33 protein-coding genes and 1 pseudogene (2 of these 34 cut by a window edge) are annotated in these 57,671 nt (G+C 68.3%); 15 read left to right on the plus strand and 19 right to left on the minus strand.

Features of this window, described 5'->3' with window-relative positions:
• The 5 genes and pseudogenes from Rhe02_RS20740 to Rhe02_RS20755 form a co-directional block, all read left to right on the plus strand.
• Nucleotides 1-28: the 3' end of a beta-keto acid cleavage family enzyme gene (locus Rhe02_RS20740; RefSeq protein ID WP_203909945.1), read on the plus strand. It extends 1,025 nt beyond the left edge of the window; 28 of the gene's 1,053 nt are visible here — the last part of the coding sequence; its start codon lies beyond the left edge, outside the window; it ends in the stop codon at nucleotides 26-28.
• Nucleotides 29-93: 65 nt separating this feature from the next.
• On the plus strand, nucleotides 94-1,413 hold the full coding sequence (locus tag Rhe02_RS20745; RefSeq protein ID WP_203909946.1) for an MFS transporter: 1,320 nt from the start codon (nucleotides 94-96) through the stop codon (nucleotides 1,411-1,413).
• 8 nt (nucleotides 1,414-1,421) lie between these two features.
• Nucleotides 1,422-1,955 (plus strand): annotated as a pseudogene (locus Rhe02_RS49910) (RBBP9/YdeN family alpha/beta hydrolase); the annotation flags it as partial.
• A gap of 49 nt (nucleotides 1,956-2,004) precedes the next feature.
• Nucleotides 2,005-3,564: a long-chain-fatty-acid--CoA ligase gene (locus Rhe02_RS20750; RefSeq protein ID WP_203909947.1), complete on the plus strand. Its 1,560-nt coding sequence runs from the start codon at nucleotides 2,005-2,007 to the stop codon at nucleotides 3,562-3,564.
• 16 nt (nucleotides 3,565-3,580) lie between these two features.
• Entirely contained in the window at nucleotides 3,581-4,615 is a 1,035-nt protein-coding gene (locus Rhe02_RS20755; protein WP_203909948.1) for a YeiH family protein, read from the plus strand.
• Between the two features lie 14 nt (nucleotides 4,616-4,629).
• On the opposite strand, the gene Rhe02_RS20760 is transcribed toward Rhe02_RS20755, so the two are convergent.
• The 5 genes from Rhe02_RS20760 to Rhe02_RS20780 form a co-directional block, all read right to left on the minus strand.
• Nucleotides 4,630-6,033 (minus strand): MFS transporter, encoded by a 1,404-nt coding sequence (locus Rhe02_RS20760; RefSeq protein ID WP_239123946.1) that lies wholly within the window; start codon nucleotides 6,031-6,033, stop codon nucleotides 4,630-4,632.
• Nucleotides 6,026-7,903 carry a glycoside hydrolase family 15 protein gene (locus Rhe02_RS20765; protein WP_203909949.1) on the minus strand — a complete coding sequence of 626 codons (1,878 nt, stop codon included), beginning with the start codon at nucleotides 7,901-7,903 and terminating at the stop codon, nucleotides 6,026-6,028. Before Rhe02_RS20765 ends, Rhe02_RS20760 begins: the two co-directional genes overlap by 8 nt.
• A gap of 140 nt (nucleotides 7,904-8,043) precedes the next feature.
• Entirely contained in the window at nucleotides 8,044-9,051 is a 1,008-nt protein-coding gene (locus tag Rhe02_RS20770) for a glycoside hydrolase family 11 protein (RefSeq protein ID WP_239123947.1), read from the minus strand.
• Between the two features lie 260 nt (nucleotides 9,052-9,311).
• Complete coding sequence (locus Rhe02_RS20775; protein WP_203909951.1) at nucleotides 9,312-10,400, minus strand: TolB family protein; 1,089 nt, start codon at nucleotides 10,398-10,400, stop codon at nucleotides 9,312-9,314.
• Nucleotides 10,397-10,915, minus strand: coding sequence for a sigma factor-like helix-turn-helix DNA-binding protein (locus Rhe02_RS20780; RefSeq protein ID WP_203909952.1), 519 nt, complete (start codon nucleotides 10,913-10,915; stop codon nucleotides 10,397-10,399). The genes Rhe02_RS20775 and Rhe02_RS20780 overlap by 4 nt, the downstream gene beginning before the upstream one ends.
• A 213-nt stretch (nucleotides 10,916-11,128) precedes the next feature.
• On the opposite strand from Rhe02_RS20780, the gene Rhe02_RS20785 reads away from it, so the two are divergent.
• Nucleotides 11,129-12,250, plus strand: a complete 1,122-nt coding sequence (locus tag Rhe02_RS20785) for a M23 family metallopeptidase (protein WP_203909953.1) — start codon at nucleotides 11,129-11,131, stop codon at nucleotides 12,248-12,250.
• 69 nt (nucleotides 12,251-12,319) lie between these two features.
• On the plus strand, nucleotides 12,320-13,033 hold the full coding sequence (locus Rhe02_RS20790; protein WP_203909954.1) for a VOC family protein: 714 nt from the start codon (nucleotides 12,320-12,322) through the stop codon (nucleotides 13,031-13,033).
• Nucleotides 13,034-13,043: 10 nt separating this feature from the next.
• Here Rhe02_RS20790 and mraY read toward each other — a convergent pair whose 3' ends face one another.
• The 9 genes from mraY to Rhe02_RS20835 form a co-directional block, all read right to left on the minus strand.
• Nucleotides 13,044-14,141: a phospho-N-acetylmuramoyl-pentapeptide-transferase gene (mraY, locus tag Rhe02_RS20795; protein WP_203909955.1), complete on the minus strand. Its 1,098-nt coding sequence runs from the start codon at nucleotides 14,139-14,141 to the stop codon at nucleotides 13,044-13,046.
• A 95-nt stretch (nucleotides 14,142-14,236) separates the two neighbouring features.
• Entirely contained in the window at nucleotides 14,237-15,016 is a 780-nt protein-coding gene (locus Rhe02_RS20800; RefSeq protein WP_239123948.1) for a serine/threonine protein kinase, read from the minus strand.
• Nucleotides 15,013-16,053, minus strand: a complete 1,041-nt coding sequence (locus Rhe02_RS20805) for a protein kinase domain-containing protein (RefSeq protein ID WP_203909956.1) — start codon at nucleotides 16,051-16,053, stop codon at nucleotides 15,013-15,015. The genes Rhe02_RS20800 and Rhe02_RS20805 overlap by 4 nt, the downstream gene beginning before the upstream one ends.
• Before the next feature lie 218 nt (nucleotides 16,054-16,271).
• Entirely contained in the window at nucleotides 16,272-19,724 is a 3,453-nt protein-coding gene (locus Rhe02_RS20810) for a ThuA domain-containing protein (protein ID WP_203909957.1), read from the minus strand.
• A gap of 159 nt (nucleotides 19,725-19,883) precedes the next feature.
• Nucleotides 19,884-21,035, minus strand: a complete 1,152-nt coding sequence (locus Rhe02_RS20815) for a ThuA domain-containing protein (protein WP_203909958.1) — start codon at nucleotides 21,033-21,035, stop codon at nucleotides 19,884-19,886.
• A gap of 223 nt (nucleotides 21,036-21,258) precedes the next feature.
• The gene (locus Rhe02_RS20820; RefSeq protein WP_203909959.1) at nucleotides 21,259-21,708 is read right to left on the minus strand and encodes a S26 family signal peptidase; all 450 of its coding nucleotides are present in this window, start codon (nucleotides 21,706-21,708) and stop codon (nucleotides 21,259-21,261) included.
• On the minus strand, nucleotides 21,705-23,549 hold the full coding sequence (locus Rhe02_RS20825) for an ABC transporter ATP-binding protein (RefSeq protein ID WP_203909960.1): 1,845 nt from the start codon (nucleotides 23,547-23,549) through the stop codon (nucleotides 21,705-21,707). Before Rhe02_RS20825 ends, Rhe02_RS20820 begins: the two co-directional genes overlap by 4 nt.
• Complete coding sequence (locus tag Rhe02_RS20830) at nucleotides 23,546-24,082, minus strand: TlpA family protein disulfide reductase (protein ID WP_203909961.1); 537 nt, start codon at nucleotides 24,080-24,082, stop codon at nucleotides 23,546-23,548. The genes Rhe02_RS20825 and Rhe02_RS20830 overlap by 4 nt, the downstream gene beginning before the upstream one ends.
• Nucleotides 24,083-24,100: 18 nt before the next feature.
• Nucleotides 24,101-24,313: a hypothetical protein gene (locus Rhe02_RS20835; RefSeq protein WP_203909962.1), complete on the minus strand. Its 213-nt coding sequence runs from the start codon at nucleotides 24,311-24,313 to the stop codon at nucleotides 24,101-24,103.
• 109 nt (nucleotides 24,314-24,422) lie between these two features.
• Between Rhe02_RS20835 and Rhe02_RS20840 the strand changes: the two genes are divergently transcribed.
• The gene (locus Rhe02_RS20840; protein ID WP_203909963.1) at nucleotides 24,423-27,623 is read left to right on the plus strand and encodes an AfsR/SARP family transcriptional regulator; all 3,201 of its coding nucleotides are present in this window, start codon (nucleotides 24,423-24,425) and stop codon (nucleotides 27,621-27,623) included.
• A gap of 38 nt (nucleotides 27,624-27,661) precedes the next feature.
• Here Rhe02_RS20840 and Rhe02_RS20845 read toward each other — a convergent pair whose 3' ends face one another.
• Nucleotides 27,662-29,422, minus strand: coding sequence for a carboxypeptidase-like regulatory domain-containing protein (locus tag Rhe02_RS20845; protein WP_203909964.1), 1,761 nt, complete (start codon nucleotides 29,420-29,422; stop codon nucleotides 27,662-27,664).
• Nucleotides 29,423-29,545: 123 nt separating this feature from the next.
• Between Rhe02_RS20845 and Rhe02_RS20850 the strand changes: the two genes are divergently transcribed.
• Nucleotides 29,546-31,087 (plus strand): endo-1,3-alpha-glucanase family glycosylhydrolase, encoded by a 1,542-nt coding sequence (locus tag Rhe02_RS20850; RefSeq protein WP_203909965.1) that lies wholly within the window; start codon nucleotides 29,546-29,548, stop codon nucleotides 31,085-31,087.
• 20 nt (nucleotides 31,088-31,107) lie between these two features.
• Here the strand turns inward: Rhe02_RS20850 and Rhe02_RS20855 are convergent, their stop codons facing one another.
• Nucleotides 31,108-32,835, minus strand: a complete 1,728-nt coding sequence (locus tag Rhe02_RS20855) for a serine hydrolase domain-containing protein (protein ID WP_203909966.1) — start codon at nucleotides 32,833-32,835, stop codon at nucleotides 31,108-31,110.
• A gap of 259 nt (nucleotides 32,836-33,094) precedes the next feature.
• Here Rhe02_RS20855 and Rhe02_RS20860 point away from each other — a divergent pair, with 259 nt between their 5' ends.
• The 5 genes from Rhe02_RS20860 to Rhe02_RS20880 all read left to right on the plus strand — a co-directional run bounded on the left by Rhe02_RS20860 (nucleotide 33,095) and on the right by Rhe02_RS20880 (nucleotide 52,838).
• Nucleotides 33,095-40,117, plus strand: coding sequence for a SpvB/TcaC N-terminal domain-containing protein (locus tag Rhe02_RS20860; protein WP_203909967.1), 7,023 nt, complete (start codon nucleotides 33,095-33,097; stop codon nucleotides 40,115-40,117).
• A gap of 12 nt (nucleotides 40,118-40,129) precedes the next feature.
• A complete protein-coding gene (locus tag Rhe02_RS20865) occupies nucleotides 40,130-45,154 on the plus strand; it encodes a Tc toxin subunit A-related protein (RefSeq protein WP_203909968.1) in 5,025 nt (1,674 codons plus the stop codon).
• Nucleotides 45,155-45,312: 158 nt separating this feature from the next.
• Nucleotides 45,313-48,930, plus strand: coding sequence for an ATP-binding protein (locus Rhe02_RS20870; protein WP_203909969.1), 3,618 nt, complete (start codon nucleotides 45,313-45,315; stop codon nucleotides 48,928-48,930).
• A 90-nt stretch (nucleotides 48,931-49,020) separates the two neighbouring features.
• On the plus strand, nucleotides 49,021-50,148 hold the full coding sequence (locus tag Rhe02_RS20875) for a hypothetical protein (protein ID WP_203909970.1): 1,128 nt from the start codon (nucleotides 49,021-49,023) through the stop codon (nucleotides 50,146-50,148).
• Nucleotides 50,149-50,246: 98 nt separating this feature from the next.
• Nucleotides 50,247-52,838, plus strand: a complete 2,592-nt coding sequence (locus Rhe02_RS20880) for a helix-turn-helix transcriptional regulator (RefSeq protein WP_203909971.1) — start codon at nucleotides 50,247-50,249, stop codon at nucleotides 52,836-52,838.
• A gap of 23 nt (nucleotides 52,839-52,861) precedes the next feature.
• On the opposite strand, the gene Rhe02_RS20885 is transcribed toward Rhe02_RS20880, so the two are convergent.
• Complete coding sequence (locus tag Rhe02_RS20885) at nucleotides 52,862-54,166, minus strand: hemolysin family protein (protein WP_203909972.1); 1,305 nt, start codon at nucleotides 54,164-54,166, stop codon at nucleotides 52,862-52,864.
• A 186-nt stretch (nucleotides 54,167-54,352) separates the two neighbouring features.
• Between Rhe02_RS20885 and Rhe02_RS20890 the strand changes: the two genes are divergently transcribed.
• Nucleotides 54,353-55,504 (plus strand): sporulation protein, encoded by a 1,152-nt coding sequence (locus Rhe02_RS20890; RefSeq protein WP_203909989.1) that lies wholly within the window; start codon nucleotides 54,353-54,355, stop codon nucleotides 55,502-55,504.
• Nucleotides 55,505-55,538: 34 nt separating this feature from the next.
• Here Rhe02_RS20890 and Rhe02_RS20895 read toward each other — a convergent pair whose 3' ends face one another.
• On the minus strand, nucleotides 55,539-56,696 hold the full coding sequence (locus tag Rhe02_RS20895; protein WP_203909973.1) for an LCP family protein: 1,158 nt from the start codon (nucleotides 56,694-56,696) through the stop codon (nucleotides 55,539-55,541).
• 241 nt (nucleotides 56,697-56,937) lie between these two features.
• A protein-coding gene (locus Rhe02_RS20900) for a HAMP domain-containing sensor histidine kinase (RefSeq protein WP_203909974.1) crosses the window boundary here: on the minus strand, nucleotides 56,938-57,671 show its 3' portion. 646 nt of this gene lie beyond the right edge of the window; only the last 734 of its 1,380 coding nucleotides appear in the window; its start codon lies off the right edge, out of view; the stop codon is at nucleotides 56,938-56,940.

Raw genomic sequence — 57,671 nt, forward strand, 5'->3', positions numbered from 1 at the left:
CCAGGTCGGTTTCACCTTCCACGCCTGACGTGTGTGGGGTGCGTCGCAACCGCACCCCACGCCTTACCCACTACGACTTACCATTGGAGCACAATGACCCTGACCGCTGGCGAGCGCCCCGCGACCGAACAGTCGCCGGCTCCTCGCTCCTCTCGACTCTTTCCCTGGGTCGTCTTCACGCTCACCTTCGGGCTCCTGCTGTCGGACTACATGTCGCGGCAGGTTCTTTCGGCGGTTTTCCCCTTCCTCAAGACCGAATGGGCGCTGACCGACACCCAGCTGGGCAGCCTCACCAGCATCGTGGCGCTGACCGTCGGCATCCTCGCCGTGCCGCTTTCGTTGCTGGGTGACCGTTTCGGCCGGGCACGGGCCGTCGTGCTGATGGCGGTGGTGTGGAGCCTGGCGACCGTTGGTTCGGCGATGGCGGCCAACTACGGCCAGCTCTTCATCGCCCGCTTCCTCATCGGTGTCGGCGAGGCGGCCTACGGCAGCGTCGGCCTCGCCGTGGTGCTCGCCGTTTTCGCCGCGCACCGGCGTGCCTCGCTGACCGGTGCGTTCATGGCTGGTGGCTCCTTCGGCTCCGTGCTCGGTGTCGCGCTCGGTGGGGTTTTCGCGGCCCACTTCGGCTGGCGCTGGGCCTTCGCCGCCATGGGCATCTTCGGCCTCATTCTCGCTGTCCTCTACTGGGTGGTGGTCAGGGAGAGCAAGCTCGAGAAATACAGGATCAGCGATGGTGTGGGCGAAGGCCCGCGGCTCGGTGCCGGGCGCAAGCGCGCCGGCCTGGCGACGCTGTTCTCCACGCCTGCGGTGGTGCTCGCCTACATCGGTGGTGGTTTGCAGCTGTTCATCGCAGGCTCTCTGTTCGCCTGGCTGCCGAGCTACCTCAACCGGGCGCACGGGATGGTGCCGGCTCGCGCCGCCGGGGTGGCCGCGTTGCTCATTCTTGTGATGGGCGCAGGAATGGTGATCTGCGGCATGATCACCGACCGGGTCAGCCGTAAGCGGCCGATCAGCAAGTGGACCACCGCGATCTTCTTCTCGACCCTGTCGCTGGTGTTCCTGGGGACCGGGTTCGCGATCGCTCCGAGCAAGGCGCAGTTGCTGCTGCTCGCTTTCGGCTGCTTCTTCGCCGCCGGCACCACCGGCCCCACCGGTGCCATGGTGGCTCGCCTGACTCACGAGTCCATCCGCGCCACAGCTTTCGGCACGCTCACCTTCTTCAACAACCTGCTCGGCCTGGCGGCCGGCCCGATCGTGACGGGCATCCTCGCCGACCGGCTCGGGCTGGAGACGGCGATGAAATATGTGCCGCTGGTAGCGGTGGGCGCCATCATCGCGCTGCTGATCGGGCGCAGCGTCTACCCGTCCAGCCTCAAGCGGCTCGAAGTTGCCGAGGCGAGCAACAACCTGTGAGACCTGAAATGAGCGCCGGTCCGGGCGCGGTGATCATCACCGTGCCCGGACTGCGCGGGCGCGTCGACGACCACTGGCAGACCCAGCTCGCCGCAAGGCGGCCGGATGTGCTCGCGGTGCAGCCGTTGGGCCGCAACGACCCCAGCCTGGCCGACCGTGTGGCAGCCTTGGAGGAGACGGTCGAGGCCGTCGGAGGGCCGGTGATCATCGTGGCGCACAGCGCGGGCGCGCTCACCACGGTCCACTGGGCGGCCCGCCATCCGGGCTCGGCGCGGCAGGTGCTGGGCGCGTTGCTGGCCACCCCGCCCGACCTGGATTCACCGCTTCCCACCGAATACCCGTCGCTGGAAACCTTGGCCAGACACGGCTGGCTGCCCATCCCCCGGCAGCGGCTGCCCTTTCGCAGCGTCGTGGCGGCCAGCGGCAACGACGCGCTGGGCGACCCGCAACGGGTCAGGGCGCTGGCCGACGCTTGGGGCAGCCGTTGGCACCACCTCGGCGCGGTAGGCCACCTCAATCCCGCTTCCGGCTACGGCGAGTGGCCGCAAGCCGACCTGTTTATCGAAGAGCTCAGCACCCTGGAGGCATCCGATGAGTTTGAACCTGGCCACGCTTCTTCAGGACAGCGCACGGCGCTATCCCGGCCGCGACGCAGTCGTGCTCGGCTCAACCCGGCTCACCTACGCCCAGGTCGACGCGGCCGCGAGCCAGGTGGCGAATCTCCTGACCAGCCGGGGCATCCGCCCCGGTGACCGGGTGGCGCTGTCGTGCCCGAACCTGCCCTACTTCCCCGTGGTGTACTACGGGATCCTCAAGGCCGGGGCGATTGTCGTGCCGCTCAACGTGTTGCTCAAGGGGCGCGAGATCGCGTACCACCTGAATGATGCCGAAGCGAAGGCCTACTTCTGCTTTGAGGGAACGCCAGATCTGCCGATGGGCACCGAGGGCTTTGCCGCTGCCCAGCTCGCCGCGAACTGTGCGAATTTCTTCCTCATCACGGCCGATCCGCAAGCGGCTTCCCCGATCGATGGCGCACAGACACTCGGCCAAGCGCTGGCGGGCCAGCCCGCGACGGCCGATGCCGCGCTGACCGAGGAGACCGACACCGCCGTCATCCTCTACACGAGCGGGACCACCGGGCAGCCCAAGGGCGCCGAGCTTTCCCACGCCAACCTGGTGTTCAACGCGTTGACCTGTAACCGTTTGTTCGGCTCGCTGCCGGCCCAGCATGACCGTCACCTGATCACGCTGCCGCTGTTCCACTCGTTTGGGTCGACAGTGCAGATGAACGCCGGTTTCGCGGTGGGCTCCACGCTGGTGCTGCTGCCGCGGTTCAATGCGCAGCAGGCAGTCGAGCTGCTGCTCACCGAGAAGATCACCTTCTTTGCCGGGGTGCCGACGATGTACTGGGGCCTGCTCGGCGCGCTCGCCGAAGGCGCTGACGTGGCTGAGATCGCCCGCAACCTTCGGGTGGCCGTCTCGGGCGGCGCATCGCTCCCGGTGGAGATCATGAAGCGGTTCAAGGCGGCCTTCGGAGTGCAAATCCTTGAGGGGTACGGGTTGTCGGAGACCTCGCCGGTGGCGACCTTCAGCGATCCCGAGCGCGATCCACGGCCGGGCTCGATTGGGGTGCCGATCTGGGGCGTGGAGGTCAAGCTGGTCGACCCCGAGTGGAAGACCATTGACGGCACCGACGAGGTCGGCGAGATCGCCATCCGCGGCCACAACATCATGAAGGGCTACTTCAACCGGCCCGAGGCGACCGCTGAGGTGATGCGCGACGGCTGGTTCCGCACCGGCGATCTGGCCCGCCGCGACGAGGACGGCTTCTACTACATCGTCGACCGAGCCAAGGACATGATCATCCGGGGCGGCTTCAACGTGTACCCAAGAGAAATCGAAGAATTCCTCGTCACTCACCCGGGGATCTCGCTGGCCGCGGTCATCGGCGTGCCGCACGAGAGCCTCGGCGAAGAAATCAAGGCGTTCGTCATCCGCAACGAGGGCACCGAGGTCACCGAGGCCGAGATTATCTCTTGGTGCCAGCAGAACATGGCCGCCTACAAATATCCGCGTGAGGTGGAATTCGTTGCGGCGCTTCCGATGACCGCGACCGGCAAGATTCTCAAGCGCGAGCTGGCTGGCCGATGACCAAGCGGTGCAATCGATGGTGACTACCTCCCCGGTCACCATCGCTGTCCCGGCCGCGCGCCACCCCCGCCCGCACACCAAGGTGGCGGCGGTGTTGGCGGCCGCGGCCGGGCTCGGCGGGGCGATGCTCGGTCACCGTCTGGTGCCGGCGGTCGGCGTGCTCACCTTCGCGGTCGGGCTCGGCGTGCTGGCTGCCAACCTCAACCTGCTTCCCGGCCGCAGCAAGGCTGCGCTCGGCTTCCTGACCAAGAAGCTGCTCCGGGTGGGCGTGACGTTGCTCGGGTTCTCGGTGTCGCTGGCGGCCATCGCCGCGCTCGGCGCACCGGTCATCGCCATCGTGGCGTGCACCCTCGTGGGCACGCTGGTGTCCACGGTGTGGCTGGGCCGCCGGATGCGTTTGGGGGCAGCAAGAAGCCTCCTTCTGGGTACCGGGGTGGCCATCTGCGGCGCGTCGGCCATCGCCGCCATGGAGGAGACCGCAGGCGCCGACGACGAGGATGTCACCGCGGCCATCGCGATGATCACCCTCTTCGGAACCGTTGCGCTGGTGGCCTTTCCGTTGCTGCGCGGTCCCCTGGGCTTGACCGGCCTGCAGTTCGGAGTCTGGAGCGGGGCCAGCGTGCACGAGGTGGGTCAGGTGGTCGCCGCGGCCAGCCCGGCCGGCGCGGCCGTCGTCGCCACCGCGATCGTCGTCAAACTGACCCGGGTGCTGTTGCTGGCGCCAGCCGTCGCCTCGGTGAGCATCATCCGCAGGGTCACCTCGCGCACCGCCACCGCGACCGCCGCCCGGCCGCCGCTGATCCCGCTGTTCGTGCTCGGGTTCCTCGGCTGCGCCGCGCTTCGCAGCACCGGCGTCATTCCGGCCTGGGCGCTGGGCTGGGTCGGCCAGGCACAGGTGGCGGCCCTCGGTGCGGCCCTGTTCGGGATGGGCGCCAGCGTGCACCTGGCTTCCCTGTTCAAAAAGAGCGGCTCGCTGCTGGTTCTCGCAGCCGTGTCAACACTTTTCATCACCGCGACAGCGCTCGCCGGAGTCCTGCTCTTCCTGACCTAGCCCGCGGTTGTGGGTTAGCTTCGGGCTGCGGCGCTTGCTGGGGCTTGGTTTGCCTCGAACTTCTTCGGTAGCCGGGCCGCGGCCAGTAGCCCGATGATGCTCGCCACCGCCAGAACTATCATCGCCAGACCGTAGGAGCGTTCGGGGGTGGCGGTGATTCCGGCGACGATGATGGTGCCGGCGATAGCCGTGCCCAGCGAGGAGCCGAGGTTGGAGATGCTTCGCGACAGCCCCGAGATTTCGCCCTGCTGATCCTCGCTGAAGCTGGACTGCACGATGTTCACCGACGGTGTGAGCATCAGGCCCAGGCCCAGCCCGATGAGCAGCAGCCCGGGAGTGAAGGCCCAGGCGCTCGGGGAGCCGATGACCATGGCGAGCAGCGCGGCGACACCGGCGATCACGATGATGAAGCCCACCATGATGAGGCTGCGCTGCGATCGGCGTTTCGCCAGGCGTCCGGCGGCCAGTGAAGAGAGCAGGAGACCGGCCGTGGTGGCGGTGAAGATGATGCCGGTCTCGATGGCGTCGTAGCCGCGAACGACCTGCAGATAGGCCGACACCACGAAGGAAACCCCCATCAGCACAAGCCATTGGGTGTTCTGCGTGACCAGACCGAGATTGCTGGTGCGGTTGTGGAACAGTTTCGTGGAGAGCAGCGCCTCTTTGCCGGCCCGCTCCTTGGCCCGGATGGATCGGAAGAACAGCGCCAGCACGATCGCGCCCGCCGCGATCAGGCCGAGCATCAGCCAGAGGTTGTTGTCGGCGGCCAGGATTCCGGTGACGAGCAGAACGAGGCCCACCGCGGAGAGCACCGCGCCGCCGGTGTCGAACGGGCGGGTCGGGTCCGCCGGCAACGGGTCCTCGACGTGACGGCTCAGCCACAGGATGACGACGATGACCAGTGCCTGAAACACAAACGCGGCCCGCCAGCTGATGGCCGAGGTGATAAGCCCACCGACCAGCGGGCCGGCGGCAGCGCCAATTCCACCCAGGGCACTGATCACGCCGAAGGCGCGAGCCCGCGACGTGACTCCTTGGAACAGAAGCGTGGTGAGGATGTAGACCGGCGGAATCAGCAGGGCGGTGCCGACGCCCTCGAGGATCGAGTTGCCCAGGATGAGAATGCCGAGTCCGGGCGCGATGGCGCTCATGAGCGCGCCGACTCCGTAAAGCGCCAGGCCGGCCTGGAAACAGCGCTTGCGGCCGTAGCGGTCGGTCAGCTTGCCGCCCGGGATCATCAAGGCCGCCATGACCAAGAGGAACAGCGTGATGGCGATCTGAACGCCCTGAACCGTCGTGTTCAGATCCTGGCTGATGTCATTGATCATGACGTTCATGTTGGAGCCGGCGAAGCTGCAGATGAACTGCGCGAGGGCAAGCGGGGCAAGCACTCTGCGCAGCCCGGCGGGGTCAGCCACCGCGCACCGCTGAGAGGTCTTCGAGCACCGGGCCGACTCGGCCCGGCCCGTGGTCGAGCTGATAGTCGAGATTCAGCGCCGCGCTGATGAGCGAAAGGTGGCTGAAGGCCTGGGGGAAGTTGCCTATCTGCTCGCCGGTGGGGGCGATCTCCTCGGAGTACAGGCCTAGGTGATTGCTGTAGGTCAGCATCTTCTCGAACGTGAGCCGGGCATCCTCCAGCCTTCCGGACCGGGCCAGCGCATCGACGTACCAGAATGAGCAGATGGTAAATGTTCCTTCTGAGCCAAGCAGACCATCCGGGGAAGCGACCGGGTCGTAGCGGTACACCAGACTGTCGGAGACCAGCTCGGCATCCATGGCCCGCAGCGTGGACTGCCACATCGGGTCGGTCGGGGCGATGAAACCGACCAGCGGCATGTAAAGCAGCGAAGCGTCCAGGACATCGGTGTCGTAATGCTGGACGAAAGCCTGCCGCTTGGGGTGGTAGCCGCGCTCCATGATCTGCTGGTAGATGGCATCCCTTGCGGCGGTCCACTTTTGCATGTCCGCGGGGCGGCCACGGCCCCGCGCGATGCGGATGGCCCGGTCGAAAGCGACCCACGACATGAGGCGGCCGTAGACGAAATGCTGCCGTCCGCCGCGGGTCTCCCAGATGCCGTCATCCGGCTCGTCCCAGTGCTCGCACAGCCAGTCCATGAGAGTGCAGATGCCGGACCAGGCGTCGTGCGACATGCCCAGTCCGTGGGTGTCGGCCAGGTGAACCGAATCCAGCGCCTCACCGTAGATGTCGAGCTGCAGCTGGCCCGCAGCGCCGTTGCCGATGCGCACCGGGCGGGAGCCGCGGTATCCCTCGAAATGGTCGAGGGTTTGCTCCTCCAGCTCCGGGGAGCCGTCGATGCGATACATGATCTGAAGCGGGACGTTGCGCTCGGCCGCCTCGTGCACGCGATCGTTGAGCCACTTCATGAAGGCCTGCGCCTCGTCGGTGAAACCCAGACCCAGCAAGGCGTAAACGGAGAACGAGGCGTCCCTGATCCAGGTGAACCGGTAGTCCCAGTTGCGCTCGCCGCCGATCTGCTCGGGCAGGCCGGCGGTGGGCGCGGCGACCAGGGCGCCGCTCGGGGCATAGGTCATCAGCTTGAGCGTCATGGCCGCGCGTTCCACCATTTCCCGCCACCTTCCGCGGTAGCGGGAACGCCCGATCCAGTTGCGCCAGAAGTCGCGGGTCTGGTTGAACAGCGCGAGGATTTCCTCCGCCGGGACCAGCGTCGCCGGGCCATCGGGTGAGGTCTCCAGCACCATGCCGCCAATGTCGCCGGTGCTCAGGTCGGCGTAGGCGCGGACTCCGTGTTCGGTGCGCTGGATGTCTTCCTCGCGAACGAGGCGGTGTTCCCGGCGGGACGCGTTGAGATTCATCGTCATGGTGGGGCTTCGGAAGGTGGCACCGGCGTCGGTGACGTCGATCTCGGCCCGGTCGCGGCCGTAGTTGAACCGCGGCTCGCACTCCATCCGGAAGCGCATGTGGCCGCGGACCACCCGAACCATGCGGACCAGTCGATGCCGGTCGGTGGCCTGATCCCCGGCCACGGGCATGAAGTCGACGACCTCGCCCACGCCGTCCTGGCTCATGAATCGGGTGATCAGGATTGGGGTACCGGGTAGATATAACTGCTTGGTCACGAACTCGACCCCGTCCGGGGTGATCCGGAAATGACCGCCGCTCTCCTGGTCGACGAGCGAGGCGAAAATACTGGGGGAGTCGAACCTGGGCGCGCAGAACCAGTCCACGGTGCCGTCCGTGGCGACCAGCGCTGCCGTCTGCAGATCGCCGATCAGGCCATGGTCCTCGATCGCCGGATATGTAGTCATGTGGGCCCCCCGCCGCCGCAGTCGCCTCCACAGCATTCCTCCGCGCGGGGCCGCGTGGGATCGGAATGCGCGAAGTGCCTGGCAAAAGGAGGTGGCGCAGGACGCCTAGACGTCCTGCGCCATCTGTACTGCGGGTCGGATCAGCCGGCCGCGCAACTCGCGGTGGGCGTGGTGTTGTTGCCGTTCTTGTAGAGCGTGATGCCGAAGTTGTTGCCGTTGCCGTTCGGGCGCGCGGTGAGCGTGCCGCTGGTGCCGCTGACCGAGGCGTTCCAGCTGTTCTGCAGGCTCTGGCCGCCATTGGCGCGAATGGTGACCACCCAGCTGTTGGTGCCGCTGACCGAGAACGTCACGTTGAACCGGTCGGACCAGTCCTCTGCCCGGCTCACGCTGACGTTGCAGCTGCCGCCACCACCGGGCGGCGGAGAGCTGGGTGGTGGATTGGTGGTGCCGCCGACCGTGATGTTGGAGTTGCCGCTGCTCTGGAAGCCCTCGGTGGCCAGGATCTGGTAGTCGTGGCTGCCAAGGTTCATGCCGCGGCTGGCCCATGCGTCGAAGTGGTTGCCGGCGTTGATGGTGCCGCCGACCCGCTTCGACTGCCGCACGCTCCAGTACTGGTAGAAGGTGCGCGTGCCTTCGATGGAGGGCGCGTTCACCCGCTGCGTGCGGTAGATGTCATAGGTACCACCGTCGCTGGTGACGGTGCCCATGAAGCCCTGCCCGCCCGGAGGCCGGTAGGTGCCCCAGCTGTCGACGATGTAGTACTCGACGAGCGGGTTTCTGGTCCATCCGTAGAGGGTCAGATACGCGTTGCCGGACGGGTTGAAGCTGCCCGAGTAGCTCACCGAGCGGCGTGCGCCCGGGTTCCAGCCCTTGCCGGCGACGAAGTTGTTGATGTTGCTCCACTGGGTGTCGTACTGGCCACCATTGCCGTTCATGTTCATGGTGACGTTGCCGCTGTCTTTCCAGAAGGAATAGAAGAAGCCGCCGTGGTTTCCGGTGGAGTTCGAGGTCACGGTCACGGCGTAGGCGGGGGTGGCCAGGATGGCCGTGGTTCCGGCGGTGATCAGAACGGCGGCGCAGGCGCCGCCGATGATCATCTTGAGACGTCGGAGCGATTGGCTCCTCGTGTGAACGTGGGCGTCGTTCATGTGGTTGTCCTTCTCACTACGGCTGCCGGGGACGGGATGAGCGGGACGGCAGCGCATCGATCGGGATTGAATCCGTCGAGAGCCACAGTATTGAGTTTTGCTCATCGATGCGTCAACAACTTCCGGAAATGTTGTGGAAACATCGCCGCCCGATGCGAAGGGCTGTTCCCTGTTCGCTCACCATCCTCGAGGAGGCTTTCCTCGCGGATCGATCGAATTCGAGGGGCACAAACATCGAAAGTTTCGGAATAGTTCCGGAGTCAACCCAGGGCCAGCGTGGCGAACGCGACGACGTCGGCAAGCCGCGGCGGAGGCTGCCGCGGCCTATCGTTCGGCAGCCAGGCGACCCATGCGGTCTTGTTGTCGGCGAAGGCGATGCCGAAGATTTCCGGCGCGATCGGGCCGCCGATTTGGCGCGTCGCCACCGTCTGGCCGGTGGCGATGTCGATGACAAAGGCTTGAGCGGTGTCGTCGTGCTTCTGGATGAAGGCGACATGGGTTCCGTCGGGGGAGACCGAAAGACCGCCCACCCTGTCGCACGGGGAACCCGGGTGGCTGAGCTTGCGCAGTTCACCCGTGGTGACGTTGAGGGTGCGAATGGTCCAGCCGTCGCTGGTGCAGTCGACCTGCTGGCCGTCGGTGAAGGAGGCCCGGACCGGCTCGACGACCGCGATCGTTCCGCCGGCGAAGGTCTGGCTCATGGGGTAGTGCATGGTCAGCAAGGTTCGCGTTTGGCCGGTGATGAGGTCGACAACGGTGATGTCGTCACGCCCCCGCCGTAGGTAGACCGTGTCGCCGTCGGCACCGATGATGCCGCTCAACTCGCACGCTTCGGGCAGCCGCACGCGTCGTGTCTCGTTGCCGGACCTATCGCCGAAGACGACGAACTCCTCAGAGTTGTTGCAAAGGGGACCCTGCTTCGGCTCGGGCATGGCGCGCCGGCCCACCGAGACGATCTCACCCTGCTGGCTCAGGGTGAAGATCTCATGCCGAAGATCGTTGTCGGGCAAGGGGTATCCCACTATGGTCCGGTTCGGGCGGATCTGCGCTATCCGCCAGCTGGGATCAAGCTTCTCCAGGCCTGACTCAATGTTCAGGGCGATCGGATAGATGATCATCGGCTGGGCCGAGGAGGTCAGCGTGTCCGATGTGGAATCTGCTCGGTTCATCGCCGAAATCCAGACCGGTACCGCCGCGCCGACCAGCAATACCAGAGCGGCGGTCACGGCGAGGGTGCGCCTGCGCCGCATCTTGGCGGCCCGTTTGCGGACCCCGTTGAGGTTGTCCGGGTAGGCCGGAACCGTCGCGGCTGCCGAGTCGACGAGCCGCTTGATGTCCTGCTCTGTCACCGCTCCTGCTCCGTCCTCAGATAGATCGTGCGAAGCGCCTCGATGCCACGGGAGAGCCGGCTCTTCACCGTTCCCTGGGCCAGGTCAAGGACCGAGGCGGTCTCGGCGGTCGAGAGCTGCAGGAGCAACCGGCAGACGATCACCGACCGGAGCCTGACCGGCAGGGTGGCGAGAAGGTCGAGAGCCAGATGGCCGCCGGGGCCGGCAACGTTCACGGCCGACGGCGGATCGGGCACAGGGTGCTCGCGGCCGAAGCGACGCCACCACGAGGTGGCCCAGTTCAGGCCGACTCGGTAAACCCAGCCACCAGGATTGTCATAGTTGCTCACTCGCGCCCAATGCAGATAGGCGCGGGCCATGGCTTCGTCGGTGGCCTCGCGGGCCAGATGGTGATCGCCGAGGGTCAGGGCCAGGGCGCGATGAAGCCGATCGGCGTGCAGCCGATAGAACTCTTCAAATACCACAGGCGGGTCCAAACTGGCGCGGGCGGTCACCGATCGTGTGGCGATCAGCATGCCAGTACACGCGGCTGCCGCGCGATCCGTTCCCGGCCGACTGCTTTTTTCGTGGCCATGATCCGCTGACGGCCGGCTCGGTCACCGAGACCTCGCCATTGTCCAAAATGGACATCGAGAGACCACCCTCGAACAACACAGGATGTCCGCCCGCAAATCACATGCGACCGTCGACGTGTTCGTAAATGACACCCATCGATTTCGGGGAGCATGGTGAAATCCAAACTGAAACGTGCGGTCGCGGCGCTGTTATTGCTCGCTTCCGTAGGGGTGGTCCAATTCGGACTCGCCCAGCCGGCGCAGGCAGCGACCTGGGTCAAGCCGGTGAACGGCACACTCGGACAGGGCTTCGGCGGCACCTGCAGCGGTTGCCACCACGGAGTCGACATCATTGCCGCGCGGTGGACGCCCATCTACGCCGTGCACGCCGGGGTGGTGCAGACCTCGCGGTGTGGTTCGCCCAACTGTGACATCGACGGAAGTCCACAGACGTCGGGTTGCGGCTGGTATGTCGGCATCAACCATCCCGACGGGACCGGAACCCTGTATTGCCACATGGTCCAACGGCCAGAGGTATCCGTGGGCCAAAGCGTCTCCACCGGGCAGGTGATCGGTTACGTGGGCACCTCGGGCAACTCGTCCGGTCCGCACCTGCACTTCCAAACGCACAATGGCGCGTCGAACAACGACAACCTGGCGGTAAACCCGGTGCCCTTCATGTCCGCGCGTGGCGTCAACCTCGCCGGTGGGTCCACCCCGCCGCCGACGCAGCCGCCGGCCGGTACTTACTGGGTGGACACGTTTGCCGCCGCACCCGGAAGCGCGACGCCGGGGGGCGCCCAGACCGGCACCCTCTACGCGGGCCGCAACTACGTCTACTGCCGGGTGTGGGGCCCGAACGTCCAGGTGGGCAGTGCCTTCAACCACTGGTGGCTGAAGACCGACCTTGACTCCGGCAGCCCATGGCAGAACCAGTGGGTTTCGGCCTACTACCTTTCTCGCTGGGGCAACGACGTGGCCAAGGACAACAACGGCAACGACATCCCCGGCTGTGCCGCCACCAAGTACACGGTGGACACGTTCGCCGACGCGCCGGGCCGCTCATCGCCCGGCGGCGCTCAGACCGGCACCCTCTACGCAGGCACCAACTACGTGTACTGCCGGGTGTGGGGGCCGAACGTCCAGGTGGGTAGCTCCTTCAACCACTGGTGGCTGAAGACCGACCTCGACACCGGCAACCCGTGGCAGAACCAGTGGGTTTCGGCCTACTACCTGTCCCGCTGGGGCAACGACGTGGCCAAGGACAACAGCGGCGTCGACATCCCGGCCTGCTGATCGGCAACACAACTCGGCCCGGTGGGTGTGCCCACCGGGCCGATGGTGTTCGACGCTAAGATCGAGATCATGATCGGTGAGCTGAAGACGGTCGTCCTCGACGCCCGCGACATCGCCGGCCTGTCGGCCTTCTACACGGGTCTGGCCGGCTGGACCCAAGCCTATGCCGACGACGATTGGGTCACGATCACCACCGACGACGGCTGGCGGATCGGCCTGCAGAACGCGCCGGACCACATGCCGCCGCGCTGGCCCGACCCGGCCTACCCGCAGCAGGCGCACCTGGATTTGCGCGTGCCCGACCTGGCCGCGGCGACCGAGCGGGCGGTGGCGCTGGGCGCGACCCTGTTGCGCGAGAACGAAAGCTGGCACACCCTGGCCGACCCGGCCGGTCACCCGTTCGACCTGTGCCGCAACACCGATGACCCGAAGACCACATTGATGGCCGTGATGGTCGACTGCCCGGACGCGAAGGAGCTGAGCACCTTCTACGCCGAGCTGCTCGGCAAGCCGATCACCTATGAGGGTGAGGGCATGGCCATGATCGGTCAGGAGGGCGCTCGCCCGCTCATGTTCCAGCAGATCGAGGATTACCGGGCGCCGCAGTGGCCGGATTCGGCTCACCCGCAGCAGCTCCACCTCGACATCACGGTCGGCGACATCGAGGCGGGGGAGCGGGCCGCGCTCGCGATCGGAGCGACCAGGCTGCCCGGCGAGGGCGACAACTGGCGGGTCTACGCCGATCCCGCCGGCAAACCCTTCTGCCTGCTGTGGAAGGTGTGACGCGACAGGGTCAGCCGACGTTGTTCAGGAAGTCGGTGTAGAGCACGCCCAGGCCGATGACGGCCCCGATTCCGGCGATGATCCAGAACCTGATGACGATGTTCACCTCGCTCCAGCCCACCATCTCGAAATGGTGGTGCAGCGGCGACATGCGAAAGACCCGCTTGCCTGTCGTCTTGTATGACGTGTACTGAATGATTCTCGACATCGTGATGACGACGAAGAGCAAAGCGATGAAGGGCAACAGCAATATGGTGCGGGTCGCCACCGCTTGCCCGGCGATGAGCCCGCCGAGGGCCATCGATCCGGTGTCGCCCATGATGATCCGGGCGGGAGAGGTGTTCCACCAGAGAAAGCCGACGCAGGCACCCGCGGCGGCGGCGGCGATCAGCGCTGCCTCCAGCGGGTCTCTCGCCGGATAGCAGAACTGCGTGCCGATCGAGGGATCCGAACACCAATGCTGGTACTGCCACGACGAGATCAGGCAGTAGGCGGCCAGCACCATGACGGAGGTGCCGGTGGCCAGGCCATCGAGTCCGTCGGTGAGGTTGACGGCATTCGTGCTCGCCATGATCACGGCGATGAAGAGCACGACGGCGCCCACCTTCCCGACCTCCAGCCAGCCGATCTCCCGTACCCAGGAAATATGCGTGCTTCCGACGGTCTGCCCGGCATTGTCGGCGAAACTCACCGTCAGCACCCCGAACCCGAGGCCGACGGCCAGCTGAAGGGCGAGCTTCCAGCGTCCGGCCAATCCGGCGCTGTTGCGTTTCGTGACTTTGAGGAAGTCATCGAGGAACCCGATCGCTCCGCAGCAGACCATCAGGCCGAGCAGGACAAGCGCTGTCATCGTCGGCCCGTCGGGGACGATCTGGCGGGACGGCAACGTCGCCATCACCAGGTGCCCGGCCGCATAAGCCGCGATCGTGGCCAGGATCAGAATCAGCCCACCCATCGTGGGAGTGCCGCGCTTGGCCTGGTGCGCCTCGGGGTTGATATCCCGGATCGGCTGCGCTGCCTTGAGCCGGACCAGGGCCTTCACCGCCAACGGGGTGCACAACAAGGCGAGGGCAAAGGCCACAGCCGCCGCTACCGCCACCGACAACATCGAGCGACGACCCTCCGATCAGCCCGCGGGGCGAACAAACCCCGTCGGCGCAGTCTACGAGTGATCCATTGGGCGCCGCAGCCCGCGTTGACGCCCTAGGCGCCGGAGGCCTGCGTGTTTCGGGGCCGCCGCTGGCGGCCGGGAAGCAGGCCGAGGTGGTCCTCGCGGATGAGGTTGAACCGCAGCGCCAGCGACACCAGCGCTGCGGTCTTGCCGGCCAGGCGTCCGGAGCGGCCGGACCGTCCATGCAGGATTTCAGGCCGGATCCGCAGCTTGGTGCGCGCCAGATAGTCGATGTGAAAGGCGACGGCGGTGGGGGTGAGGTCGGCGCAGTCGGCCAGCGGCCGTAACCGCTCGACCACCCGCTCGACGGTCGGGATCGCCATCCACGACTCGTCGCGCAGCCGGGGCTCGCAGAGCGCCACCAGGACAAGAAAGTATTTGGCCGATTCGTCGAAGGTGAACGCGGCGAGTGTTTGCTCGCCACGGCCCGCGGGTGTCTCGTCGGCGTAGGTCTGCATCGGCGCGAAAACAGAGAACGCCACCAGTGCCCCGCTCGACGGCAGCACCACCCGGGAAATCTCGAACGGAATCGGTGCCGCGAGCCGCCGCGGCGCCACCTTGATGTGCTCGCCGCCGCCCTCCGGATTTTCCACGACGTAAGTCTTGTCGCGGCTGTAGTTGCTCAGGATCCAGTAGTCGTTGGTGGCCCGGATCTCGCCGGCGAGCCTAGGCACCGCAGGGTCGGTCAGCGCCACCTCGACCGGCGAACCGGGCGCGCCGCGGCCGAATCGCAGACTCCCGCCCGGCGCCAGGGGAAGCACCTGCGTCCGGCCGGCGAATTCGCCGTACTGCACCAGCACCGTCTCGATCACGATGGCCTCCCCGGCTCGGCGTGATAGGCGTGCGGCAGACCGCACACCCCGGCCGCGGCAAGGGACAGGCTGGTAGGCGTAATGGATTGCGCCGAACGACGCCAGCCGCGTCCGGCCCGGGAGCGGGCCGCGGGCAGGCGGGGCGACGGTGGCCGCGCGGACGGTGCGGAGGTGATGGCGCTTACCCGTTCCAGCAGCGAAGCCGCGTCGTGGCGGGCACGTTCGGCGTGCGTGGAGGCGAGGCAGTCGGTCAGGAAGGAGCGCCAGAACGGGGTCAGCTCGGTGGGGAACTGGATCGGCTCCGACCCGGCGGTGTACTGCGCCGCCGCGATCGCCCGCGTGCGTACCCCCGCGCCCGGGAACGGGTAGCGGCCAGTGACCAGCTCGTAGGCGATGACCCCGAGCGCCCAGATGTCGGCCGAGGTCCTCACCGGCAGGCCGCGTGCGCCCAGCCGCTCGGTCCACCGCTCCGGCGGGACATAGTCCGACGAGACCAGCGGCGGCATGAACCCGTGCGTGCCCTCGATCTTCGCCGCCAGCCCGAAATCGGCAAGGCGCACCGAGCCGTCGGCCATCACCAGGACGTTGGCGGGTTTAAGGTCACCGTGTACCCAGCCCTTGCGGTGCAAGTGGTCCAAGCCCTCGCAGATCTGCTCGATGACGGTGGCCGCCTCGGGGATGGGAGCCCCGCCCTGGTCGGCGATGAGGTCCGCGAGCGATCGTTCGGCCCGGTCGAGAACAAGCACCACCGACCCGTCCAGCTCCGGCCGGGCGGCGTCGTCCACCTCGTGTATCTCGTGGCACCGAATCAGCCGGGAGCTGTGGTCGGCATCGTGGTGCACGGCCAGCTCACGCTGGATCATGTCCCGCAGCGGGCCGATTTGACGCCGGGTCAGGGTCCCGGTGGCGGCGAACTTCAATGCCGCCTCCGCGGGCACGCCGCGGGTGCGCCGGCGCGCCGCATAGACGCTTGCCCAATTCCCCGTCGCGATGCCGGCGGTGACCTCCCAATCCCCGATCCGATAACCGATGGGCACCGGGACCGCCCAGGCTAACTCCGTCAGTCCGTCGTTTTGAGTGAAAATCGCCAAACCTCTGCCCCCCGCTTGCACGTGTGTCACAGGTACGTCGACTCAGGTGAACAGATTCGCATCGACGGCTATGCGATCTCTGTATCTCCGCTATTCGCGCACCTCAAGCCACCAAACAAGCGGTGGCCCGGGAGCTTTTGCCGGCTCCCGGGCCACCGTGGTGGTTAGCTGCTGTAGACCTCGAAGCTGAACAATGAATAGCCCCACTGTGTGGCGCGTGTGGTGCCCAGGATGCGCACGAAGCGGCCCGAGGCGTTCAGGCCGGTGTTGTTGTCTTCACCCCCGTTTCCGCCGGTCACCGACCGGACCGTGGTCCAGGCTGCGCCGTCGGGGGAGGTCTGGATCTGGTAGGCCGAACCGTAGGCGGCCTCCCACAACAGTCGCACCCGGTTGACGGTGAAGGTCTGCCCGAGGTCGACCTGGATCCACTGTGGATCGGAGAAGGCACTGGCCCACCGGGTGGTGGCCGAGGCGTCGACCGCGTTGGAGGCGGGGAAGGATGCGTTCTCCACGCTGGAGGCGGTCGCGGGTTTGTTCAGTGCCAGGTTGGTCGCCGGTGGGGTACCGGCGCCGAAGGTGAAGTCGTCGATGTCGAACAGCGACCCGGCGCCGCCGGTGAAGACGAGGAACAGGTTGACCGTCCCCGAAGGCGGCGTGAGCGTACCGGTGACCGTCACCCAGTTCTCCCAGCCGCCGGTGTTGGCTACTGCGGCAGTGCCGATGACCGGGCCGGTGGCCGAACCCGTGCGCAGGGAAAGGGTTCCGCCTGCCCCGGCCGAGGCGACCCGGGCGGTGAAGGAGGTGACGCCGCTGAGGTTGTAGGGGGTGAAGGATATCCAGTCCCCGTTTTCCACGTTGCCGATCGCGTTGCCGCCGTGCGCGGTGGGTTTGGCGACGATGGTCACCCCCTGCTGGGCGGAGAAGTGCTCACCTTGCCTTGTCCGCGGCTGCAGCACCGCCTGCGGGGCATGCACCGCGATCGTGGACCCGGGCGGGGTGTACTCGGCGTCGAGCACACCGAAGATGTTGGCGTTGGCGTCGTGTTCACCGTCCACAGTGGTCTGGATGGTGCCCGAGCACCCGGTCACGCTGGTCATCGGGTGGCCGTGGCTGTCGTGGCCGAGGATGTAGTTCAGCCGCACCCGGGTGCAGTCGACGGCCGGGCCGCCGGGATGGGAAACGTTGACTGTATATGGAATCGCGTCGCCGAAGTTGAAGACGCGCCCGCTGGCCGGGGCGGAGAGGGTGACCGAGGCCTGGCCCACGCTGATGACGACGCTGGCGGTGGCGCTGCCACAGTCTGGGTCGGATGCCGTCAGCGTCGCCGTGTACTGGCCGTTGGCGGTGTAGGTGAACGACGGGTTGGCGGCGGTGGAATCCGTGCTGCCGTTGGTGGTGAAGTCCCACGCGTAGGAGATCGGGCTGCCGTCCGGGTCGGTGGTGCCCGCCGAGCTGAACGACACCGCCAGGGGGGCGTTGCCGCTGACCGGGGTGGCGGTGGCCCGCGGAATCGGCACCGAACACGTACCGGCGTTGTACTCGATGCGGTAGAGCGCCGAGTTGGCGTCGCCGCCGAACCAGCCGGTGCCGTAGTCCAGGACGTAGAGCGCGCCGTCGGGGCCGAATTCCATGTCCATGACCTGGGTTCCGGTCCACTGGAACGGGGCGATGGTGCCCACTCCGCCGCTGCCGTTGAGGGTGACCGTCTTGATCCAGCGCCGGCCGAACTCGCCGATGAAGACCTTGCCGTTCTCCGAAGCCGGGAACTTTACGTTGGATACCAGCGCGGAGTTGAAGTTGTAGACCGGGCCACCCATCGGCGACCAGCTGCCGCAGCACAGCGCGGCTGGATCCTGGCCGACACCGTAGGGCAGCCATGCCGCCCGCGACGGCTGAAGCTGGGTCAGGCCGGTGTTGTTGCGCGAGTTGTTGGTCGGCCCGCCGGTGCAGTTGAAGGCCGAACCCGAAGGCCCGGAGGGGAATTGGAAGTCAATATAGGGGACGTTGAAGTTCGAGCAGTAGGGCCAGCCGTAGTTGCCCGGCCCGGTGATGCGCTCGAAGGAGACGTGTGCGGCCGGTCCGCGGGTGGCGCTGGCGGTGCCCGAGTCGGGGCCGTAGTCGCCCAGATACACGACGCCGGTGGCCTTGTCGACGGCCATCCGGAACGGGTTGCGGAACCCCATCGCGTAGATCTCAGGCTTCGTGTTGGCCGTGCCCGCGGCGAACATGTTGCCCGCCGGAACGGTGTAGCCGCCGGTGGCGCCCGGCCGGATCCGCAAGACCTTGCCGCGCAAGTCATTGGTGTTGCCGGCGCTGCGCTGCGCGTCGAAGGCCGGGTTGCGGTCGGCCCGCTCGTCGATCGGGGTGTACCCGCTGGAGTCGAACGGGTTGGTGTCGTCACCGGTGGACAGGTAAAGATTTCCGGCCGCATCGAAGTCGATGTCCCCGCCGACGTGGCAGCACATGCCGCGGCTGGTGGGAACGTCCATGATGGTCACGGCCGAGGACATGTTGAGCGTGAAGTCGGTGTTGACCGTGTAGCGGGCCAGCCGGTTGACCCCGTTGAAGGGAGCGAACTGGGCGGCGGTGCCACTGGCGGGAGCGTCGCCGCCGGGGGTGGAAAGCGGTGGGGCGTAATACACGTACACCCAGCGATTGGTGTTGAAGTTGGGGTCGGCCTTGATGCTTTGCAGGCCTTCCTCGTCGTGGCTGTAGACGGCGATGGTGCCGGCCACCTTGGTGTTGCCGACCGGGTCGGTGTAGCGGATCGTGCCGTCGCGGGCGGTGTGCAGCGAGCCCCGGTTGGGCAGCACGGTCAGGCCCATCGGCTCACCGACTTCGGCCACCCCCTTGGCGAGGGTCACCTGGGTGTAACCGGCGGCCAGCGTCTGAAAGCCAGCGTCACAGTCGCCTTTTCCTTGCGCCGCATAGCGAATTCCGCCTAGCAGATGGTCGAGGAAGGTCCTTTCTCCGAAGCCTTCCATTCCTGTGTACCAGGAACGCCCGCCCGCATAAGGCTGGCACCACGAGATCGGGTGGTCGCCACCCATGACGCCGCCGGCGTAGCTCGACTCGTCAAGCGATGCCAGCACCCGCACCCGCGAGCGCGGATTGGTCCGATAGTTGTACCACTCGTCGGCTCGCGTCCACGAGCTCGGCAGCCCCGTCGTCGACGGGTGGGTGGTGTCGTCAATCTGGACGGTGGCGGTCACCCGGCCGGTACGGTCACTGGCGTAGGCGCCGACCAGCGAGCCGTAGAACGGCCAGTCGCGCTCGGTGTCGGCGGCCGAGCCCACCCCCAGGTAGCCACCGCCACTGGAGATGTAGCTCTCGAACGCCTTCTGCTGCCCGGCGTTGAGCATGTCGCCGGAGGTGGAAAGCCATACCACCGCGTTGAACCGGGCCAGGTTCCGCACGTTGAACTGCCCGGCGTCGGAGGTGGTCTCGACGGTGAATCGTTGCTGGGCGGCCAGTTTCGCGATGGCGGCGACCCCGGCGGTGGGCGGCCCGGCCTTGGTGAAGACCAGGACCGAGAAGCCGGGCGAGGCCTGGGCGGGGACCGCGACCGAGCCGACCACGGTCAAAAAGGTGACGCAGAAAGCCAACCTGCGCAACATGATCGATGTCTCACTTCCTGTGGTGGGGGAATCCAGGCAGGCGTGCGCCGATCACGCCGACGGTTCACCAGCGGCCGCCCCTGGGCGCGGGGCGGCCGCCGATGACGAAGGGGCGGCCGGCCCGGTAGCCGTGTGAAGACCCGGGCCGGCCGCGAGGGGTCAAGCTCCGAAGACCTCGAAGGTGAACAGCGAATAGCCCCACTGCGTCGCGCGGGTCGTGCCGAGGATGCGCACGTAGCGGGTCTGTGCGGACAGGCCGGTGTTGTCGTCCACACCACCATTTCCGCCGGTCACCGAGCGGATGGTGGTAAACGTGACGCCGTCGGGCGAGGTCTGAATCTGGTAGGCCGAACCGTAGGCGGTCTCCCACACCAGCCGAACGCGGGTGATGGCGAAGGTCGCGCCGAGGTCGACCCGAATCCACTGCGGGTCGGAGAACTGGCTCGACCACCGGGTCGTGCCCGAGGCGTCGACCGCGTTGGAGGCGGGGAAGGAGGCGTTCTCCTGGCTGGAGGCGGTGGCGGGCTTGTTGAGCGCCAGGTTGCTGCCCCCTGGTGGCGGGCCTACCGGGCACGCGCCTGTTCCCTGTGCGGCGTAACGGATTCCGCCGAGCAGATGGGTGCGGTAGTTGGCCTCGCCGTAGGTGGCCTGGGTGTGACCCATGCCGGTGTAGAAGGACCGGCCGCCGTCGTAGGCGCGGCACCAGGAGATCGGGTGATCTGCGCCCATCGAGCCGCCGCTGTAGGTGGACTCGTCCAGTGTCGCCAGCACATGCGCCACTGCACGCGGGTTGGTGCGGTAGTTGTACCACTCGTCGTTGCGCACGATGCTCGTCGGCAGCGGCGCGGTTGCCGGGTGGGTACGGTCCTCCACCCGCACGGTGGCGTTCTGGATCGCCGGATGGCTGGCGAAGTAGGCGCCGACCAGGCCGCCGTACCAGGCCCAGTCGTATTCGGTGTCGGCCGCGGCGTGGATCCCGACGTAGCCGCCTCCGGCGCGGATGTAGTTCTCGAACGCGGTCTGCTGGGTGGCGTTGAGCACGTCGCCGGTGGTCGACAGCCAGATCACCGCCCGGAACCGGGCCAGGTTGGCGGCGTTGAACTGATTGGCGTCCTCGGTCGCCTCGACGGCGAAGTTGTTCGCCGTGCCGAGCTGCTGGATCGCAGCGATCCCGGTCGGGATCGAGTCGTGCCGGAATCCGGCGGTCTTGCTGAACACCAGCACCGTGAAGTCCGCGGCCTGCGCGGGAACGGCGGCCAACCCGACGGCGGCGGTGCTCAGGGCAAGACAGAAGGCAATTCTGCGCAACATGATCGTGTGTCTCGCTTCCTGTCGTACGTGGTCCAAACAGGGCGTGCGCCGATCACGCCGAGCGATGCATAGAAGATCATCGCCGGAACATTCCTCGGGCCGGTCCGCCGATCACAGCCCAGGGCAACAGTTATTGCTGTACCAACATTAAAAGGTTTCGATGACCACGTCTAGATGTTACGTCGAAATTGGCGCAACTTTCGTCGCCATCCGCCAAAGTGGCTCAGCCGCGGAAAGAAGCCCGGCGGCCGGCGCTGAGCCGCAGGACAACGCCGACGAGCGCGTCGGCCCGATAGAACCCGACGGTTCGCGAGTCCGCGCTGCGGCGGGCGTTGTCGCCGAGGACCACCAGATGCTGGGCGGGGACCACCAGCTCGGCGACGGGGATGCCCGGCGGAACCGGATCGCCCGGCAGCGCGGTCACCCGCTTGAGGTGCCAGCGGTCCACCGGCTCCATCTCCCGCGTCGCGTCCGGCGCCTCGATCACCACGACGTCTCCCCGGCGCACCGCCCGCAACCGGCTGCGGCGCGCCAGGACGCGGTCGCCGTGGGCGAACGCGGGGCTCATGCTGTCGCCTCTCACGTCGATGATGAGGAAACGGCGGCGCAGAGCCACGACCGCGGTCAGCGCGAGCGCAACGGCGAGACCGGCGAGAGCGAGCAAGGTGCTCACCGCGCCGCCGCGTTCTCATAGCCCGCTGCCTGAAGCCGGAACAGCCTGGCGTAGCCCGATTCCGACGCCATCAGCTCGTCGTGGGTGCCCTGAGCGGCGACCTGGCCATCGTCGAGGATGACGATGAGGTCTGCGTCGCGGATGGTGCCGAGCCGGTGCGAGATGAGCAGGCTGGTCGCCGTCTGCCGATGGGCGCGCAGCTGGGTGTGGATGGCGTGCTCCGCCTCGGCGTCGAGCCCCGAGCTCGGCTCGTCAAGAATGACCAGGTCTCTTCCTTCGCGCAGAAACGCCCGAGCCAGCGCCAGCCGCTGCCATTGGCCACCCGACAACAGAATCCCGGTGTCCGGGTCGTCGTGATCCCCGGAGTGGAAGAAGGTGCGCGACAGCAGCGTGTCGTAGCCGCGGGCCAGGCCGCGAACTTTGTCGTGGATGCCGGCCCGGCGGGCGGCCGCCTCGATGCGGCCGGGGTGTTGTGCCGCGGCGAGATCGCCCACGCCGATGTTCTCCCGCACCGTCATCTCGTAGGACATGTAGTCCTGGAACACTGCCGCCATCCGGTCACGCAGCTGGGCCACCGGCATGTCCCGCAGGTCGATGCCGTCCCATCGGATGCTGCCGCGGTCCGGGTCGTAGAACCGGCACAACAGCTTGACCAGGCTGCTCTTTCCGGCCCCGTTCAGGCCCACCAGCGCGACCGCGGCGCCCGCCGGGATGAACAGGTTCACCCCGCGCAACACCCAGGGCCCGTCGCTCGAATAACGGAACCAGACGTCATCTAGCTGGATACCGGTCCGCAGCGGGGGCACCGGCACCGGTTTGAGCGGGACCGGCAGGTCCGGCGGCTGCTCCTCGACGAAACGGTAGTGGTCGAACATCAGGGCCGCCTGATGGGCGGTGCCAAGCCGCTGCACGAGCTCCTGGATCGCCGACTGGGTGGCGGGCACAGCGGCTATGAAAAGCGCCAGGTCGCCGATGTTCAGCGCGCCCCGGGCCGCGGCCGAGACCGCCCACACCAGACCCGCCGCCGCGATCGCCGCGGTGAGGGCCTGCAGCAGGCCGGTGACCCGCAGCTCCATCCGCTGCTGGCCGGCCTGTTCCCGATTGGACTGGCTCAGCTCCCGCAGCATCCGGCCACGAAACATGTCGGTCAGCCCGAACAGGCGCAGCTCCTTGGCGGCGGGAATGCTGGTCAGCAGATCGGCGAAATGATGCTCGCGGCGCGCGTGCGGGCTGATGCGCCACATCATGGCCGCCCGCGCCCGGCCCAGGCGCACCTGCACCACCATCGTCGGGACGGCCGCCGCGAGCACCACCACGGCCAGCGCCGGCTCGAGGGTGATCAAGGTGGCGAGGAACCCGATCAGCGTGATGGAGGCCTGCGCGGTGGCCAGCGAGTCGTCGACCAGGTGGGCGGGCCAGCCCCGGCCCGCCTGCTCGGCCATGTTGAGCCGGTCGCGGAAAGCTGGATCCTCCAGTTTGGCCAGCCCGCTCAGCCGGCCGACCGCCACGTACAACCGGTCCATCGCCCGCAGGGCCACCGCCCGTGAGATGTGCCCGTGCAGGTAGCGCCGCAGCTCGGGCGTCACGGCCTGGAGGACCGCCAACGCGGCCAGCGTCGCCAGCGGTGCGGTGAGCCCGTTCCAGCCGGGTTCGCCGGTGATGCGGTCAAATATTTGCTTGGTACACCACGCGGCCGCCACGGGAATCAGCCCGGTGCCCACCGCCAGCGGCGCATACACCGCGATCGCCCGCGGTGCGGCCCGCCAGGCGAGCAGGGCCGCAGCGGCCAGATGATGCGCAATCCGCTGCGGCCCAAGCCTGCTGGCCGTGCCGTCGGTCATGTCGCGGCCGCGTAGGCCCGCAAGGTTCGGGTGCTGGCTCCGGCGGCCACCACCCGTCCCCCGTTATCGACCATGCATATCGTCGGGTACCCGTCCACCCCCAACGCCTGGGCGATCGCCCCGGGCGGGGACTCGACGACGATCTCGCCGGTGCCTGCCAGCGCCTCGACATACTCCGATGCCGCGTCATGGTCGCCGACAATGACGGTCAGCACCCGGCTCGGGATGTCCGAAACGAACGACAGATATTCGGGCAACAGCGCCTTGCAGGGGCCGCAGCCGGGGGAGAAGAAGCCGATGACGGTGTCTTCGCCGCCGGTCAGGAAGGTGCGGTCGATCGCTGTCCCGGTGATGCTCCTGCCGTGGATGTCACCGACCACCGTGCCGGGCGCGATGCCGTCCCGGCCGCTGGATGACAGCTGCGCCAACGTTTCGGTGTGTTCACGCAGTCGCCGGATGACACCTAGGGTCAGGATCAGATCGAGCAGGCACAGGAGGCCGACGATGACGACCGCGGCGGTCAGCAGATACATTTCGGTGGCCGGTCCCTTCTAACAGACTGGGTAGTAGGGGCAGTCCCCGACGTACCAGCCGCCACAACTCTTGACACAGTTGCAGTTCTCCGAACACCAGCGCCGCCACGCGACGCCGCCGGAACACTTGCATTCGTAGTAGCCGCCCCGGCACTGGCACGCGCTGGCTTCCTTGCGCGGCACTATCGCGCTGAGCAGCCGGTCTCCGAACTGGTTGAGCAGTTCAACCATCCGGTCCTCCTCTGAAAGAAGTGGATGTTGCTCTTGCTGATCAGCGTGCCAGGCGGGGCTAACAACGGGCTTCGCATCGACTACCGGCGTTGCCACTAGGCTCGTAAGCATGGGGGAGGCGGAGACCGGCAGCCTGGTGGAAATCAGGCTTCTGGGCGTGCCTGAGCTGCTGATCGACGGGAAATCGCGGCCGCTGGCCCCGATGGAGCGTGGCGTGCTCGCCGTGCTGGCGCTGGTGCCGGGCCGGGTCGTGACGGTGGAGAAACTGATCGATTCGCTATGGGCGGTGGCGGCCGCCTCGGCGCGAACCCGGATCCATGTGCTGATCTCCGCGCTGCGCCGCAAGCTGGCCTGTGAGGTGATCACCTCGGTGGCCGCGGGCTATATGTTGCGCGCCGACAGCGTCCAGGTCGACCTGTGGGGCTTTGACGAGCGGGTGGCCCAGGCGAGCCGTGCCATCGCCAGCGGCGGGCACGAGCAGGCGGGCGACCTGTTGCAAAACGCGCTGGGCCGGTGGCGCGGGGCCGCACTGGCCGGCCTGGACATGCCCTTCGCGCGGGCCGCGCGGTCCGAATTGGAGGAACGGCGGCTGCTCGCGCTCGACGAGCGAATCGCCTGCGATCTGGAGCTGGGCCGCCATGATCGGCTGATCGGGGAGCTGACGGGCCTGGTGGCCGAGCATCCCCTGCGCGAACGCCTGCGCGGGCATCTGATGCTGGCGCTGACCCGCGCTGGCCGCCATGTGGACGCGCTGGCGCAGTTCCGCTCCTATACCGCCCACCTCAACGACGAGTACGGCCTCGAGCCCAGCAGCAGACTCAGAGAGCTGCACGCCTCGATTCTTCGCGACGACTGCCCGCCCGTCGGCCCCTCGCCCGCGGCACAGGCCACCTCACCCGCCGCGCAGGGTGTCTCGCCTGTGCCGCAGGGCGTCTCGTCTGTGTTGCAGGGCGTCTCGCCTGCGGTGCTGCCTGTGCCGGCGCAGCTTCCGGCGGCGCCGGGCGGATTTGTCGGACGCGCCGCGGAGCTGGCCGAGCTGACCCGGCTGGCGCTGGGGCAGGGCGCGCCGCTGCTCGTCATCGCGGGCGCGGGCGGGGCCGGGAAAACCGCGCTGGCACTGCATTTCGCGCACTCCGTCGCGGAACACTTCGACGGCGGGCAGTTCTATGTGGACCTTCACGGCTGGGCCGACGACCCGCCGCTGCCGCCGCTGCACGCGCTGGGCGCGTTCCTTCGTGCCCTCGGTGTCCCCGGCGACCGCATTCCGCTGGCCACCTCGGAGGCGGCGGCCTTGCTGCGCAGCCATCTGCACACGCGGCGGGTGCTGGTCCTGCTGGACAACGCCGCGTCGCCCGAGCAGGTCCGGCCGCTGCTGCCCGGCAACCATTCGTCCCTGGTGCTGGTGACCAGCCGGGCCAGCCTCGGCGGGCTGGCCGCGTCCAACGGGGCGGTAAGGGTCGCGCTCGGCCCACTGTCCGATGTGGAGGCTATCGACGTCCTGGGCGCGGGGATAGCACCGGATCGCCGCGATCGGGAGGCCGTGGCCCTGGCCGAGGTGGCCCGGTTGTGCGGTGGGCTGCCGCTTGCCCTTCGCCTCGCGGGCATCCAGATCGCCGACGATCCCGCCCGTTCCGTCGCCGGCTTCGCCGAGCGACTGCGGCAGGGCGATCCGCTTTCACGCCTGGCGATCCCGGGCGACCCGCAGGCCGCGGTGGCCAACGCCTTCCGCCTGTCCTACCTGCGGCTGGACCCGGCGTGCCAGCGCACGTTCCGCGCGCTCGGCGCGGTGCCCGGGGCCGACGCCGCCACCGCCACGGTGGCCGCGGTGACCGGCGACGAGCTTGGCGCGGCCGAGGCAGCCCTCGACCAGCTGGTCGCCGCGCACTTGGTGGACAAGGCGGGGCTTGGCCGGTACACGATGCATGATCTCGTGCGTTCCTACGCCATCTCTCTGTCGCGCCTGGACCTCGCCGAGCTGGCGGCGGCCCGGCACCGGCATTGGTGTCACCAGCTGGCCATGGCCGACGCCGCCGCCGCGCGGCTGTATCCCCACGCTGGGCGGCTGGCGTTGCCCGACGGGCTGCCGGCGCAGTCTTTCCCTGACGCCCCAAGCGCTCTGGCCTGGCTCGATGCCGAAAGAGCCAACCTGGTATCGCTGGTGGCCGACGCCGCCACCCATCCCGAGGGCCGCGGCTTCGCCTGGCTGATCGCCGACCGGATGCGGGTCTACCTGTGGCACGCCCACCGGGCTCAGGAGTGGCTCGCCGTGGCCGGCAACGCACGGGCCGCCGCAGAAGCCGCCGGTGACCGGCCGGGCCTGATGGCATCCCTGATCAGCCTGAGTTACGCGCACTTCCTGGCCCGTCAGCTTCCCCAGGCGCTGGCCGCCGCGCACCGGGCGCAAACCCTTGCCGCGCCGGACGACCTTGCGGTGGCCGAGCAGACCCACAACGCCATCGGCAACGTGCACTGGCGCCGGGGCAACCTGCGCCGGGCCGACATCCACTATCGGCGGGCGCTCGCGGCGGCCAGGGCGGCCGGCCGGCCCGAGGTGGTTCTGCTCATCAGCTTGGGAAACATCTGCCTTGAGGCGGGCCGGATCCGGGAAGCCCGCGACATCTACGAGCGGGCAGCGGCGCAGGCCGCTGCCAGCGGAGCGCACACCATCGAAGCGATCAGCCTGGTCAATCTGGCCGTGGCCGAAAAGGAACTGGCCCATCTCGCCGCCTCCGGGCAATGCCTCGACCGCGCGCGCAAGGCCGCCGCGGTCGCCGGGCACGACATCGAAAGCGCTGTGCTCACTGAGCTTTCCTCGGTGTACCTGCGCGCCGGTCTGCTGGACCGGGCGCTCGATCACGCGTCGCGTTCCCTGCTGCACGCGCGGGAGAGCGCCAATCAGGAGGCCGAGACGGCGGCGCTGAACGCGCTGGGCCAGGCGCACCGCGCCCGCGGTGAGGCCGATCTGGCGCGCGAGTGTCACCAGGAGGCGCTGAGGATGGCCCGGATGGCGGATAACCGTTACACCGCAACGGTTGCGCTGCTCGGTGTGGCCGGTGCCGTGCGCGACACCGACCCGGCCCAAGCCTTGCGGCATGCGCAGGAGGCGCTGCGTGAGGCGCGCCGGTTCGGCTACCGGACCCTGCAGGCCGACGCGCTGGCGCTGCTGGCCGAGGCGTTTCTGGCCACCGGCAAGCTCAAGCCCGCCCTGACCAGCGCCCACCATGCGCTGGCGCTGAGCCGCCGTACCGGTTACCAGTACATCGAAGCGAGGTCGGCACGGGTCGCCCGGCGGGCGCGCACGCTGCTGTGAGGTGCGGACGGCGGCCGGGCCGCCGTCCGCGGTGCGGTTCAGCCGAAGTTCAGGGTGATGGATTTGCTCCCGGAACCCGGAATGAAGAAGATGCTGGCATCGGCGAAGCTGTCTCCGCCGAACCAGGCTTCGCCGTCAACGCCCGTGGCGCGGAACTTGACGAACTGGGGGCCGAGCAGGCTCAGGTGCTGCGGCTCGGAGAGGTCTCCGAACGACCATCCCGTCGTATCGCCGGTGAAAGCGTTGTGCGCCACCAGAGTGTCGCCGGATCGGCCCAGGACGGTGGCGGTGACTGCCGTGCCCGCCTTGAACCGGTAGTCGTACGTCGTGGTCGCACCTGCCCTCACCCGAACCGTCTGCGCCAGATGACGATTGGCGGTGTGGCCCGCGAACTGCAGGTTGTCCTGGACGAAGCTCAGCGGCCAGTCATACGGGCCGGCGAAGTCGATGGTGTAGAAGCCGTTTTCGTCCGTGCTGGTGGTGACCGGCCCCCCACAGCAGATCGGGTAACCGCCCTGGACCAGGCCGACCCTGGCCGAGGCCGCCGGCTGACCGTCTGGTTTGGTGACCCGTCCGGTGATGGTTCCGGCGCGGTCCATCTTGATGGTCAGGCTCTTGGTCTGCCCCGCACTCAGTGTGATGGACTTGGCCTGCAGCTGGCGACCGGTGCCGCCATGCGGACCCACCCACTGCGCGCCGTAGCCGGGGGCGTTGACCGGTGCGGCGAACACCTGATAAGTACCCGCCTCAAGGAAAGTACGGGTCAGGTGACCCTGCTCGTCGGTGGGCTCGTCGCATTCCGAGTCGATGGTGCCGTCGGTGAGAGTGGTCAGCTGAATACAGACGCCTGGAACCGGAGCGCCGGTCGCCGCGTCGACGGCCGTCACCTCCAACGCAGACGCCGGGACCAGGTCAACGGTCACCTCGGCCTGTGCACCGCCCGTCACCGCAACGGTTGCGGAGCGGGAGTGGTGGCCCTCGCCGAAAATGTTGAGGTTCCGAGTGCCCGCCTGAACGCTCTGGATCAGAAGCGTCCCGGTCTCGGTGCTGCCGCTGCGCGGGAAGATCTCGGCGTAGAACGAGTTGACGGGCGCGCCCGTGAGCGAATCGCGGGCGTGGACAAGCACATCGCCCCGCGGCAGGGCCGTGTCATTGACCGTTGTCGTCGTGTTGGCGGTGACGGTCACCGGATCGGCCCGATAGCCCGGATCGAAAGCGGGCTTGCCGAAGGCCAGCTGATAGATGCCGAGCTCATACTTCTGGAACAACACCTCGTAGGAGGCGGCGAACGCCGAGCCGATGGTCCAGAAACCGTTGGCGTCGGTGGTGGTGCCCGGCCCCGAGCTTCCCCCGATGTGGTTGAGAGTAACCGAGGCGCCGGCGATGGGAGATCCGTCGCTGTCGACGAAGCGGCCGGTCGCCGAACCCCGCGGCAGCAGGGAGTCGTCCACGATCGTCTCCGCGCCGGCTGTCACCGTGTATCTGGTGGCCGTCGGATCGGTGAGCTTCGACTGAGCAAATTGGGTCAAACCGGGGGCCATGCTGAACGTGACCCGGTATTCGGGTCCTGGTTGCAGGCCCTCGGCTCGATAGAAGCCATTGACATCGGTCGTCGTCGTGACGGCACTGGGCCCGTACACGGTGACGAACGCATGGACCACCGGGCTGCCGTTGTCGGTGAGATGACCGGCGATGCTGCCGGTGTCGGCGACCGCCTGAGCCGGCGCGGCGGCGCCAACCGCCACCATCATGAGGCCTGAGATCAGCAGCCCTAATCGTGGTAGTCGAAACTTGCGCATGTAACCCCCTCACACACCTGATCGGGACATGGAAAGGCGGGGTTGATTGCGATGATGACCCCCGTCGATGCGAGAGCGTACCGAACTCGAGCAAGATGCGCGACGCGATATACGCTTTCGCGCATGCGGCGCAAGACGATCATCCATGTCAGTCTGATCGTGACCGGGGTGGTCCTGGTCGCCTCGGCGGGGGTAGTCCTCATCGCGGCCACCCGGCCCGCGATGAGCGTCGCTGCGCGCGACCTCGGTGCGGCCGAGCTCGGCGAGCAGACGGACCCCAGCGCCTCGCCGCAGCCGAGCGCGAGCGCTTCGCCCGGCCAGAGCTGCGGACGGCTCGCCTTCGACAAGCCGAGCGCGGCGTCGCTGCGATCGTCGGCCAAGAAGGCCTTCGCTTTCTACTTCCCGCCCTTCCCGGTGTCCATTGAGAACAAGCCGCCCGACGCCGACAGCTACGCCAAGTGGCAGTTCACCGGGAACGCGTCCGGGCAGTACGACCTGCGGGACCGCCCGATCGCCAGGCCCGCGCGCGGCGGATCCTGGAAGCAACTGGACTTCGAGACCGAGATCAAGCAGGCGATCGCGATCGGGCTGGACGGTTTCATCTGGGAGTATCACACCCACCCGACCGACCAGCGGTGGAACCAGCTGCCGGCGATGCTGGCCGCGGTGAAGGCGGTCGACCCCGGCTTCAGCATCATGCTCAGCCCTGATCTGCCGCAGGGCGCGGACTCATTGCCCGACGGGATCATCTCGGACGTGCTGAAGGTCAAGGATGAGCCGGCTCTGGTGAGAAAGGACGGCGCGATCGTGCTGGCACCGTTCTACCCCGAGCGCAAACCGGCATCGTGGTGGGACGCCGTGGGCACTTCGCTGGCCGCGCAAGGGGTTAAGACCTCGCTACTGCCGCTTTTCCTTGACGGGTCACCGGAATCGCGCGGCGGCGAGTGGAACAACAGCGTGCTGGGTTATTCGAGGTGGGGCAGCGCCTGGGCCGCCAGCGCGGGCTCGATTCCTTCGCACACCGCCCAGGCGCACAACCAGGGCCGCATTTACATGGCGTCGCTGGTGTTCGAGGACACCCGTACCAACACCGGCCAGTTCTGGGAAGCGGGCAACAGCGCCACCCTGCGCGCGACCTGGGAGAAGGCGATCGCGGGCGGCGCTGACTGGGTTTACCTGCGCACCTGGAACGACTATCAAGAGGCGTGGACGGCGCCGTCGCAGGAACGCGGCACGTCGGTGGGGGACGTTGCCGCCTACTACCTCGCCTGGTTCAAGAAGGGCAGCCGGCCGGCGCTCAAACGCGATGCCGTGTACTACTTTCACCGCAGCCACCACACCGGCCTGCCCTACGACACTTCCAAACAGGTCAAGCCGATGAAGCTGACGATGGGCGATCCGATTACCAACGATGTGGAGCTGCTCGGCTTCGTCGCCGCGCCCGGCCAGCTCGTCATCACCCAGGGGTCCGAGGTGCAGACCAAGGACGTGGCCGAGCCGGGCGTGGTCTCGTTCAAGGTGCCGTTGAAGGCTGGGACCACGCCCGTGTTCGAGCTGCGCCGGGGCGGCACCGTGCTCAAAGTGCAGAGCCGCACCCCGATCAGGTCGAGCATTGCGCTGCAGGACTGGATCTACCACGGCGGTGGCGGCACAGCCTGCGTTTGAGTGCACCGTTCGGTTCTAGTTCAGGTTTGGCTCTCTATCCAGCCGTTCGGCTGGAACAGCGCGGCATCGCTGGGCCGGCTTTCATCGAAGAGCACCCCTTGCGGGCCGGTCACCAGTACGGCGTCGACGTAGACGCCGCGGCCGTGCGGGGCCGGTCCGGTGTGGTAGCTCCAGCGCAGGTTGGTGACGCCGGCCCCCAGCTGCGCCGTGGCCCGCAACCATTGCCTGCCTTCGAATCCGGTGAACGTTCCGTCGGTCTGCCAGCTGTATTTGCCCACCTGCAGCGAAAGCGGAACCAGGTGCCAGGTCGTGCCGCCGTCCGAGGACGTCTCCACGGCGCCGCTGTCGGTCTCGGCCGTGTCGTACCACAGATCGAACGACAGCTGCGCGCCACCGGCCGGAACGGCGAGCGGAATGGTGAGCGTGGTCGTGGTGTTGTCGGCTGTCCCGGCGAACCAGGCGGTGCGGCCCTGGGTGGGGCGCACCGGCAGGGCCATCGCCAGGTCGGTGCCGACGGCGGCGCGGGCCGGGTTGATGCTGCCCCAGTTGCGGCTCGGGTGGACCCGGTTGGTGAGCAGAATGACGAACGAATGCGCCAGCGGGTCGATGACGATCGACGTGCCGGTGAAGCCGGTGTGCCCGGCGGTGACCGGTGAGCTTAGCGCGCCCATGTAGCGGCGCTGGTCGAGCTCGAAGCCCAAGCCGTGGTCGTGGGTGGGGAAGGCCTGGTTGTAGTTGGTGAACAGCTCCCGTACCGAATCCTGCGAAAGGATCCGGGCGCCCTGGTATTGCCCGCCGTTGAGCAGAGCCTGCGCCAGCACGGCCAGATCATTGGCGGTGGAGAAGATCCCGGCGTGCCCGGAGACCCCGCCGACGCACAGGGCGTTCTCGTCGTGCACGCTGCCCCACACGATGCCGCGGCCGGTCGACGGCTGGTACTCCTCGGCGGCTATCCGCGGCTTGAGCCGGGCCGGCGGGTTGAACATCGTCTCGGTCATCTTCAGCGGCCCGGTGATGTGTTGCGCGATCACGTGATCGAGGGTTTGCCCGGTGACCGTTTCGATGACCTTGCCCAGCGTCATCATGTTCATGTCGGCGTAGAGGAACGCCACGTTCGGCGGAGTCAGCGGCGCGACCGCGTAGACGGCTGCCCACATTTCGTCGTAGGTGGCATAGGTACACAGTGAAGGGTTTGGGTCAGCGGGCAACCCCGAGGTGTGGGTGAGCAGGTTGAGGATGGTGATGTCGGACTTGCCGTTGGCCGCGAAGGCCGGAATGTAGCGCACCACCGGGGCGTCGAGCGCGATCCGGCCGTCCTGGATGAGCTGCACGGCGGCGATCGCGGTGAACAGTTTGGTCATCGAGGCGACATCGAAGATGGTGTCGCGCTGCATCGCAATCCACTGGTCGGGCGGGATCTCGGTGGGGGCATCGTTGAGATAGCGCAGCGCGTAGCCGACCACGTCATGCGCGACGATCACGCCGTCGTGGGCCGCCAGCGCGACCGCGCCGGGATACATCGGATACGTCGGCGACGGCCGCAGGAAACGAGCGATGTCGACGGCGATCTGGTCGATGTACCGGGGAACCAGCCCGGCCTGCTGTGCTGTCCCGTAACGCAGCGTCTGCGGCGGGCGCGCGAACTTGATGTCGGCACCGGTAACCGTGGGCGGCCCGCTGACCGGTGCGGCCACCGCGCCCGACTGGGCGAGGACGGCAAGGCCGACGGCGGCGGCGACGCCCGCCATGGCACGCACCAAACGTCCACAAAACATCGACGGCTCCGCGTTCAAACTAGATGGGTGCCTCTCGCGTGACGCGCGAAAGCAGTGCGATGCGAAGCCAGCCGGTAGACCGCCCCCATGGCGCTGTACCAGCATAAACAGCTCATATGCCAACCCTTTGCCAGGACACGGCCCGGTCTTGCTGGGGCTTTCTGCGCCGTTTCTGCGCTGTTTCCGCATCGCGCGCCATGGTGGTCCCCAGTTCGCTAGAAGGGGGAGTGGCGTGGGTGCGGTTGCAACAACCGATCCGACTGCCGCCGGATCGGTGATCTCGTTGCCGTCCGGTGGTGGGGCGGTCGCCGGTCTGGGGGAGACATTCACACCGGATCTGTCCAGCGGTGCGGGCAGATTCTCGGTGCCGATCGAGGTACCGGCCGGGAGGCTTGGCGTGCAGCCCGCGCTGGCGCTGCGCTACCAGACCGGGTCCGGCAATGGGCCGTGGGGGCTGGGCTGGGACATGGGCCTGACCGCCGTGATGCGTAAGACCTCCCGTGGCGTGCCCCGCTACGACCCCTCCGACGTGTTCATCCTCTCCGGAACCGAGGATCTGGTACCGGTGGCGGGTTCGACGCCGGGCCGGGTGCGGTACCGGCCCCGGACCGAGGGGCTTTTCGCGCGCATCGAGCACGTGCGGGACGACTCCGGCGACTATTGGGAGGTCCGCACCCGCGACGGCCTGCGCTCACGCTACGGCGAGCCGGTGGCCGATCCCGCCGACCCCGACCGGATCGCCGGGTGGCGGCTCACCGAGGTCCGCGACCCGATGAACAACGTGATCCGGTACGAGTACCTGGCCGACTCCGGACAGCCGCTGATCGAACGGATTTCCTACGCCGACTACGGCGATCCGGCCGCGCCCTCTTTCCTCGTGACCGTCGACTTCGATTATGAGAGCAGGCCCGACCCGTTCTCCACCTACCGCAGCGGATTCGAGATCCGCACAACCCTGCGCTGCCACACGATCCGGGTGTCGACGCATGCGGCCGACGGCGTGGCGCGCACAGCCCGCGAATACCGGCTCGACTACCAGCAGGCCCCCTTCAACGGGGTGTCGCTGCTGACCCGGGTCGGCCTGGTCGGTGTGGACGGGACTGCGCAGGAGCCGATGCCGCCGGTGACGTTCGAGTACTCCACTTTCGATCCGGCCGGCCGCCGGTTCCAGCCGCTGACCGGGCCGGCCCTGCCGCCGGTGCCGTTGAGCCACCCCGCGCTGTCCATGGTGGACCTGCGCGGCGTCGGCCAGCCGGACCTGGTCGAGCTCGGTTCCGCGCAACGGTTCTGGCGCAACGCCGGCGGTGGCCGCTTCGAGGCGCCACGGCCGCTGACCGAGGCCCCGCCCTTCGCGCTTGGCGTCGGCACACAGTTCATGGACGCCAACGGCGACGGACGTCCCGATCTGGTCGTGTCCGCCCCGGCTTCGGCGGGCGGGTTCGGCTACTTCCCAATGTCCTTCGGTGGCGGATGGAGCCGGAATTCGTTTCAGCAGTATAGGCAGCGGCCGAGCGTGGATCTGGCCGATCCCCGGGTGCGGCTGGTCGACCTCGACGGCGACGGCCTGACCGACGTGCTCTTCTCCGGCCGGGTACTGGAGTCCTGGTTCAACGATGCCGACCCCGACCGGGCGTGGGAGAGCCAGGCGTTCACCGGCCTGCCCACCGCGGGTGGTCTGTCCGATGTGGACTTTGCCGATCCCCGGATCAGGATGGCCGACATGACCGGCGACGGGCTGTCGGACATCGTCCTGCTGCGCAGCGGCAACGTCGGCTACTGGCCGAACCTGGGGCACGGGCGGTTCGGCGCGATGATCACCATGCGCACGTCGCCGCGGCTGCCCGACGGGTACGACCCGAGGCGCGTGCTGCTCGGCGATCTCGACGGCGACGGCGTCGCCGACCTGGCCTACCTGGACCAAGGCCGGGTTCTGTTGTGGGGCAACCGTTGCGGCAACTCGTGGACCGAGCAGCCGATCACGGTGGTGGGAACGCCTCTGGTGGACACCGATGCGGTGCAGCTCGCGGATCTGCACGGCACCGGGATGGCCGGAGTGTTGTTCAGCCGGGCCGACGACGGGTCCGGGCGGGCGCATCTGCGGTTCCTGGACCTCACCGCGGGCGTGAAGCCCTACCTGCTGACAGGAATCGACAATCATCACGGTGCTCGCACGGCCGTCCGCTACCGGTCGTCGACCGAGGAGTTTCAGCGCGACCGGTCCCACCCGGTCAACCGCTGGCGCACCACGCTGCCGTTCCCGGTCCACGTGGTGGCGAAGGTCGAGGTGGACGACGCCTTCTCGCACGGCCGGTCGACCGCGGTTTTCCGGTACCACCACGGGTATTGGGACGGCCTCGAGCGCGAGTTCCGCGGTTTCGGCATGGTGGAGCAGATCGACTCGGAGACCTTCGCCGAATCGCCCGGCACGGTCGCGACGGAGCACTTTTCCCCGCCGACCCTCACCAAGACCTGGTTCCATCTCGGGCCGGTGGCCGCGGTGGAAGCGGGCGACTGGACCGAGCTGGATCTGAGCAACGAGTACTGGCCCGGCGACCCGTCGCTGCTGTCTCGGCCGGCCGAGCAGACCTCCCTGCTGCGGGGGCTGAGCCGGGAGGCGCGGCGCTCGGCGCTGCGGGCGCTGCGGGGGCAGGTGTTGCGCAGCGAGCTCTTCGCACTGGACGGCACGCAACGCGCGGACCGGCCTTACACCGTGACGGAGTCGTTGCCGGGCCTGCGCGAGGAGTCGGCGGGGGTCTTCTATCCCTTCGTGCTCGGTCAGCGAAGCACCCAGTGGGAGCGCGGCGACGACCCGCTTACCGTCTTCTCCTTCACGGCGGGTTTCGACCGGTACGGGTTGCCGACCGGAACGCTCGCGATCGCCCTGCCGAGGGGCCGTGCAGCCGATTCCCCCACGGGCGCAAGCTATCTGGCCACGTTCGCCACCACCCAGTACGCGCAGCGCGACGACGCCGGCCACTACCTCGTCGACCGGGTGGCCCGGGCGAGCAGCTTCGAGGTGGTCAACGACGGCACCGCCTCCGTCGAGCAGCTGCGGCGGGCGGTGCTGGCCGGTGAGGCCGGGCGGGCCGGGGCCTCGCTGCGCCTGACCGGGCACACCCGCACCTTCTACGACGGGGAGGCGTTCACCGGGCTGCCGCTGGGTTCGCTTGGCGAGCAGGGATTGCCGACCCGGGTCGAGTCGCTCGCCTTCACCGGCGCGTTCCTCGACCAGCTTTACCCCTCCGGCGGGGGCCGCCCGCGTCCGGTCTACCTCGACCCGGCCGGCCCCACGGTGTGGTCGCCGGAGTATCCGGCGGAATTCCGCGAGCTGCTGCCCGACCTCGCCGGTTACCGGTTTGACGGCGACGATGCCGTGCCCGGCTCACCCGGCGGGTACTACGTGACGACCGCCCGGCATCGCTTCGAAAGCCGCGGCCTGGTGGTGTCCACTATGGACGCGCTGGGTTCGGTGAGCCGGATCGAGTACGACGCGCACGATCTGTTGCCTGTTCGAGCCGTCGATGCTGCTGGGCTGGTGACCGAGGGCGTTTTCGACTACCGGCTGCTGAAGCCGCGTGCGGTCACCAATCCCAACGGCAACACCACCTCGGCCACGTTTTCCCCGCTCGGCCTGGTCACCGCCGTGCACGTGCGCGGCAAGCATGGCGAGGGCGACCGAGACCTGCCCAGTACCCGGATGAGTTATGACCTGCTCGCCTTCGCCGAGCGCGGCCAGCCGATCTCGGTGCGCTGTGAACGCCGGGTGCACCACGACTCGGACGAGGGCGCGCCCGGCGACATGGTGTCCACTGTGGACTTCACCGACGGGTTCGGCCGGCTGCTGCAACGGCGGGCGCAAGCCGAGGACACCCAGTTCGGTGACCGGATCTTCGGCGGCGGGGTGATCCCGGCCGTGGTGGATGTGCCGCCGGTGGGCGACACCGTGGGGCGCACCCGCGCGGAGGGCGACCCCGACAACGTGATAGTCAGCGGCTCACACGTTTACGACAACAAGGGCCGGATCGTGCACAGCTACGAGCCGTTCTTCGGCACCGGCTTCGCCTATGCGGAACCGGCCGGCGATCAGCTCGGGCAGCGGGTCACCAGCTTCTACGACCCGCGCGGCCACACCGTGCGCACGGTGTCGCCCGATGGCAGCGAGCAGCGGGTCGTGTTCGGGGTGCCGGCCGACCTGACCGACCCGGACACCTACGCGCCTACGCCGTGGGAGTCGTACACCTATGACGCCAACGACAACGCCGGGCGCACCCATGGCGATGACACCCAGCCCTACCGCGACCATTGGAACACCCCGACCAGCGTCGAGCTGGACGCGCTCGGCCGGGCGGTGGTCAGCGTGGCCCGTACCGGAGGTGCGGCGGGCGACCGGCTCACCACCCGCGCCGCCTACGACATTCAGGGCAACCTGCTGTCCATCACCGACGCGCTGGGCCGGGAAGCGTTCCGCTACACCGTCGATCTGGCCAAGCGCCGCTGGCGGGTGGAAAGTATCGACGCGGGCCGCCAGGACACCGTGCCGGACGCGCTCGGCCACCCGGTGGAGAGCCGCGACGCACGCGATGTCGTTACCTTGCAAGCATTCGACCGGTTGCACCGGCTGGCCCGGCTATGGGCGCGTGACGATCCGGCGGAGCCGGTCACCCTGCGCCAGCGCCTCGACTACGGCGACGGCGGCGATCCCGGTCAGCCCGCCGCGGAACGGAAGGCGGCCCGCGAAGCGAACCTGCTCGGGTTTCCTGCACGCCAGCACGACGAGGCGGGATTGCTGACCATCGATGCGGTGGATTTCAAGGGCAACGTGCTCTCCTGCACGCGAAGGGTGATCGCCGACGGGCCGGTGCTGGCCGTTTACGAGAAGGCGCCGCAGAACGGCTGGCAGGTGCAGCCGTTCACCGTCGACTGGACCCCGGCGCCTGGGCAGACCCAGGAGCAGCGCGATGCGCTGTTGCTGGAACCGCTGGGCTATCAGACCAACACCCAGTACGACGCGCTGAACCGGGCCACCAGCCACCTGTTCCCGGCCGATGTGGCCGGACAGCGGCGCGAGCTGCGGCCCACCTACAACCGGGCCGGCGAGCTGGAGGCGGTGAGCCTGGACGGCGTGACCTACGTGCAGCGGATCGCCTACGACGCGACTGGCCGCAGAACCCTTGTGGCGTACGGCAACGGCGTGCTGACCCGGTATGCCTACGACGTCAGGTCGTTCCGGCTCGCCCGGCTGCGCACAGAGCACTACACGCTCGCAGGCGAAGCGACCTACCGACCCGGCGGGCCGGTGCTGCAAGACCAGGGCTATCGGTTCGACCTCGCCGGAAACCTGCTCGCGATCGAGGACCGTACCCCCGGCAGCGGCATCCCCGGCAACCCGGCCGCCTTGACGGCCAGCGACCCGATGCTGCGCAAGCTGCTTGGCGACGGCGACGCTTTGGACCGGCGCTTCACCTACGATCCGATCTACCGCCTGCGGTCCGCGACCGGGCGCGAGGCGCAAAGCCCACCGCCCGGCGACCCGTGGACCGACCTGCCTCGGGGCGGCGACGTCACCCGCGCTCAGGCCTACACCGAGAAGTACGACTACGACGCGGCCGGAAACCTGCTCGGTCTGGACAAGGCCGGGGCGGGCGGGTTCACCCGCACGTACACCATGTCGGCCACCAGCAATCGCTTGCAGCAGCTGGTATCCGGTAAGACGCCTTTCGCGTACACCTTCGACGCGAGCGGAAACCTCATCGCCGAGACCACCTCGCGGCACTTCAGCTGGACCCACGTGGATCGGTTGCGCGCCTTCGCCACCCAGACCGCGGGCGCAGAACCGTCAGTGCACGCGCAATACCTTTACGACGCGGCCGGTCAGCGGGTGAAGAAGCTGGTGCGGCGGCAGGGCGGCGCCATCGAGGTCACCCACTACCTCGATGGGGTGTTCGAGCACCACCGCTGGAGCGGCCCGAGGGGCGGAGCCAACAACCACGTACACGTGATGGACGACCAGCAACGCATTGCGCTGGTACGCAGCGGGCTGCCGCATCCCGACGACGCCGGCCCGCCCATCGCCTTCCACCTCGACGACCACGTCGGCAGCTCGACCGTCGTGCTTGACGCCTCGGGCGCGTTCGTCAACCGCGAGGAGTACACCCCCTACGGGGAGACGAGCTTTGGCAGCTACTCGCGCAAGCGTTACCGCTTCCTCGGGCGCGAACGCGACGAGGAGAGCGGCCTGGGCCACCACGGCCTTCGCTACTACCTGCCCTACCTGGCCCGCTGGGCGTCCTGCGACCCGCTGGCGCCGAAGTCGGGGCTCAATGCTTTCCGGTACGCCAAATCATCGCCGATGTGTTTCGCCGACCCGAACGGCGCCGAGGACGTGGAGGTCACCCAGATCGCGCGCGCCTTGCAGGAGGCCGCCAACAACATGGAAAGCGCGTTGCGGCGCAAGCCCAACGAGGGAGCCTCAGCCTTCGGCACCCGGCTGCACGACATCTTCCAGCGGGTCGTCGAGGCCGGAAGCTTCAACTTCCCGAAGATGAACGCATCGCGGATCATCACGGAAGTCGTCATCAGCGCCGACGGTGTGATCCTCGACTTCTCCCGCAAGCCGGGCGGTTCGCCCAAGGACTCGGTCACGGCCGACATCGCGATCCTCAAGAAGGGCCTGTCCAACACCGACCGGCTGGTGGGCCGCAAGGCCTCCGACGTGCTCGCCGCGGGTGTCGACTTCAAGACCGGCAAGGCCCGGCTGCAGACCTATCAGAAGGCATTCTTCAAAGCGCAAAGCGTTCCGTTGTACGAGGTGCGCAGCGAGGGTGATCTGGCCGCCGACATGAAGCGAGCCGCAGCCGCGCCGCGCAACAGCCAGAAGGGCGCGGCCGATCTCGGGATCATGATGACTTTGGCGTCGATCGGCCTCACTGTTCTGCAGTTCCTGGACGACCCGTCGGCGAGAAACGCGGCGGAGATCGCGCAGGGATTGGCCGCCCAGGCGGCGATGGACGCCGTCGCGGTGCGGCTGCTGGGCCGCAGCATCGGCGGGCCGCTGATGTTCTTCGGCGGGATGCGTTCGGACAACGCGCAATACAACGCTCAGATGGAAGAGCAGGAGATGCGCGAGCTCGGGGAAAGAGAGCTGCGGTTCCGGGTTATGGACTATCGCGACAGCAGACCTGACGTGCCCGTCGCCGAGGCAAGGCGAATCATCATTCAAAGCATTCTCGCCGAACACGAAAAGCGCAGACGATAAAGGAGTTTTGGCATGGCGATCCACGTCGAGTTTCGCAGCCCCCCGGCGGGCAGCAGCGTTCCCACCACGTTCACCGTGGCCGGGGTGTGGTTCCACGATGGCGCCCCACCACCGATCCCGGGTGGTGAGTTCACCTTGGCCAGCATATTCGTCCGGTTCGCACCCGGCTCCCCGAATCAGGTGGCCACCGTGAACGAGGATGGCACCTGGGCTGTCACGGGCAGCCTGCCGGGCGGAACGCACCACGGCGACGGTGTCGTCGTCTCGTTCGAGGCGACGGTGATTTTCTTCAGCAACGAGCACCCCAACGACGGCTTCACCCAGATCCTCAGAGACAACCTCAACCTCGTGGTGGAAATCCCCGATCAGGTCCTGCCGGTGGTCACCATCGACGCGTTCGACGACGATGAAACCGTTGACACCCCACCGTTTCGGGTCCCGCTGCTGAGCGGACACGCCGCGGACAGCTCCGGAATCGCCTTGGTGCAATACACCATCGGCGACAACGACCAGCGCCTGAACATGGACTCCGTCACCGGCGACCCGGCGAACGTGACGTGGGCCAAGGCCAACCTCGAGTTCGATGTGGGCCGCCACCGGATCCGGGTGTTCGCCACCGACACCCGCGGAAACGAAGGCATGGCAACGGCTTTCGTCTCGGTGCGCACCAACACTCCGCCTGCCCCCAAAGAGCTGGCGTTCGCCACCACCACCTATCTGTCCGAGCTGCTCGGTCTCGCCTCCCGCGATCTGCGTATCGGCGGCGCTACCAGCAGGCCGACCATCGCCGACATCGCCGCGCGGCTGCGCCAGCCGCTGGCCGCCATCATTTCCCCGGCCACGCACGCCGAGGCCATCAGGGAGGTGGCCCAGCCGCGGCTGGCCATCGAGGTGCTGCGCAGCCAGTTCATCACGCCGCCACCGGTGCTGCTGGAACAGGAATTCCGATTCTCTGTGTACCAGGCGTTCCTGCGTACCATCGGGACAGACTTCCAGGAGCTGCGGCTCGCCCGCGGGGCCACCCCGCAGGTCCGCCAAGCGCTCGCCGCCCGGCTCGGCATACTGGTGAACGGGATAGGGACACAACGGCTCGACGAGCTGCTCCTCGAGCCGCTCACCATGACCGAGGGTCAGCTGGAGACGCTGTTCGGGTTCCGGTCGACCACGCCGGACGACCTGACCGCCGCGCACCCGACCGCAAGCGTCCTGCTGTGGCGGCGCGATGCCCAGCGGCACCAATGGTTTCTGGCCGATCAGCGGGAAAGGGATCTGCCCGGCGGCGCGTTGCCGGTCATCGACCCCGACCTGGTCGACGACACCGATTTCGTCGTGCGCGAACTCACGAATCCGGCTTATGTGCTGTGGGTGCAGCGCGGCCAGCTGGTCGCCACGATGGTCGCCGACATCGCCGCGGCCCTGTCGGGGCCGAACCGCACGCTGGCCGGGTTCGACGCCGCCGTGGCCGACGCGACCCGTACCAACGACGGCCGGACACTGGACATCGTCGCGTTGAGCGGCCAGGAGGCGGCCGGGGTAGACATCCGCGCCCAGCTGCCGGCCTTCGGCGTGACCCTGGACGGTTTCCATTACCTGGCAAGGCTGCGGACCCTGCTGGCCGCCGCGTCCACGCTGACCGAAAGCGAGTGGCGCGACATCGTGTCGATCCTGGTGCAGAGCCGCAAGAGGCGCCTCGCCCGGCCGTGGCGGCTCGACGAGCTCGGCGCGCACGTCACCCTCGCGCCCGGCACCTTCGTGGTCGACACCCCGCTCGCCGCGCCGGGTCCGGATGACCCGCTGCGCTGGCGACGGCTGGCCAAGCTGCGCCTCGACTGGCTGCGCACGGTCCACGTGCGGGCCAAGCAGGCCGACGACCTGGACGCCGGGTGGCAGGCCGACGTCGACGCGGTCGAGGAGCGCACCCTGCCGGTGCTGCGCGACGCCCTCATCGCCGAGCTGGGCCGGCGGCACACCCCGGTGGAAACCAGCCGGCAGACCGCGGAACGGCTGTCCCGCCAGCTCTGCATCGATCTGCAAGCGGCCGCGGCCACCCGGACCAGCCGGGTTACCCAGGCCATCGATTCGGTGCAGGTGCTGCTGATCGGCGCGCGTTCCGGGGTCTTCGCCGGTCCGGGCGGCGATCGGCTTGACGCCGACAGCGAGACGTCTTTCGACCTGGAGTTCGCTTGGCTCTCCTCGTACCCGCGGTGGCGGGCCGCGATCACCTCGTTCGCCTACCCGGAGAACCAGTTGCGGCCCAACGTGTTCGTGGAGGAAACCGTCACCAACGACATCCTGCTCGCGCCGACCCATGCCTACCAGAGACTGCTCGGCGCGCTGGCCACCCGGCCGCAGCTGAGCCCGGACGATGCCCGCAACGCCGACACCGGGTTGGCCGCTAGGTATCTGGCCGATCTGCGTGGTGAGATCGGTGAGCTGCCACCGGGTTTGGCCTCGCATCTGCCGTTGACTGACCGGCGTACCAACGCAGAATTGCTGGAATTCAGGGCAGCGGCCGTGACCATCCTGGCCACCGCCGGGCCGTTCGGCGGTGCGATAACGATTGAGCGGGACGTTCCGCAGTACCTGCGGGAGATCTATTGGCTGGTGCCGATGGCGCTGGCCGCCAAACTTCAGGAGTCGGGCCACTACCAGACCGCGCTGGACTGGTACCGGACGGTCTTCTCGTTCCAGCTGCCACCCGAGCAGCGGCTCATCTATCCGGGGCTGCAGTTCGAGTCCACGCTTACCTCGGACTTCGGCCGGCTGCCCGACTGGCTGGCGCAGACCGCCGAACTCAACCCGCACCTCACCGCGCGCAAGCGGAATCGCGCCTACACCAAGCACACCGTCATGGCGATCGTCCGGTGCTTCCTCGCCTTCGGCGACGCCGAGTTCAGCCGCGGCACCCCGGACTCCAACGCGCGGGCGCAGACGCTTTACCAGACGGCCGCCGATCTGCTCGAGCTGCGTGAGGCCGCCCCGGATCCCAATGAGGACACCCCGTTCCCGATCAACCCGGTGTGGCAGTCGTTGCGTGATCAGGCGGCCGTGGGCCTGTCGAAGATCCACGCCGGGCTGAACCTGGCCGGCCAGACCGATCTCGACGCGGCCAAGACGACGACGTTGCCCAGCCAATACCGTTACAGCGTCCTGGTTGAGCGAGCCCGCAGTCTGGTCACGACCGCACAGCAGGTGGAGGCCGCGTACCTGTCCGCGTTGGTGCAGGGCGACAACGCCGCCTATAGCGAGGCACAGGCACAGCGGGACCTCGCCGCCGCGGGCGCCATGCTCGGGGTCGAGGATCTGAAGGTGGCCACCGCCGACATCGCGGTGACCCAGGCGCAGGCCCAGCGCGACCGGGCCGTCTTCCAGCAGGACCACTTCGACGACCTCATCTCGGCCGGCCTGACCGGGCACGAGCAGGACCAGCTTTTCGGTCTGCGAATGGCCCGCGAACTGGAGCTCGGCAGCGCCGCGCTGCGCAGCATCGGCCTGGCTCTCCCGCCGCTTGCCCTCAGCAGCGCCGCCGACACAGCGGCCGCGCTTTCCTCGGCGGCCTCGCTGGACAGCCAGATCGACGGGCTGGAGGCGAGCTTCGAGCGCCGCGAGGAGGAGTGGCTCTTTCAGCGGGCGAACGCATTGCGCGATGTCGCGATCGGCGAGCTGCAGATCGGCGCATCGCGGACCCAGCAACAGATCGCCGTCGCGGACCGCAACATCGCCGGGCTGCGGCTGCAGTACGCCGCGGAGACGGCCGACTTCCTGGCCACCAAGTTCACCAACCGGGCGCTGTTCGAGTGGATGAGCGGGGTGCTGGGCGGGGTGTACGCGTACTTCCTGCAGCAGGCCACCACGCTGGCCCAGCTGGCCCAGGCGCAGCTCGCCTTCGAGCGGCAGGAACCGAGCCGCGACGTGATCCAGCGCGACTACTGGCAGGGTCCGCCGAACCCGTCAACACTGGCCGACAGCCCGGACCGGCGTGGCCTGACCGCAGCGGAGCGGCTGCTGCAGGACATCACCCGGCTGGACCAGTTCGCGTTCGACACCGACCGGCGCAAGCTGCAGCTGACCCAGACACTGTCGCTGTCCCGGGTGGCCTCGGCTGAGCTGCAACAGTTCCGCCAGACCGGGGTGCTCACCTTCGCCACCCCACAGAGCCTGTTCGACGCCGACTTCCCCGGCCACTACCTGCGGCTGGTCAAGCGGGTCAAGCTGTCGGTGCTCGCCCTGTTGCCGCCGATCCGGGGGCTGCGGGCCACGCTGTCGGCCTCCGGGATCTCCCGCGCCGTGGTGGCACGGGACACCTTCGACACCGTCACCCTGCGCCGCGACCCGGAGTCGATCGCCTTCACCTCGGCGGTCAACGCCAACGGCCTGTTCGAATTCGCTCCCGAGGACGGCAAGCTGCTGCCCTTCGAGGGGATGGGCGTGGACACCATCTGGCGGCTGGAGATGCCGAAGCCGGCGAACCCGTTCAACTATCGCACCGTCGCCGACGTCCTGCTGACCATCGAGTACACCGCGCTGGACAGCACCGTCTACCGGCAGCATGTCATCCAGACCCTGGCCAGCGAGGTACGCGCCGACCGCTCGTTCAGCGTCCGCGACGACTTCCCCGACGTATGGTTCGCCCTCAACAATCCGGACACCGTCGAGGCGGCGCAGCGGATGGTGGTCACCCTGCCGCTCACCGCCGACGACTTCCCGCGCAACGTCGCCGACCTGCAGGTCGCGGAGCTGACGCTGTTTGTCTTGCGCGCCAGCTCATTCGACGCCGAGCTCGACATCAGGTCCGTTCGCCACTCGGGCGCCGAAGGCGTCGTCGAGGCCGGGGCGGTGCGCACGGTCGACGGCATCGTCGGCACCCGGCGACCCGGTGGAGCGCCCTGGCAGGTCTTCGCCGCGACCGGCGCGGCGGGCGCCTGGGAGCTGCGGCTCGACGACACGGCCCTGGTCCGATCATGGTTCCTCAGCGGGCAGATCGAGGACCTGGTGCTGGTGTTCACCCTTTCCGGCGCCGCGCCGCAGTGGCCCTGACCGGCCGCAACCGTGGAGTCAGCGAAAGGTCGATGACCGGACGCTGACTCCACCATGAGCAAGACCTGCTAAACGTCGGGTGCCCAACTCGCCGGACGGTGCTTGCAGCGCCGTCGGTAGCGTTGGAGCGACTTCGACGGATACCGCAGGATGGAAATGTGCTGATTCGGCTGTTGGGCCCGGTCGACGCGCTGATCGACGGCGCGCCAAGACCGGTACGAGGCTTGCGCCGCAAGTCTCTGCTCGCTGTCCTCGCGCTGCGCCGAGGCGAGATCGTCAGCACCGACGCGCTCGCCGAGATCGTCTGGAGTCCGCAGCCGAACGCGGTCAACGTCAACACCTTGCAGCGCCACATCTCCCATCTGCGCCAGGTGCTCGGCGATCGGGACGTGATCGTCCCCAGGCCGCCCGGGTACCTGCTGCAGCTCGATGCCCAGTCGGTCGACGTCGAGGTCGCCGAGCATCTGATCAAACAGGCCACCCGCGCGGTGGAACCCGCGCGCCGGGCCGAGCACCTTCGGGCGGCGCTGCGGCTGTGGCGGGGCCGGCCGCTCGCGGACGTGGCCGGGGCGTCCTGGTTGGACGAACAGGCGCAGCAGCTGGACCAGTTGTGGCTGCAGGCTTCCCGAGCCCTGATCGAAGCACGGCTGGCGCTGGGGGAGAGCGCTGACCTCGTGCCCGAGCTGGAACGCCTGGCCCGCGACCATCCGCTCGACGAGCAGCTGCATGCCAACCTGATGCTGGCCCTCTACCGCTGCGGCCGGCAGGCCGACTCGCTCAGCGTGTTCCGGCGGCTACGCCTTACCCTTCGTGAGGAACTGGGCATCGACCCCAGCCCGGCCTTGCGCGAGCTGGAGTCGGCGGTGTTACGGCAGGACGCCGTGCTGCAGAGCGCCCCGGCGCCACTGCCGGCCGGGAGGGAGGTTCGCCTGGGCGACAGCGAGGTCCTCGGCCGTGACGGCGAGCTTGCCGCATTGCGCACAGCGGTGACCGACGCCGGTCCCTGCGTGTTCATCGCCGGGGAGGCCGGCATCGGCAAGTCGCGTCTGGCCGCCGAGGTGGTGCGAATGGCCGATGAGGCGGGCATGACGGTGCTGCGCGGCCGCGGCGCGTCGGCGGCGGTGCAGTTCCGCCCGCTGAACGAGGCCCTGCTGTCCACGCTGCGCCGATCGGGCCCGCCCGATGACCCGCAGCTGCGCCCTTACCTGCCGGCCCTGGCGCGGCTGGTCCCCGAGTGGCGAGCGCACGCCCCGCTGGAGAGGGACGACTCACTTGTGGTGATCGCAGAAGCGGTGCTGCGCCTGCTGATCAACCTCGGCCGGCGGGGCGGTTGCCTGCTACTGCTGGAGGACCTGCACGACGCCGATGCCGACACCCTCGCCGTCGTCGACTACCTGCTAGACAACGCGCAGGGACATCGGCTGCTGGTGGTCGGCACCACGCGCACGACTCCGGGTCCGGCGATCGATCTTGTTCGCGCGGCCAAACTGCGGCGGGCCGCCACCGTGCTGGAGCTGACGAGCCTCGACGACGACGCCGTGCGCCGGCTGGCCGGTGCCTGCCTTGGCGTTGCGGGCGACCAGGTACCCGAGCCGGCCCTCGATCGCCTCCTGGCCTCGGCCGACGGGGTGCCCCTGCACATCGAGGAACTGATCGCGGGTCTGGTCGCCGACGGGGTGCTGATCCACGAGGGGAACCGATGGACGATGCACGGACCCGCGACCGGGCCCATGCCCGACAGTCTCGCGGCGACCCTCGCCGGGCGGGTCGAGCGGCTGGACCCGCAAACCGTTGCCGTGCTGCGGATCGCAGCCCTGCTCGGGCGGCGCTTCCCGGTGCGCAATGCGGCCGCGGCGGCAGGGGTGTCCGAGCAGACCCTGCTGCGGTGCCTGCGCACGGCGTTCGAGGCGCAGCTGATCGTGCCGCAGGACAACGTGCTGTGGTACGGATTCCGCCACGCCCTGACCGCCGAAGCCCTGCGCACCCGGATGCTGCCCATCGAACGTGCGGCACTGGCCCATCGGGCAGCCGAGTCGCTGGAAGCCGAGGCGGACAGCGGATTCGACGGCTGGGAGCGGATCGCGGGCGAGCTCTGGGTGACCGCCGGCGAGCCGAGCCGGGCAGCGCAACGCCTCGGGCAGGCGGGCCGGCGCGCGGTGGCCAGCGGAGCGCTTTCGACGGGGATTTCCTTGCTGGAACGGGCATTGGCGATGACCACCACCCGCGACGAGGTGGCGCTGCCGCTTGGCGCCGCGCTCCTGGACGCCTACGCCGGTGCGGGCCGCATCGAGGACGCTTACGCGCTCAGCGCCCGGTTCGACGTCTCCGCGACGCCGGAGTGGCAGGTGGACATGCATCTACGGCTGGCCAAGGTCGCCGAGATGGCCGGGCACTGGCAACGCGGGCTGCAGGAGGTCGCGCGCGCCCGCGAGCTGCTGGGGTCGCGGCTCGACCCGGCTCTGGACGCCGTCGAGGCGGAACTCGCCTTCGGCAACCCGTCGGCGGACAGATACGCCAAGGCTTCCCGGCTCGCGAAGCGGGCACTGCGCGGCGGTGAGACCGCCAAGCGGCCCGAAATCGTTTGCAGCGCCTTGGAAACGCTGGGCCGGATAGCTCGGCTGCGCGACCTGGCCGAGGCCGATTCGCTTTACGAGCGCGGCCTGGCGCAGGCCGAGTCGCACGGGCTGGCCGGCTGGCGGATCGAGATGCTTTACAACCTCGGCGCTGACGACGGCATCCGCCGAGCCGACCCTGACCGGCTGACCGCCGCGCTGACCGCGGCCGAGGAGGCCGGCGCGGTCGTCACCGCCCTCGATATCAGTCTCGAAACCGCTGTGGTGCAGATCTGCCGTGGCGAATTCGAATCCGCCGACGCCACCACCCGGGCGGTCGAGGAGATCGCGACCCGGTTGCGGCTGAAGCGTACCCGGCTCGTCGCGCTCGGGGAACGGGTGATGGTCGCCGCCCACCGGGGCCGCCTTGACGACGCGTCCGTGTTGCTGGCCGCCTTCGGCGAACTGGGCGGGGAGGACGAGGACTTCGCCTCCGCGGTGCATGGCTTCGGGCTGGCGATCGGGCACCTGCTGCGCGAGGACCGCGCCGCGGCCGTCGCCGAGCTTGACGCGGCCGTTGCCCGCGAGGCCCGGCAGCCCACCTCTTTCCTGTCCTTTGTGCATGGCCCCCATCTGCTGCTTTCGGTCCTGAGCGGACACCAGGGCCGGGCCGAGGCGACCGTGCTCGCGCGATCGGTGCAGGCGCAGGCCGGCTGGAACAAGGTGTTCATCCTACTGGCGGAAGCCGTTGTCGCCATGGAAAGCGGGGCGATGTCCCGTTTTCTGCAGGAGTCCCGCGCCTACCCGACGGCCCGCCACCTAGGTCTGCGGCTGGTGGCGCCGCACGCCATGGAACACGGCTGGGGCGAGCCGATCTCCTGGCTGCGTACGGCCGAGGCCTACTTCCACAGCTCCGCCGCCTCGGTGGCCCGCGCCTGCCGGGAACTGTTGCGCCAGGCGGGAACCGCTGTGCCGCAACACCGCCAGGGCAGTGCCGTGCTTCCCCCGCAGGTGCGCGAACGCGGCATCTCGGTGCGCGAGTTCGAGGTGCTGAATCTGGTCGCGGCCTGGTTGAGCAACAACGAGATCGGCCGGCGGCTGTTCCTTTCGACGCGCACCGTGGAAAAGCACGTGACCAGCCTGCTGGCGAAGACCGGCGCTGCCAACCGGCCGGCGCTGATCGCGTTCGCCGAAGACGTCAGCGGGAACCGGGAATCTGGGTAGAGCGGAGAAAAACCTTCGTACTTCGCGGCATGCGCCGAGCGATACCGCGTGGCCACGATGGAAGCACCCCTTAAACGATTGGAGTCTGTTGTGTTGCGACTACTAACCGCAGCGCTGGCGGCAAACGTCCTGCTTGCCGCCGCTGGCGCGGCCGCTACGTCGAGCACATGGGTGTCCGCGCCGCTGCTGCTGTCGGAGAAGGAGGCGAACGAGGCGGTGTTGCGCGACGTAGGCGTCATCTCACCGAACGACGTGTGGGTGGTCGGCGGCTTGAATCGCGGCGGTCAGCACACCCTCGCCGCCCACTGGGACGGAAGCGGGTGGACCATAGTGCCGACGCCGGACTCGTCGGATCACCTCACCGAATACGCCGTGAACGCGCTCGATGCCGTCGCCTCCGACGATGTGTGGGCGGTGGGTGGCATCCAGGATCAGGCCAACCCGGCGAAGGTTTCGCCACTGTTCCTGCACTACGACGGTGTCGAATGGACCGACGGGCCGGAGCCGATAGGGGTACACGGCGAACTCACCGATATAGACATGCTCTCCGCCGACGACGGCTGGGTGGTCGGCGTCAACGAGGACAAGCCGCTCATCATGCGCCGCACCGCCGGCGCCTGGGAGCTGGTGCCCACGCCGGATATCGAAGGCGCCATCTCGCTGGAGTCGGTGTTCGCCACCTCCGCCGACGATGCCTGGGCCGTCGGGTTCAATCAGCTCGCGACCAAACGCATAGCGCTGGTGCTGCACTGGGACGGGGTCAGGTGGAGCGAGGTGACCGTTGCCGGCCTGCCCACGGGCGAAACCGGACTGGTCGGTGTCGCGGCAGCCTCCGCGACCGAGGTGTGGGCGGTTGGCTCGCAATGCTCCGGACAGCTTTGTCGGCCAATGGTGTTGCACCTTGCCGGAGCCACCTGGCGCACCGAGCCGACCGCGCCCGGCGCCGAGCTGACCTCGGTGGTCGCCTTCGCCCCCAACGACGTGTGGATCTTCGGACAGGTGGCGGCGCAACTGGCCGTGTCCGATCACATCGAGCACTGGGACGGCTCGGGCTTCACCATCGACACGACGGTGCCGCCGGTCATTGTCGATCCCCATCACTCGGCATCCGCGCTGTCCCTGGCCGCCGCCTCGGGCGACCCTCTGACCCGCACGATGTGGGCGGTCGGCTGGGTTCAGGGCACCCAGAAGAACACCCACGCCATCTATCGCAATTGAGTGGTGGCGCGCCGGCCGCGTCTGCGGACTTTTGCACACAGACGCGGTCGTAAATATTCCACGGCAATCATGGGTATCGAGTGGCAGTATTTTCTCGCGTGGGCGCGCTGTTGGAACGCGAAGGTGAACTCGATGTTCTCAGGTCGGTGCTGAGCGCGGCGCAAGCGGGCCATGGTGGCGTCGTGCTCGTCACCGGTGAGGCGGGAATCGGAAAGACGAGTCTGGTCAAGGCATTCGCCCGCCAGGTCGGCGATGGCGCGCGACTGTTGATGACCGCCTGCGATGATCTTATGGTGCCGCGCACGCTCGGCCCCCTGCGCGATATCGCTCTCGCCGAAGGTGGCCCGCTCACCGTCGCGCTGGCCGATGAATGCCGCCCCGATGGCGTGTTCACCGCGCTGTTGGAGGAGCTGGCCACCCGGCCGCCGACGATTCTGGTGGTGGAGGATGTGCACTGGGCCGACGAGGCCACCCTCGACCTGCTGCTCTATGCCGCGCGGCGGCTGGACCACCTCGGCGCTGTGCTGGTGCTGACCTATCGCGACAACGAGGTGGAGGCCCGCAGCCCCCTGCACCGGCTGCTCGGGGCCCTGGCGGGTGGCACCGTGCGCCGGGTGGCGCTCGCGCCCCTGTCCGCCGCGGCCGTGCGGGCACTGGCCGACGGCACCGGCCGCGACGCGGGCGCGATCCACGCCACCACCGGTGGCAACCCGTTCTTCGTCACCGAATCGCTTGCCGCGCAACCGGCCGAAGCGTTACCCGCCAGCGTGGTCGAAGCGGTGCTGGCCCGCTTCCGGCGGTTGAGCGCCGCTTGCCAAGAAGCTTTGGAGCAGCTTTGTGTGGTACCCACCCACACCGCGCTGGACCTGATAGTCCCCATCCTCGGCCCCGGGGTTGACGCGCTTGACGAGGCCGAGTGCGCCGGCGTGATCGAGGTGCATCCCGAAGGCGTCGCGTTCCGCCACGAGCTTGCCCGCCGCGCGATCGAGCAAAGCCTGCCCCAGCTCAGGCGAAGCCAGCTGCACCGGGCGGTGGTGGCAGCGCTGCGTGCCCAGGCCAAGCCGCAGCGGGCCAGGCTGGTGCACCACGCGGTGCAAGCCGGTGACGTGAACGCGTTGGTGACGTTCGGGCCGGTTGCCGCGCGGGAAGCGGCCACGGCCGGTGCGCACCGGCAGGCACTGGTGCTTTTCGAGTCGGTGCATCCGCACCTGGGCCGGCTCGGTGCCCACGAACAGGCCGCCTTCCTCGACGACTTCGCTTGGGAGCTATACAACGCGCACCGCTTCGCCGACGCGGTCGCCTCGGGCGGTCAGGCCGCGCAACGCTATCGGGACCTAGGTGACACCGAGGCGCAAGGTCTGTGCCTGGTAAGGCTTTCCCGGCACCTGTTCATGACCGGGGCCACCGACGAGGCGGATAGGGTGGCCCGGCAAGCGGTGCGGCTGCTTGACGTTCCCGGGCAGGAAAGGGCGCTCGCGCATGCCTGCCTGTACCACGGCGTGATCCTCGCCCTGACCGGCCAACCCGAATCGGGCGCGCGCCTGCTGGACCAGGCACGCAGGCTGGCCGCCTCTTCCGACCAGCCCGGCCTGGCCGTGCTGTGCTTGAACTATCTGGGCGGAGCGAAGGCCGAGTGCGGCGATCGCACCGGCATAGACGACCTGCGGGCCAGCGTCGCCGCCTCGATCAGTGGCGGCTTCTTCGAATACGCGGCGCGGGGTTACACGAATCTCGCCGAGCTGCTCTACCGCGAGGGACGCCTGGAGGAGCTGGCCACCTGCGTGCACGACGGGCTTTCCTTCGCCCGGGAAAGGGGATTCTGGTCGCACGCCTACAACCTTGAGGTCCACCGGTGCCTGCTGCTGATACACCGTGGCGATTGGGACGCGGCGCAAGAAGGCCTGCGCGAACTGGTCGACGGGGTCAGCGATCCGGGCATGCTGTTTACCTACAGCGTGCCGTGGATGGCCAGGCTGCAGGCGCGCCGCGGCGACCCGCGGGCGGGCGGGATGCTTGCCGACGCCTGGATGCGCGCGATGCGGCAACGGCTGGTGATCGGGCTGGCCTACGTTGGCATCGCCTACCTGGAGTGGGCCTGGCTCACCGGCGACCCGGAAACGGCGCGACGGATAGCCGGGCAATTGCTGCCCCACCTGAGCCGGCCAGGGCTGGCCCGGTTCCGCGCTGAGGCCCTGTGCTACCTGCGTCGCTCAGGCCTTCGCGCCGAAGGTTTCCCGCACTGCCCGCAGCCTTACGCGGCAACCCTCGCCGGCGATTGGCACGCGGCTTCCCAAGCGTGGCAACAGCTCGGCGACCCCTACCAGACCGCCCTCGCCCTGGCCGACTCGGGCGACGTCGGCGCGACCCTGCAAGCGGTGCAGATGCTCGACGAGCTGGGTGCCGAAGCCGCAGCGGCCCAGGCGCGGGAAAGCCTGCGCGCCATGGGAAGGCGCGTGCCACGCGGTCCGCAGCGGCGCACCCGGGCCAACCCGGCCGGGCTCACCGATCGCCAGCTGGCCGTGCTCGAACTGGTCGGAAGCGGCCTCACCAACGCCGAGATCGCCGACCGGCTCTTCGTCTCGGTGCGCACGGTCGATCACCACGTCGCCGCGGTGCTGGGCAAGCTGGGCGTCCCCTCGCGTCGCGGTGCGGCTTCCGCCGCGGCCGAGTTGGGCCTTATCTCCCGCTGACAGGCAACCGCGCCCGGCGGCGATCAGTCGACAGCGGGCTCGGCTGACTTGCGATTGCGCCCGGTGAGCCGCAGGCGGGCCTGACCGACGGTGCGTCCCGAGATCTGGGTGACCTCGGCGGTGAAGCCGGGCAGGGTGACGGTGTCGCCCACGGTGGTGGGGATGCGGCCGAGCCGGTCGATGATGAGCCCGGCCACGGTGGTGTAATCAGGGCCAACTATCTTGTGCGTGTCGATGCCGAGGTCGGGCAAATCGTGTATGGGGAAGGACCCGGGCACGAGCAGCACATCGTCGCCCTCCCTCAGCACGGCCACAATGTCGCGGTCGGTCTCGTCATAGATCTCGCCGACCACTTCCTCGACAAGGTCTTCCATCGTGACGATGCCGTCGATGGCCCCATGTTCGTCCACCACCAGCGCGAACTGTTCCCGCTGGGTGCGCAGCTGACGCATGGCGTCGGCGACCGGGAGGGTTTCGGGAAGCAGCATGGGTGGGCGGGCTCGGTCGCCCGCGGTGGGCCCGCCCTCCGCCGAGAGCAGATCCCGCAGGTGCACCACGCCGATGACGTCTTCGAGCCCGCCGGCTCCCACCACGGGAGCGCGGGTGTGCCCGGAGTCGGCGAGCACGCGCAGCGCCTGGGCCACCTCCATGCCGGTCGGGAGGGTCGTGACGTCGTTGCGGGGTACCAGAATTTCGCGCACCACCCGTTCGGTGATGTCGAACGCTCCCGCGATGATGTCGCGCTGCTGAGCGGTGAACCCGCGCTGCGCGACCACGAGCTCGCGGATCTCCTCCGTGCTGATCTCCTGCCGGGCCGCCGTGGGGTCGACACCGGCTATGCGCACTATCAGATCGGTGGATCTGCCCAGCAGCCACACGGCGGGCCGCGAGGCGGTCGCCATCCAGTCCAGCGGCCGGGCGGCGGCGGTCGCCCAGCCTTCGGCCCGTTGCATGGCGATGCGCTTGGGGGCCAGCTCGCCGAGGACAAGGCTGACAAAGGCCAGCACGATGGTGACGATGATGATCGCGGTCGGCTCGGCTGCTTCGCCGAGGAACTCTAGGGGCTTGACCAGCGGCGCGGCCAGCGAGGTGGCGGCGAAAGCCGAGGCCAGAAACCCGGCCAGGGTGATGCCGATCTGAATGGTGGCCAGAAACCGGTTGGGATCCTTGGAAAGCCGCGCCAGGACCCGTCCGCCGCGCGAGGTGCGTTCCAAGCGCTGGATCTGCGATTCCCGTAGCGAGATCAGGGCCATTTCGCTGCCGGACAGGGCGCCATTGACAAGTATGAGAACGAGCACCAGCAAGACTTGGGTGCCGTAGCCGCCCACAGGCGTTCACTCCTCGATCAAGATAACGATGAGCCTCTACGGTAGCGGTCCGGTCCCAGCCCCGCGGCGAAGGCCGGTCGCGGTGCTGCTCGGGCGGGCGTGGCCGGTGTCTCCTAAGGTGGTGGCGAGAGGATCTGCTGGAGCGGGGAACCGCGCCTGGCGACACCTAGAAACGGAGAAGGCACCATGGTCTTCAAGAAGCTATTGGCCAGCCTGGGTCTCGGCGGCGTCGAAGCCGACACCGTGCTGTCATCGCAGCCCGCCGCGGCCGGGGGTCAGCTGTCCGGACAGGTGAACCTGCGGGCGAAATCGGACACCGACATCACCGGCATCACGCTGATCTTGGTGGCCCAGGGGCCGATGGGTGAGCTGGAACTCGATCGGTTCCACGTCGCCGGTGCGGTCCGCATCCCCTCGGGCGCCACGCAGTCTGTCCCGTTCGGCGTTCGCCTGCCCGCGCACACCCCGTTCACTGTCCTATTTGGGCAGAACCTGCCAGGCATGCGCCTGGGGGTGCGCACCGAGCTCGCGGTCGCCTCGGGCAAAGCCAAGGGCGACTTCGATCCGCTGCGCGTCGAGGCGGCCGCAGTGCACGAGCAGATCATCGACACGCTCGGGCTTATCGGCTGCCGATTCGTCCGCAGCGAGATCCGGCCAGGTCAGCACGCCGGGCTCAACGCCCCGGCGGCGCAGGCGATCACTTTCTACGCTCCCATCCCCGAGGGCCAGCAGCCCGGCCCGCACATCCCGCTGATCACGTTCACGCTGCTCGGAAACAACGACGGCCTCACCGTCCTCGCCGAGCTGGCCGCTCGGCCCGGCATGGCCGACCGGCACGAGCTTTCCGCCGCCGACATCACCCGGCTGACGAACACAGACGGCGGCTGGAGCGGCGAAGTCGACCGGTGGCTCGTCAATACCCTCGACAAAATGGCTGCGGGCCAGGCCGTGCCGGGGGCAGGATCGGGCGCCTTCATGCAGCCCCACGCACCGGCCCCGCAGCACGGCTACCGGCAACCAGGTCACAGCGTGCCCGGCTACGCGTATAGCGGCAAAAGCCATGGTTCGTATAAGTATTCCGGGTACCACGGCCGGCCCTCGATGGCCGGCACGCTGGCCATGGGCGTCGGCGGCGCCGCACTCGGGTTCCTGGGCGGCATGATGCTCGGCGACATGATCGGCGACGCTTTTGAACCCGACATGGCCGGCGACGCCATGGACGCCGCCGGGATAGAGGATCCCGGCCTGGCCGACGCCGGATACGACGATATGGGCGGCTACGACGACTTCGGTGGCGGCGACTTTGGTGGCGGCGACTTCGGCGGAGGCGAGTTCTAAGCCTGCGTCCTGTTAGGACACTGCCGCCCGTCTCCTAGGAGGAGGGGGCGAGGAAGTCGGTGTGCTGCAGGAGCCAGGCGGGCAGCTGGTCGTCGCGCAATGCGGCGAGCATCTGCTTCGAGTCGGCGGTCAAGGCCTCGTCGGACGTGCCGGGCACGGTGTGAACCTGCCCGGCATTGATACGTACCGAAATCAAATCGTCGGGTTTGATGTCTTTGAGGGTGAACAGGTAATCGGCGACCGCCACCCCCTGGGTGTCCAACACGAACGCCTGTCCGGCCTTCTGGATGACCCTGTTGAGTTTGCCCAGGTCAGTAAGCATATTTTTGTTCGTCGCCTCGGAGATGATGGCTTTGATGAGCTGTTGCTGGTGACGCTGACGGTCATAGTCCCCGTTGGGGCAGCAGGTTCCCTTGCGCAGCCGCGAGTATTCGAGGGCGACGTTGGGAGCCATCCGCTGGCAGCCGGGCAGATAGATCAGCTTGCTGCCGCCGGTGGGGATTCCGCGAACCTTGCCCTCGGAGTCGTCATACCAAGCCTCGACCACCTTGCCGTTTTTGTCCCTGGCTAGGTGAATCGCCTCCGCTTGCGCCTCGACGCACATCGTGACCCCGCCGAGTTCCTGCAATACGGCTTCAAACCCGGCGAAGTCGATGATCGCCGCGCCGTCGAAGGTGATGCCGGTCAGGTTCTTGATGGTGATGGCGAGCAGCTCCATGCCCCTGCCGCGTTTGTCCTTCTCGGTGCCCGGGCCCTGATAGCCACCCTGGAACGCAGTGTTGATCTTGGTGGTCCAGCCTCTGAAGTCCGACTTCTTGTAGTCCGGGATCTTTACCTGCAGATCGCGGGGCAGCGACACCATGTAGGCCTGGTCGTGGGAGGCGGGAATGTAGACCATGATGATGGTATCGGCGCGCACCGAGTCGTCATGCTGATTCTCGCGCACGTCCATCCCGACCAGCAGCATGGTGATGGGGCCGTCCACGCTGGTGCGCTTGTCTCCCGCATCGCCGAGCAGATCCTGCTGCCCGATCGCCGAGGTGGCTTTGTTGATGAACGCGCGGACGGCGAACAGCCCGCCACCACCGATGATCATCAGCATGGCGCCGCCCAGCACGCACCAGCGGGCCCATCGGGGGACATGGTCCCGCTTGCGCGCTTTGGTTTTCTTGAGGGAACGAGAGCCGGCCATCGCGCTGCTCAGAGCTGACCGGAGCCGGGGCTGCGCCCGCAAGGTGGCAACGGGCCGAGAATGCTTCGCGGTCCCGCTTGTGCGGTGACGGTGCCATGAATGGTCACGGTTACTCCCAAACGAGCCAGCGGACAGCGGCCAAGATAGCCCACCTTGCTTCAGGCGTACTGGCCGCGATCGTAGACAGCTTTCCTGAAGGTTGCAGCCTCACCCCCGGGCCAGTGATCGACTGCCCGGTTTGTCACGCCGCATCGGCTAGCTCCTGTGGGGTAAGGATGAGCGGCAAGCTGAGCTGGAAGACGTTGCCGCCGCCGGGGCGCGCCAGCGCATTCGCCCTGCCGCCATGCGCGGTGACAGTCTGGTGAACGATGGCCAGGCCGAGGCCGGAGCCGGGCACGGCTCGGGCCGTTTCGGTGCGATGGAACCGATGGAAGATCTTTTCGCGCTCATCGGCGGGAATGGTGGGGCAACGGTCAGCGACGCTGAGCTTGGCCAGCCCATCCTCGACGGCCAGCTGCACCTCAACGGTCTGGCCGGCCGAGCCGAACTTGGCGGCGTTGTCCAGGAGATTGACCAGGGCGCGCAGCAGCGCCGAGGGCTGGCCGGCGATGGTGACCGGCTCCGGGGCGTGCAACGTGAAGGTGGCCTGCGGGAAGTGGGTCTGGGCGAGGCCGATCGCCTCAGCGGCCAGCTCGGAAAGCTCGATCTGGCTGGACGGCTCGTCGGTGTTCCTGGACCGGGCCAGCGCCACCAGACTCGTCACCAGCTCGGACAATTCGCTGCTCTGCCGTTCCAGATCGGCGAGCAGCGCGGTGCGGTCGTCGTCGCCCAGCAGACCCCCGGCATGGATCAGCAGCTCGACATTCGTGCGCAGGCTTGCCATCGGGGTACGCAGCTCGTGCGCGGCGTCCTCGATGAGCTCACGCTGCTGCTGCCGGGCGGTGTCGAGCCGGATCAGCATGTGGTTGAAGGCTT

This window comes from Rhizocola hellebori (assembly GCF_016862955.1).
Taxonomy (GTDB): domain Bacteria; phylum Actinomycetota; class Actinomycetes; order Mycobacteriales; family Micromonosporaceae; genus Rhizocola; species Rhizocola hellebori.

What these genes read in the sequence shown, in the direction of transcription:
- Rhe02_RS20835 (WP_203909962.1), bottom strand. Translation starts at nt 24,313, where the DNA reads ATGGTTGAACTGCTCAACCAGTTCGGAGACCGGCTGCTCAGCGCGATA.
- Rhe02_RS20745 (WP_203909946.1), top strand. Translation starts at nt 94, where the DNA reads ATGACCCTGACCGCTGGCGAGCGCCCCGCGACCGAACAGTCGCCGGCT.
- Rhe02_RS20815 (WP_203909958.1), bottom strand. Translation starts at nt 21,035, where the DNA reads ATGTTGCGCAGAATTGCCTTCTGTCTTGCCCTGAGCACCGCCGCCGTC.
- Rhe02_RS20855 (WP_203909966.1), bottom strand. Translation starts at nt 32,835, where the DNA reads ATGGCGGGCGTCGCCGCCGCCGTCGGCCTTGCCGTCCTCGCCCAGTCG.
- Rhe02_RS20825 (WP_203909960.1), bottom strand. Translation starts at nt 23,549, where the DNA reads ATGACCGACGGCACGGCCAGCAGGCTTGGGCCGCAGCGGATTGCGCAT.
- Rhe02_RS20845 (WP_203909964.1), bottom strand. Translation starts at nt 29,422, where the DNA reads ATGCGCAAGTTTCGACTACCACGATTAGGGCTGCTGATCTCAGGCCTC.
- Rhe02_RS20755 (WP_203909948.1), top strand. Translation starts at nt 3,581, where the DNA reads ATGGTGACTACCTCCCCGGTCACCATCGCTGTCCCGGCCGCGCGCCAC.
- Rhe02_RS20770 (WP_239123947.1), bottom strand. Translation starts at nt 9,051, where the DNA reads ATGAACGACGCCCACGTTCACACGAGGAGCCAATCGCTCCGACGTCTC.
- Rhe02_RS20890 (WP_203909989.1), top strand. Translation starts at nt 54,353, where the DNA reads ATGGTCTTCAAGAAGCTATTGGCCAGCCTGGGTCTCGGCGGCGTCGAA.
- Rhe02_RS20850 (WP_203909965.1), top strand. Translation starts at nt 29,546, where the DNA reads ATGCGGCGCAAGACGATCATCCATGTCAGTCTGATCGTGACCGGGGTG.
- Rhe02_RS20810 (WP_203909957.1), bottom strand. Translation starts at nt 19,724, where the DNA reads ATGTTGCGCAGGTTGGCTTTCTGCGTCACCTTTTTGACCGTGGTCGGC.
- Rhe02_RS20895 (WP_203909973.1), bottom strand. Translation starts at nt 56,696, where the DNA reads ATGGCCGGCTCTCGTTCCCTCAAGAAAACCAAAGCGCGCAAGCGGGAC.
- Rhe02_RS20840 (WP_203909963.1), top strand. Translation starts at nt 24,423, where the DNA reads ATGGGGGAGGCGGAGACCGGCAGCCTGGTGGAAATCAGGCTTCTGGGC.
- Rhe02_RS20750 (WP_203909947.1), top strand. Translation starts at nt 2,005, where the DNA reads ATGAGTTTGAACCTGGCCACGCTTCTTCAGGACAGCGCACGGCGCTAT.
- Rhe02_RS20765 (WP_203909949.1), bottom strand. Translation starts at nt 7,903, where the DNA reads ATGACTACATATCCGGCGATCGAGGACCATGGCCTGATCGGCGATCTG.
- mraY (WP_203909955.1), bottom strand. Translation starts at nt 14,141, where the DNA reads ATGTTGTCGGTGGCGGTAGCGGCGGCTGTGGCCTTTGCCCTCGCCTTG.
- Rhe02_RS20790 (WP_203909954.1), top strand. Translation starts at nt 12,320, where the DNA reads ATGATCGGTGAGCTGAAGACGGTCGTCCTCGACGCCCGCGACATCGCC.
- Rhe02_RS20780 (WP_203909952.1), bottom strand. Translation starts at nt 10,915, where the DNA reads ATGCTGATCGCCACACGATCGGTGACCGCCCGCGCCAGTTTGGACCCG.
- Rhe02_RS20865 (WP_203909968.1), top strand. Translation starts at nt 40,130, where the DNA reads ATGGCGATCCACGTCGAGTTTCGCAGCCCCCCGGCGGGCAGCAGCGTT.
- Rhe02_RS20830 (WP_203909961.1), bottom strand. Translation starts at nt 24,082, where the DNA reads ATGTATCTGCTGACCGCCGCGGTCGTCATCGTCGGCCTCCTGTGCCTG.